Origin of the sequence: Streptomyces sp. NPDC059850 (assembly GCF_042731515.1) — a bacterium.
Classification (GTDB): Bacteria; Actinomycetota; Actinomycetes; order Streptomycetales; family Streptomycetaceae; genus Streptomyces.
Window position 1 is genome coordinate 1 of sequence record NZ_JBHWJI010000056.1, and the last position, 57671, is coordinate 57671.

45 protein-coding genes and 1 pseudogene (1 of these 46 running past the window's edge) are annotated in these 57671 nt (G+C 71.0%); 16 read left to right on the forward strand and 30 right to left on the reverse strand.

The genetic code is table 11. The features are described from left to right. Positions 1-708, reverse strand: a 708-nt coding sequence (locus tag ACFV9T_RS33785; protein WP_385446323.1) for an ATP-binding protein, incomplete at its 3' end; no start/stop codon positions are given. 167 nt (positions 709-875) lie between these two features. Between ACFV9T_RS33785 and ACFV9T_RS33790 the strand changes: the two genes are divergently transcribed. The 3 genes from ACFV9T_RS33790 (at position 876) to ACFV9T_RS33800 (ending at position 3374) form a co-directional block, all read left to right on the forward strand. Then, positions 876-1757, forward strand: coding sequence for a helix-turn-helix domain-containing protein (locus ACFV9T_RS33790; protein ID WP_385446324.1), 882 nt, complete (start codon positions 876-878; stop codon positions 1755-1757). A 3-nt stretch (positions 1758-1760) separates the two neighbouring features. Further along, a complete protein-coding gene (locus tag ACFV9T_RS33795) occupies positions 1761-1964 on the forward strand; it encodes a DUF397 domain-containing protein (RefSeq protein WP_385446325.1) in 204 nt (67 codons plus the stop codon). A gap of 285 nt (positions 1965-2249) precedes the next feature. Beyond that, positions 2250-3374 carry a methyltransferase domain-containing protein gene (locus tag ACFV9T_RS33800; protein WP_385446326.1) on the forward strand — a complete coding sequence of 375 codons (1125 nt, stop codon included), beginning with the start codon at positions 2250-2252 and terminating at the stop codon, positions 3372-3374. Between the two features lie 81 nt (positions 3375-3455). On the opposite strand, the gene ACFV9T_RS33805 is transcribed toward ACFV9T_RS33800, so the two are convergent. Continuing rightward, the gene (locus ACFV9T_RS33805) at positions 3456-3842 is read right to left on the reverse strand and encodes a glycosyl hydrolase (protein WP_385446327.1); all 387 of its coding nucleotides are present in this window, start codon (positions 3840-3842) and stop codon (positions 3456-3458) included. Positions 3843-3971: 129 nt separating this feature from the next. On the opposite strand from ACFV9T_RS33805, the gene ACFV9T_RS33810 reads away from it, so the two are divergent. Together ACFV9T_RS33810 and ACFV9T_RS33815 are read left to right on the forward strand one after the other, a co-directional pair. Continuing rightward, the gene (locus ACFV9T_RS33810) at positions 3972-4481 is read left to right on the forward strand and encodes a hypothetical protein (RefSeq protein ID WP_385446328.1); all 510 of its coding nucleotides are present in this window, start codon (positions 3972-3974) and stop codon (positions 4479-4481) included. 114 nt (positions 4482-4595) lie between these two features. After that, complete coding sequence (locus tag ACFV9T_RS33815) at positions 4596-5321, forward strand: hypothetical protein (protein WP_385446368.1); 726 nt, start codon at positions 4596-4598, stop codon at positions 5319-5321. Between the two features lie 48 nt (positions 5322-5369). On the opposite strand, the pseudogene ACFV9T_RS33820 reads toward ACFV9T_RS33815, so the two are convergent. The 4 genes and pseudogenes from ACFV9T_RS33820 to ACFV9T_RS33835 all read right to left on the reverse strand — a co-directional run. Beyond that, a pseudogene (locus ACFV9T_RS33820) lies at positions 5370-5558 on the reverse strand (hypothetical protein); the annotation flags it as partial. 124 nt (positions 5559-5682) lie between these two features. Next, on the reverse strand, positions 5683-6162 hold the full coding sequence (locus tag ACFV9T_RS33825) for an OsmC family protein (RefSeq protein ID WP_385446329.1): 480 nt from the start codon (positions 6160-6162) through the stop codon (positions 5683-5685). A 212-nt stretch (positions 6163-6374) separates the two neighbouring features. Beyond that, a complete protein-coding gene (locus ACFV9T_RS33830) occupies positions 6375-6944 on the reverse strand; it encodes a hypothetical protein (protein ID WP_385446330.1) in 570 nt (189 codons plus the stop codon). Between the two features lie 308 nt (positions 6945-7252). Next, positions 7253-7645 carry a glycosyl hydrolase gene (locus ACFV9T_RS33835; protein WP_385446331.1) on the reverse strand — a complete coding sequence of 131 codons (393 nt, stop codon included), beginning with the start codon at positions 7643-7645 and terminating at the stop codon, positions 7253-7255. 237 nt (positions 7646-7882) lie between these two features. On the opposite strand from ACFV9T_RS33835, the gene ACFV9T_RS33840 reads away from it, so the two are divergent. Further along, a complete protein-coding gene (locus ACFV9T_RS33840) occupies positions 7883-8296 on the forward strand; it encodes a hypothetical protein (protein ID WP_385446332.1) in 414 nt (137 codons plus the stop codon). A gap of 37 nt (positions 8297-8333) precedes the next feature. Then, on the forward strand, positions 8334-9206 hold the full coding sequence (locus tag ACFV9T_RS33845) for an NAD(P)H-binding protein (protein WP_385446333.1): 873 nt from the start codon (positions 8334-8336) through the stop codon (positions 9204-9206). Positions 9207-9210: 4 nt separating this feature from the next. Here the strand turns inward: ACFV9T_RS33845 and ACFV9T_RS33850 are convergent, their stop codons facing one another. The 3 genes from ACFV9T_RS33850 to ACFV9T_RS33860 form a co-directional block, all read right to left on the reverse strand. Beyond that, a complete protein-coding gene (locus ACFV9T_RS33850; RefSeq protein ID WP_385446334.1) occupies positions 9211-10155 on the reverse strand; it encodes a helix-turn-helix domain-containing protein in 945 nt (314 codons plus the stop codon). A gap of 154 nt (positions 10156-10309) precedes the next feature. After that, a complete protein-coding gene (locus ACFV9T_RS33855) occupies positions 10310-10633 on the reverse strand; it encodes a hypothetical protein (protein ID WP_385446335.1) in 324 nt (107 codons plus the stop codon). 127 nt (positions 10634-10760) lie between these two features. Further along, on the reverse strand, positions 10761-11783 hold the full coding sequence (locus ACFV9T_RS33860; protein ID WP_385446336.1) for a helix-turn-helix domain-containing protein: 1023 nt from the start codon (positions 11781-11783) through the stop codon (positions 10761-10763). A 213-nt stretch (positions 11784-11996) separates the two neighbouring features. Here ACFV9T_RS33860 and ACFV9T_RS33865 point away from each other — a divergent pair, with 213 nt between their 5' ends. The 3 genes from ACFV9T_RS33865 to ACFV9T_RS33875 are packed head-to-tail and all read left to right on the forward strand — an operon-like array spanning position 11997 to position 14072. After that, positions 11997-12296: a hypothetical protein gene (locus tag ACFV9T_RS33865; protein ID WP_385446337.1), complete on the forward strand. Its 300-nt coding sequence runs from the start codon at positions 11997-11999 to the stop codon at positions 12294-12296. 58 nt (positions 12297-12354) lie between these two features. Continuing rightward, positions 12355-12999, forward strand: a complete 645-nt coding sequence (locus ACFV9T_RS33870) for an RNA polymerase sigma factor (protein WP_385446338.1) — start codon at positions 12355-12357, stop codon at positions 12997-12999. Then, positions 12996-14072, forward strand: a complete 1077-nt coding sequence (locus ACFV9T_RS33875; protein ID WP_385446339.1) for a CU044_5270 family protein — start codon at positions 12996-12998, stop codon at positions 14070-14072. Before ACFV9T_RS33870 ends, ACFV9T_RS33875 begins: the two co-directional genes overlap by 4 nt. Positions 14073-14227: 155 nt before the next feature. Here the strand turns inward: ACFV9T_RS33875 and ACFV9T_RS33880 are convergent, their stop codons facing one another. The 5 genes from ACFV9T_RS33880 to ACFV9T_RS33900 form a co-directional block, all read right to left on the reverse strand. After that, positions 14228-15121, reverse strand: a complete 894-nt coding sequence (locus tag ACFV9T_RS33880; RefSeq protein WP_385446340.1) for a carbohydrate ABC transporter permease — start codon at positions 15119-15121, stop codon at positions 14228-14230. Then, positions 15118-16470: an ABC transporter substrate-binding protein gene (locus tag ACFV9T_RS33885; RefSeq protein ID WP_385446341.1), complete on the reverse strand. Its 1353-nt coding sequence runs from the start codon at positions 16468-16470 to the stop codon at positions 15118-15120. The genes ACFV9T_RS33880 and ACFV9T_RS33885 overlap by 4 nt, the downstream gene beginning before the upstream one ends. Positions 16471-16608: 138 nt before the next feature. Further along, positions 16609-17625: a chitinase gene (locus ACFV9T_RS33890; RefSeq protein WP_385446342.1), complete on the reverse strand. Its 1017-nt coding sequence runs from the start codon at positions 17623-17625 to the stop codon at positions 16609-16611. Between the two features lie 146 nt (positions 17626-17771). After that, positions 17772-18485, reverse strand: a complete 714-nt coding sequence (locus ACFV9T_RS33895; protein WP_385446343.1) for a response regulator — start codon at positions 18483-18485, stop codon at positions 17772-17774. 156 nt (positions 18486-18641) lie between these two features. Beyond that, positions 18642-20270 carry an ATP-binding protein gene (locus ACFV9T_RS33900; protein WP_385446344.1) on the reverse strand — a complete coding sequence of 543 codons (1629 nt, stop codon included), beginning with the start codon at positions 20268-20270 and terminating at the stop codon, positions 18642-18644. A 165-nt stretch (positions 20271-20435) separates the two neighbouring features. On the opposite strand from ACFV9T_RS33900, the gene ACFV9T_RS33905 reads away from it, so the two are divergent. Beyond that, a complete protein-coding gene (locus ACFV9T_RS33905) occupies positions 20436-21893 on the forward strand; it encodes a cation:dicarboxylate symporter family transporter (protein ID WP_385446345.1) in 1458 nt (485 codons plus the stop codon). Positions 21894-22031: 138 nt separating this feature from the next. Here ACFV9T_RS33905 and ACFV9T_RS33910 read toward each other — a convergent pair whose 3' ends face one another. Beyond that, the gene (locus tag ACFV9T_RS33910; protein WP_385446346.1) at positions 22032-22226 is read right to left on the reverse strand and encodes a hypothetical protein; all 195 of its coding nucleotides are present in this window, start codon (positions 22224-22226) and stop codon (positions 22032-22034) included. Positions 22227-22372: 146 nt separating this feature from the next. Here ACFV9T_RS33910 and ACFV9T_RS33915 point away from each other — a divergent pair, with 146 nt between their 5' ends. Then, a complete protein-coding gene (locus ACFV9T_RS33915) occupies positions 22373-25423 on the forward strand; it encodes a BTAD domain-containing putative transcriptional regulator (RefSeq protein WP_385446347.1) in 3051 nt (1016 codons plus the stop codon). Here ACFV9T_RS33915 and ACFV9T_RS33920 read toward each other — a convergent pair. From ACFV9T_RS33920 to ACFV9T_RS33960, 9 genes are all read right to left on the reverse strand, one after another. Next, positions 25416-26861: a glycoside hydrolase family 16 protein gene (locus ACFV9T_RS33920; RefSeq protein ID WP_385446348.1), complete on the reverse strand. Its 1446-nt coding sequence runs from the start codon at positions 26859-26861 to the stop codon at positions 25416-25418. The two genes, ACFV9T_RS33915 and ACFV9T_RS33920, sit on opposite strands and share 8 nt — an antisense overlap. Before the next feature lie 98 nt (positions 26862-26959). Further along, the gene (gene glgB, locus ACFV9T_RS33925; protein WP_385446365.1) at positions 26960-29152 is read right to left on the reverse strand and encodes a 1,4-alpha-glucan branching enzyme; all 2193 of its coding nucleotides are present in this window, start codon (positions 29150-29152) and stop codon (positions 26960-26962) included. A 436-nt stretch (positions 29153-29588) separates the two neighbouring features. Beyond that, positions 29589-31079: a maltokinase gene (locus ACFV9T_RS33930; RefSeq protein ID WP_385446349.1), complete on the reverse strand. Its 1491-nt coding sequence runs from the start codon at positions 31077-31079 to the stop codon at positions 29589-29591. Between the two features lie 1389 nt (positions 31080-32468). Then, positions 32469-34205, reverse strand: a complete 1737-nt coding sequence (gene treS, locus ACFV9T_RS33935; RefSeq protein WP_385446350.1) for a maltose alpha-D-glucosyltransferase — start codon at positions 34203-34205, stop codon at positions 32469-32471. Next, positions 34202-36196, reverse strand: a complete 1995-nt coding sequence (locus ACFV9T_RS33940; RefSeq protein WP_385446351.1) for an alpha-1,4-glucan--maltose-1-phosphate maltosyltransferase — start codon at positions 36194-36196, stop codon at positions 34202-34204. Before ACFV9T_RS33940 ends, treS begins: the two co-directional genes overlap by 4 nt. A gap of 339 nt (positions 36197-36535) precedes the next feature. After that, positions 36536-37753 carry a S8 family peptidase gene (locus ACFV9T_RS33945; RefSeq protein WP_385446352.1) on the reverse strand — a complete coding sequence of 406 codons (1218 nt, stop codon included), beginning with the start codon at positions 37751-37753 and terminating at the stop codon, positions 36536-36538. A gap of 125 nt (positions 37754-37878) precedes the next feature. Next, positions 37879-38691, reverse strand: a complete 813-nt coding sequence (locus ACFV9T_RS33950; protein WP_385446353.1) for a pectate lyase — start codon at positions 38689-38691, stop codon at positions 37879-37881. A 129-nt stretch (positions 38692-38820) separates the two neighbouring features. Next, positions 38821-39615 carry a pectate lyase gene (locus tag ACFV9T_RS33955; RefSeq protein WP_385446354.1) on the reverse strand — a complete coding sequence of 265 codons (795 nt, stop codon included), beginning with the start codon at positions 39613-39615 and terminating at the stop codon, positions 38821-38823. Between the two features lie 45 nt (positions 39616-39660). Then, positions 39661-41589 (reverse strand): rhamnogalacturonan lyase, encoded by a 1929-nt coding sequence (locus tag ACFV9T_RS33960; protein ID WP_385446355.1) that lies wholly within the window; start codon positions 41587-41589, stop codon positions 39661-39663. 140 nt (positions 41590-41729) lie between these two features. On the opposite strand from ACFV9T_RS33960, the gene glgP reads away from it, so the two are divergent. The 3 genes from glgP (at position 41730) to ACFV9T_RS33975 (ending at position 46669) form a co-directional block, all read left to right on the forward strand. Next, the gene (glgP, locus tag ACFV9T_RS33965; RefSeq protein WP_385446356.1) at positions 41730-44354 is read left to right on the forward strand and encodes an alpha-glucan family phosphorylase; all 2625 of its coding nucleotides are present in this window, start codon (positions 41730-41732) and stop codon (positions 44352-44354) included. Between the two features lie 130 nt (positions 44355-44484). Next, positions 44485-46038, forward strand: a complete 1554-nt coding sequence (locus ACFV9T_RS33970) for a phosphate ABC transporter substrate-binding protein (RefSeq protein WP_385446357.1) — start codon at positions 44485-44487, stop codon at positions 46036-46038. Between the two features lie 94 nt (positions 46039-46132). Beyond that, positions 46133-46669 carry a suppressor of fused domain protein gene (locus tag ACFV9T_RS33975; RefSeq protein ID WP_385446358.1) on the forward strand — a complete coding sequence of 179 codons (537 nt, stop codon included), beginning with the start codon at positions 46133-46135 and terminating at the stop codon, positions 46667-46669. A 68-nt stretch (positions 46670-46737) separates the two neighbouring features. On the opposite strand, the gene ACFV9T_RS33980 is transcribed toward ACFV9T_RS33975, so the two are convergent. The 3 genes from ACFV9T_RS33980 to ACFV9T_RS33990 form a co-directional block, all read right to left on the reverse strand. After that, on the reverse strand, positions 46738-48330 hold the full coding sequence (locus ACFV9T_RS33980) for a M4 family metallopeptidase (protein ID WP_385446359.1): 1593 nt from the start codon (positions 48328-48330) through the stop codon (positions 46738-46740). Positions 48331-48482: 152 nt separating this feature from the next. Further along, positions 48483-50123, reverse strand: coding sequence for a M4 family metallopeptidase (locus tag ACFV9T_RS33985; protein WP_385446366.1), 1641 nt, complete (start codon positions 50121-50123; stop codon positions 48483-48485). 292 nt (positions 50124-50415) lie between these two features. Then, on the reverse strand, positions 50416-52644 hold the full coding sequence (locus tag ACFV9T_RS33990; RefSeq protein WP_385446367.1) for a M4 family metallopeptidase: 2229 nt from the start codon (positions 52642-52644) through the stop codon (positions 50416-50418). Positions 52645-53098: 454 nt separating this feature from the next. On the opposite strand from ACFV9T_RS33990, the gene ACFV9T_RS33995 reads away from it, so the two are divergent. Beyond that, positions 53099-53623 carry a DinB family protein gene (locus ACFV9T_RS33995; protein WP_385446360.1) on the forward strand — a complete coding sequence of 175 codons (525 nt, stop codon included), beginning with the start codon at positions 53099-53101 and terminating at the stop codon, positions 53621-53623. Positions 53624-53633: 10 nt separating this feature from the next. On the opposite strand, the gene ACFV9T_RS34000 is transcribed toward ACFV9T_RS33995, so the two are convergent. The 3 genes from ACFV9T_RS34000 to ACFV9T_RS34010 form a co-directional block, all read right to left on the reverse strand. Then, entirely contained in the window at positions 53634-54893 is a 1260-nt protein-coding gene (locus tag ACFV9T_RS34000) for a hypothetical protein (RefSeq protein ID WP_385446361.1), read from the reverse strand. 71 nt (positions 54894-54964) lie between these two features. After that, positions 54965-56986: an ABC transporter ATP-binding protein gene (locus tag ACFV9T_RS34005; protein ID WP_385446362.1), complete on the reverse strand. Its 2022-nt coding sequence runs from the start codon at positions 56984-56986 to the stop codon at positions 54965-54967. After that, a protein-coding gene (locus ACFV9T_RS34010; RefSeq protein ID WP_385446363.1) for an ABC transporter ATP-binding protein crosses the window boundary here: on the reverse strand, positions 56983-57671 show its final stretch. It continues 1162 nt past the right edge of the window; the window shows 689 of its 1851 coding nt (coding positions 1163-1851); the start codon falls outside the window, past its right edge — the gene reads right to left on this strand; it ends in the stop codon at positions 56983-56985. The genes ACFV9T_RS34005 and ACFV9T_RS34010 overlap by 4 nt, the downstream gene beginning before the upstream one ends.

The window sequence follows — 57671 nt, forward strand, 5'->3', positions numbered from 1 at the left end:
GTCGAGCCAGGGGGCCAGGGCGTCGGTATCGAGGACGGCGAGCAGGCTCAGCGGAAGCCCGTCGCAGGTCGGCCAGACCGTGCCGGGTTCGAGCATCGCCCGCCCCCCGAACCGGCTGCGCCCGGCGGCCTGGCCCGGCCCGGCCTCGGTGAGCGCGAAGCCCGGCCGGGCGAGGCGGACGAAGCGGTCCGCGAGGTCCGCGCCGAGACGTTCGGCGCAGAAGGCGCGCAGGGCGGTGAGCGTGGCGTTCGGTTCCATCCGGGGATTCAAGCAGCCCGGTGTGACACCCCGGTTGGGCGTGGGCAGGTCGAGTTCGGCCCAGATTTCCTTGCCGACCGTGCGCTCGCAGATGCCCCAGCGGGCGGCGAGTGCGGTGACGATGAGCAGGCCGCGGCCGTGCGTGGCGTCGGGGGACGGCTGACGGGGCTCGGGGAGCCGTTCGCCCTTCGGGTCGGCGACGGCGATGCGCAGGCTGGTCTTGGAGAGGGTGAGGCAGACACGGAACAGTCGCCCGGGTACGCGGCCGTGGCGTAAGGCGTTGCCCGCCAACTCGGCGACGATGAGTTCGGCGTTGTCGACCAGGGCGGGGTGGCCCCACTCTGCGACCACCCGCGCGGCGTGCCGCCGGGCGCGGGTCACGCTTATCCGGGTCGGGACGTAGTCGACGCGGTCCTCGTGGATGACGGGGTTTTGGGGTGCGATCGCCATCGCGTACCTCCGTGCGGGCAGGGCGGAGCGGATCCGCCAACTGGCGTCCCTGTGCAAGCGGTTCATCACGGACCGTAGCCCTGGCTGCGAGATCAACACAAGTTCCTCTTGGAGGAATTCCCCCGATCTGGTTTGCGGCGGCGGTTGCAGGCGGCCAGACTGTGCGCGTGACGACGAGTCAGCCCATGCAGGGGAACAGCACCTCGACCGTTCTGGGACGCAGGCTGGGAGGGGAGCTGACGATACTCCGCGCGGCGGCGGGCCTGACGCAGACCCACGCCGCCAAGGCGCTCACTGGGTCCACGACCAAGGTCGCCAAGATGGAGGGTGGCTGGGTGCCGATGCGGGACCCGGACATCCGCGCGTTGTGCGAGTTGTACGGCGCCAACGATCCCGCGACCGTCGGTGCGCTCCTGGAACTTGCCCGCATCGACCGTGAACGCCGCAAGGCCAAGGGCTGGTGGAATGACGCCCCGCTCACCAAGACCATGAGGGAGTACGTACCGCTTGAGAGCGCGGCCACGACTGTTAAAGCGTGGCAGGTGTCGTTCATTCCCGGGCTGCTCCAGACCGCCGACTACGTGCGATCGTTGCGCCGCGCGCCGGTTGCAGGTGATCGTCCCGATGAAGTCGAGGCGTTCGTCGCCTCCCGGGTTGCCCGTCAACAGAGGCTCACTGAGGACAAGCCGCTCTCCCTCTGGGCCGTCATCGCGGAGGCGGCGCTGCACATTCCTGCAGGCGAGCCCAAAATGCTGCGGGAGCAATTGGCGAGCCTCCTCGAATGGAGCGAGCGCCCCAATGTCACGATTCAGGTGCTCCCCTTCGGCGCTGGGGTGATGCGAGCACTGGCCGGTTCGTTCAACGTTCTCTCGTTCGCCGAGCCTGGCGCCATGGACGTGGCGTACCAGGAATTGCCGTTCTCCACGATGTGGGTCGAGGGTGGCGAAGGCGCTGCGCAGCACGTAAGACTGTTCGAGGAGACTGCGCAGGGCTCGCTGCCCGAAGCCGAGTCCCGGACCTTCATCGGGACACTCATCAAAGGACTGTGAGCTGTGACAACCTTCGCCTTCCGCAAGTCGAGCTACAGCAACACGCATGAAGAGTGCGTGGAGGTGGCCACGAACGTGCCCGGTGCCGTGGCGGTACGTGACTCCAAGCGGCCGGACGGGCCGATGCTCCACCTGACCCCCGCCGCCTGGGCGGACTTCCGGGGCGCCCTCGGCGGCGAGCAGATCGCGTCGGCCCCGCAGGCATGAGCTGACGCACGTCGAGGATGGGGTGGTGGCCGCCCTCGTGCGGGGGCGCACGCCACGGACTCACGCCCGGTGTACGCCCTTTCGTGCGCAGTTGGGCTCCTCCAGACTGATCCCAGCAGCTCTCATGGAGAACTTGTCCCGGAGGGGGAAGGAAGTGCGGGACCAGCAGCACAGCAGAGGTGGGCACGCGAAGCCGGGAGGGCCGGTCATCGGGCCGAAGCCTTCCCCGGACGGGAGCGGACCGGCGCCAGGCCCGAAACATGGTGGAGGGAACGGCGACAAGAAATGACCATCGGCCAGGCACGGCTGGCCGCCGCGCTCGCTGCGGACGGCTACCTGGACGACGGCCGGTTGCGGGACGCGTTCGAGGCGGTGCCGCGCCATCTGTTCCTGCCCGATCGCGTGTGGCTGGACGACAGCACCGTCGGCACCGGGTACGCACAGGTGAATCGGGGCAGCGACCCGGACCGTTGGTGGGCCGCTGCCTACAGCGATGTCTCCGTGGTCACCCAGATCGACGACGGCGCACATGAACCGTTGGATGACCACTGGATCACACCCACTTCCTCGGCCTCCCGGCCGAGTGTGGTCGCCCTCATGCTCGCCGTGGCCGATCTCCACCCCGGGCAGCGGGTTCTGGAGATCGGAACCGGTTCGGGGTTCAACGCCGCGCTCCTTGCCCGCCTCGTCGGGGAAGCACACGTCACCAGTGTGGAGATCGACCCGCGGGTCAGCGCTCACGCCCGCGCTTCCCTCGCCGCGGTCGGCTGCCACGTGTGTGTGGTCTGCGCGGACGGGGAGGGTGGGGTGCCAGCCCGTGCGCCCTACGAACGCGTCCTGGCCACGGTCTCCATGCTGCGGCTCCCGTATCCATTGGTGGAGCAGACGGTGGAGGGCGGTCTGATCATTGCTCCGTGGGAGACCGCGATGTGCCCTCACGGCATGGTGCGGCTCACCGTCCACGACAGGCAGGCCTCAGGCCGGTTCTGCACGCCGGTGACGTTCATGACGATGCGTGGACAACGACACCGGGCGCGCCTCGCGGAGATGTTCACGGATGAGGCGTGGGAGGAAGCCCGGCATCAAGACCTCGATGGCCGACCCGCCTTCCTGGATGACGATGATGCCCGGTTCGCGGTGGGTCTGCGTCTGCCGGCGGTGCACTACTGGGAGCAACCAGGCACAGGCCATTGGCTGTGCGGCGACGACTCGTGGGCCCTCATCGACGACAACGTGGTGCACCAGTGGGGGCCACGAGCCCTGTTCGGCGAAGCGTCGGCAGCATCGGCTTGGTGGGAGGGGGTGGGGCGTCCGCGCGTGCACGACTTCGGTCTCACTGTCTCCCCGGACGGGCACACCGCATGGCTCGGGGCTCGGGAGAGCGGTCCATCCTGGCCGCTCTTCGGCTGAACATCGTCCCGTGACCGCCGCCCCACGCCTTGGCACGAGGCCCGTGGCGTCTGCCCCCGCAGACGCCACGGGGTGAGGTCGTCACCACCACGTGGTGCAGGCGACATCCGGATAGTTGCTTGCCTTACCGCAGGCCCGCATCAGGTTGCCCTTGTTGTTGAACGCGTCGGTGTGATTGCTGCCGCCGGTGTTGATTTTCGTGACGCTGAGCTGCGTCCAGGTCCGGCCGCGGTCGAAGCTGCGGTCGACCCACACCAGGTCGCCGGGGGAACCGAAGATCCGGCCCCAGGCGCAGGTGCCGTTGTACCGCAGTTCGATGCCGCGGGAGTGGGTCTTGGCGCTCGCGACCGTCCGGGCGCTGTTGGTGTTGCAGCCCTCGGCGGCCTGCGCCGGGGTCGCCGTGGTGAGCATGGCTCCGGTGAGCCCGGCTGCGGCGATGGCTCCGAGTACGGCGTTGCGCGTGCGCATGTCTGGCGTCCTTTCGGTTGATCGAATCGCTCATTCAGCGACAATCAGGGGTATACCGAAGGCACGCCGGGACCGGTCCCGCCCCGGAATCCGATGGCGCGACGCCGCGAGGGCGTCAAGAATCGCCGGATGCGGGAAGTGAAGCTGTCCGACGGCGTCGTCACCCCCGGTGGACGCACGCGCGGCGGGGACGGGACGCGGCTCGACTGGTACGTACGGGACCTGCGCGCCCAACCCGTCGAGGGCACCCACTGGCTTCGGCGCCACACCGCGCGGTGGCGCCGCTACGCGCGGGTGACGGTTCGGGTCGTACCGGCGGCGGGGGAGGCCACCGTTGAGATCGGGGACGATCCGTACGGCTGGCTCCGGTCCGTCCACGGGCCGGACGCCCGGCCGTACGTCAATGACGGCGACCTCCGCCAGGAGGCGGTCGACGGGGTCCGGTACGCCCTGGAACGGCTGGCCGACCCGGTGCTGCCGGTGCGGGTGGTCGTCACCGAGATCCAGGACCTCCTCGTGGACACCGGGCCCGGCGACGTGAAGTACGCGGCGGCCTACGCGCTCTGGGACGCCCTGGGCGTCGAGCCTCCCGTATGTCCGTACATCGATGAGGACGGGACGCCCGTCTTCCCGGACTGATCCGGCTTGCGGCGTGCGCTGATGACAGGGGCGAGTGTCAGTACGGGCATCTACTCTTCGGGCTGACCGCTGATCAAGTGCGACCACGGTTTCCGTCTGAAGGGGCGACCCAGCGTGACCACGATCTTTACCGTGTCCGTCGACTCCGTCGAAGGCTCAACCCTCCGGGGGAGGGTGCACATCGTCAACCCCGATGTCCCCTACGTGCCGGAGGAGGCGGAATTCCCGCTGTCTCTCCTGGCCGAAGCCTGGTGGAAGCTGGACAAGGGGCATCTGCGCGACGAAGGCGATGCAGACGGAGAGCGGTATCCGTTCACCGAGGAGCAGGGCCGGGAGATCATCGAAAGCATGCGGCTGAAAGATGAGTTCCCGCATCTTTTCGCGCTCATCCTCGGTAAGGAGATACGGATTACCGAGGATGGGTACCTGCTCGCGGACGATGGCGAGACCGTCCTCGAACCTAGGCGGAAAGCGGAAGACGTGTACAAGCTGAGCGGGGGCGGCCGTCCCGGCTATTCCGTGTTCACGTCCGGCGACGCCGAGGAATTCTCACGCCGCGCCGCCGACATCGTGACCTCCTACGAGGTCACCCCTTATCGGAACGTCCCGCTACGGAGCGAGGTCGCGGCGCTGAAGGACCCGAACGCGCCCTGGGACCCGGAGGAGCCGGACGGCCCCGCCGATCTGGACGACTACGACGTATGGGATGTGTTCGGGGTCCACTCCCTCGCCGAACTTCCCTACGCGGAGATCGCGGTGACGGTCAGCGACGCGGGCTACTTGGAGCACATGGTCGCCGGTATGCGCTGGGATACGACCATGATCGGGCATGTGTGCTGAGAATTCGCGTGCGAGGTCACTCGAACTCCCGATCGCGCAGAGCATGTCGGCCTCGCTGTCGAAATCGAGGCGTTCGGCAAGGTCCGGCCAGGAAAACCGCACGAGACCTTCCCAGAAGTACCCGTTCGGCTCGTGCCCGGCGGCAGCTATCGCGTCATCGGCAGCCACGTCACCGGCGTCCAGCGTCAGTGAACGCTCGCCGTCGATGTCCTGCAGGTTGAGGGTCGTGATCGCCATCCTCTCACGCCCCGTGCACGCCGTTCTGGAGACGGAATGGTTCAGCCCGGACGCGCTCCCGGAGGGGCTGCAGGAGGCGCACGTCCAGCTCGTCAAGCGGGGTCACCGGAGACGGCCTGCGGGCTCAGCTCTCTTGGACGCGGATCACGGGGGCGTGGGTGATGGGGAAGTTCACCGAGCGGGCGATGAAGCACAGGGCGGCCACGTCGCCGTGCAGCGCGTGGGCCTGCTCCGTCATCGACGCGTCGGTGACGGTCACCTCGGGGCGCAGGGTGACCTCGGTGATCTGGCCGCCCCTGCCGATCTCGTCCATGGTCATCACGCCGTGGGCGTGGTCCTCGTAGTCGGTGACGGTGACCCCGGCTTCGGCGCAGAGGTGGAGGTACCAGAGCATGTGGCACTGGGCCACGGAGGCCACGAGCAGCTCCTCGGGGTTCCAGCGGGCGGGGTCGCCGCGGAAGGCGGGGTCCGAGGAGGCAGCGATTCCGGCTTTGCCGTCTGCCAGTACCTCGTGATCGTTGCCGTAGGACCGGTAGCTCTCCGTGCCGGTGCCGAGGTTGCCCGTCCACTCGACGGTGACGTCATAGGTGTGTGTGGTGGCCATGAGTCAGAGCCTAGGAGGCGCGGCATGATCAGCCCAGACCGCGACGAGGAGTTGACCAGAGTCACCGATCGGGTTCCAGGGCGAACATGCCGTTGGCGTCGAGCCGTTGCGCCCCGTACACGTGGGCGGGCGTAGGCACGACGTGGACCTTCGGGTTCGGCGTCTCGGCCGACGCTCGGGCCCACCGACGTGGCGGAAGTCGCCCCGAACCATCACAGCCCCCGGTACGCAGCGCCTGGTGTGCGGTCGCGGGCCAGCGGTGTGAGGCCGGTCGCGAGGACGACGGCCGCGAGCGGGATCAGGTCGAGGCTGACCGCGATCAGGGCGAAGGACACGAACACGAGCGCCGGGCTCCACACGGGCAGCCGCCTGGGCCGTACGGCCACCAGCATGATCAGCAAGGTGAGCAGACCGAGCTGGAAGGCCAACGGGCCCGCGAACTCCAGAGGGCCGGGCAGCGGCGCGGAGTCGGCGAGGCCGGAGAACAGATCGCCGAGGATCACCCAGACGAAGCAGCCCGCGCCGAAGATCCCGGCAACCATGGCGGCAGCGGCAGCGGTTCTCGACCGGATGGTGGCCGTGGGAACGAGGCCGCGCAGCATCACGACGAAGGCGCCGAACAGGAGGAACGCGGCGAGGAAGAAGGTGTGGCCGAGGTTCCAGGCCACCCCTGGGCCGTGGGCGCCGTCCATGCCGTCGATCAGGCGAAGCACGCCGTACACGAGCAGCAGAAAGGGGATGAGGACGCAGAACAGCCGAGTGGTGGGCGCTGTCGATGTCATGCTCATACGGTCGCTGGCCGGTCCGGGAACGGGCTATCCGGACGATCTCCCAGTGCACCCGGACAGCCCACCTAGGGGTGGCGCGGCTCGACCACGAGGATGTCCCGGAGTTGGGCGGACGACCACGTCCTCGTGCGGGCGACAGCCCGGCTGGCCCAGGAAACCGACGCCGCCCCTCCGCTGTCCTGGCAGGCAGGGCAGAGTATCTGTTCCTGGCCTTGGTCCTTGCGCGGCCGTCCGGGTGCCGGAGCCTGGGCCCGTGGTGTCGGCACTGGCGGACACCACGGGCCACAGGGGCGGTCGTCAGGTCACCACCACCTGGTGCAGGCGACCTCCGGATAGTTGCTGGCCTTGCCGCAGGCCCGCATCAGGTTGCCCTTGTTGTTGAACGCGTCGGTGTGGTTGCTGCCGCCGGTGCTGATCTTGGTGACGCTGAGCTGCTTCCAGGTCCGGCCGCGATCGAGGCTGCGGTCCACCCACACCAGGTCGCCGGGCGAGCCGAAGATCCGCCCCCAGGCGCAGGTGCCGTTGTAGCGCAGCTCGATGCCGCGCGAGTGGGTCGAGGCGGACGCGACGGTCCGGGCGTTGTTGGTGTTGCAGCCCTCGGCGGCCTGAGCCGGAGCCGGGGTCACGGCGGCGAGCATGGCTCCGGTGAGGCCTGCGGCGGCGATGGTGCCGAGGAGAGTCCTGCGAGTGCGCATGTCTGACGTCCTTCCGGTTGTGTGGATCGCTCATCCAGCGACAATCCGGGGTATACCGCGACTCCCCCGGGACCGGTCCCGCCCCGCCCCGCGCCGGACCCGTCCCCACACCGTTCGGAACACACCGGTCCGAACGCTCAACTCCTGTCCCAGACACGGCGATAAGGGAAGATGCACCTCATCGCGTCAGCCGTTGTTCACACCTGAAGGACGGATCACCTATGGAGGATCCCCGCCGTGCGATACGTACGACTTGTCAAAGGGGCCCTGACCGCCACCGTCGCCACCGCGGCCTGCCACGCCCTCATGTCCGGCGGCTATGCGTGGGCCCGCGACAGCAGGGACGCGGGCGGGGACACGATGTTCTCCGGTGCCTTCGAATTTCTGCTCACTACGGCCGCTTCCTGGGCTCTGATGCCCTTTCTGCTGTGGGCCGGTATGCGGGTGATGGGGGAGGCCCGCAACGCCGTGCTGGTGGTCGTGGGTGGGCTGGTCTGGGTGGGGGTCTCCGGGTACTTCAGCGACGAGATCGACCGCGTGGGCGGGCACATGCCGGTCCTGGCCCTCGCCGCGTACGTTCTACTCGTTACGGGGCTGGCGGGGGTCGCCCCAGCCGCCCCAGCCCCCGCGACGGAGACTCCCCGGCGATGACCGTTCGAAAGGGGTTCGGCGGGAGAAGAGGAGCATCATGGCGATCTTGGTGACCGGAGCCACCGGCAATGTCGGCCGGAACGTGGTCCGGCAACTCGTCGAGGCCAAGGAGGAGGTGCGGGCGCTGACCCGCAGCCGACACCCGGTGGGGATTCCGGATGCCGTGCGCGCGGTGACGGGAGATCTGATGCGACCGGAATCACTCACCGACGCGTTGAAGGGCGTCGACCGCATGTTTCTCTTCCCGGTCGCCGAAACGGCGCGGGAAGTGGTTGACCTGGCGCGGCAGGCTGGCGTGCGCCGTATCGTGGTGCTGTCCTCCGGGGCTGTTACGGCGGGCTTCGACAGCGACTTCCACTTGCCGGTGGAGCGGGCCGTGGAGGAATCGGGTCTGGAGTGGACGCACGTGCGCCCCGGCGAGTTCGCGATGAACAAGCTGGCTCTGTGGGGCCCGTCCATCCGCGCCGAGGGCGTCGTGCGCGAGCCCCATCCTGATGCGGCCTGGTATCCGGTACATGAGCGGGACATCGCCGATGTGGCGATCCTGGCTCTGCTGGAGGACGGACACCGCGGACGGGCTTACACCCTCAACGGCCCCGAAATGCTGTCGCACCGCAGGCAGGTCGAACTCATCGCCGAGGCCATCGGGCGCCCGATCCGATTCGATGTCGTGAGCCGGGAAGAGGCACGGGAGATCTACCGCGAGCAAGGAGGATTCGCGGCGGCGAGCGCGGATTTCCTGCTCGGTATCGAGGACTATTCGGGCGGCGAGACGGACCCGCAGGCATTTGAGGAGTTCGACGACGCGGCGGCTGGCCCGGTGCCCACGGCGGAGGAGGCCACCGGGGTACCGGCTCGCACGTTCGCCCAGTGGGCACACGACCATGCCCGGGATTTTCTTCCCGACTGACGGATCATGTCGGCCGTTGCTGGTCCCGGTATTCGCTGGGCGAGATGCCGTACGTGGCGCGGAACGCGCGGGTGAAGTCGGCGGGGCGGGGGAATCCCCAGCGGGCGGCGATGCCCCGGATGGGCATGTGGCGCCTCACCGGGTCGGCCAGGTCGCGGCGGCAGTGTTCCAGACGCTGGCCCCGCATCCAGGAGCGGACGCTCACACCGTGCTGCTGGAACAACCGGTGCAGCGAGCGGACGGATATGTGGTGGGCCGCCGCTATCGCGCCCGCGGTGAGGGTCGCATCGCCCAGGCGGTGCTGGATGAACGAGACGATCCGCAGATACAGGGCACGCTGCCGGGAGTCGGCCGGAATATCGCCCTCGCGGTCCAGGTGATGCGCCAGGAATGCGGCGGCCAGGTCAAGGCCGACCGTGCCGAGCCGCGCGGCGTCCTGTGGCGTATAGCCAGCGCCGTCCTTCGCCAGGTGGGTGAGGAAATCCGCCAGTAACCGGCCCATTCCCTGATCTCCCGGGAGTGGACAGGCCATGATCTGGTCGAGTTGTTCGGCGGCCAGGGGGAGTAGCGCGCGGGGGAACTGGAGGAGGAGCGACTCACCGTCACCAAAGGAGGTGAAGGGGCGTGAGCTGCTCCAGATCAAGAACTCGCATGGGCGCACCCCGACTTCGTGCCGGTCCTGCTGGAACGCATGGGCGCCCGCACGGATGAGGGAAATCTGGATGTATTCCGGGTCCGAGGTGCGGATCAGCTTGGGGGTCCGGATCGTGCAGAACGAGGAGTACGCCGCTGCCGATACCTGCACCGGCCCCAGCGGCATCGCCTTGAAGCAGCCGCGGAAGACGTCGATGTCGACGAGCCGGATGTGCGTCGGCATCACGGTGTCCTGTATGGCGTCCGTCCACGCGTCGAGAACATCCCGCGCGGGGAAGTCTTTGCTGTCGAACACAACCTCCACACGAATCCCCCGGAACCGAGCATCCCGCACCGCCCAACCGGTGCGATAGTGCGCAATACGCCAAAAACGTGCCTCCGGTACGCGGGAAGCCCCGGCCGGGGAGATCCTCGGCCGGAGCTTCACGCGTACGGAACGGAAGCAGCCGTCAGCAGGTGACGACCTTGCCGTACGACCCGATGCTCCACTTCCACAGCAGGGCCTTACCGCGCGGGTAGGTCCAGCACTGCTTGTCGGGGCCGTTGTTGATGACCACCTTCAGGTGCATGGTCTTGCCGCAGTTGTTCCTGACGGTCACCTGCTTCTTCTGCTTGATGACGTCCCGCTTGACGCACGCCGGGGCCGTGCCCCGGACGCTCGTGCTGGTCGCCTGCTCGGCGGATGCGGCCATCGCCGATCCGGCGGGGACGGCGAGTCCGCCACCGAGGACTGCGGTGACCGTTAAGGCCGCGGCCTTCGTACGCAATGACATGGGTTGCGTCCTCTTTCCCGCACGCGGGCCGGGTCCCCCCGTTGGGTCCCTTCGCCCTGGTGCTCGCCGACGAAACTACGGACGCCGCGCCGGGCCGTCGTCAGCAGCGCGCGCCAACCGCTTAGCGCTACGTGCCAGACTCCGTGCGGCCCCGGCCCTTCTGTGCGCCGGGCCCGGCTCCGTGCTGGTGCGCATGGTGGTGGCGGTAGTCGCTGGGCGGCATTCCGAACCGCGCGCGGAAAGCGCGGGTGAAGTCGGCGGGCCGGGGGAAACCCCAGCGGGCCGCCACGGCCCGGATCGGCACGTGACGCTGCAGAGGGTCTTCCAGATCACGGCGGCAGGACGCCAGGCGCTGGCCGCGAATCCAGGAGTGGACGCTCACGCCGTGCTGCTGGAACAGCCGGTGCAGCGAGCGGACGGAGATGTGATGGACCGCCGCGATACGGGCCGGGCCAAGGTCCGCGTCGGCCAGGTGCTGCTGGACGTAGGAGCTGATCTGCAGGAACAGGACCTGCTGGCGGGATTCCGGCGGCAGATCGCGGCTCCGGTCGAGGTGATGGGCGAGCGTTGCCGCGACCAGGTCGATCGCGGTACCCGCCAGCCGGATCCGGTCACGGCCGGTACACGCCGACTCCTCGTCGGCCACTGTCTGAAGAAACTGAGCCAGCAGCCGACCGACGCCGCCCTGCCCCGGGATCGGCACGGCAAGCAACTCTGTGACCTGCCGCTCCCGTAGAGGCAGCGACCTCTTGGGAAACTGCAGCACCAAGGACTCGGCCCGCCGCCGGGATACGGGCACCATCGCGTCGAAGGGGCGTGAGCTGTCGTACAGCGTGAGGTCGCCGACCTCGATCAGACTGCGTCGACGCACCTGGTCGAGGCCTTGCTGCCCAGTTCTGATCAGACAGATCTGGTAGCACTCGGGATCGGACTGCCTGATGAGGGACGGGGCGCGGTACGAGTGCAGCGCGCCAGTCGATATGGCGACAAGTTGAGCCGCCCCCAGCTCCGTGGTCTGTAGCCGCGCGCCGAAAGCAGTCGGCTCGGGGAACGTGATGCGGCAGGGGGCCAGCGATGCCGCTACGGCCTCGGTCCACGCCTCGGTGCGCTCGTTCACGGACAGTCCAGCGCTGTCGAACACGGTCTCCATCTCAACCCGCCCCGTATCAGGTACATGCGTACTTATGGTGAGCATGCCGCCGGGCGCATGAGAGCGACAGAGGGCAGTGAACGGCCAGCCCTGACGGAGGAAGGAGGGGCGAGGTCGCCGCCCTCGTCTGTGAGGGCGAGCACCGCCGCGTCGGCGAGGTCGGCGTGGTCGGTCCAGGCGACCGGCCCGTCCTCGGGCGCGACGAGTTCGCCCGTGTCGAGCGCGGCACGCGTGCCCGAGGAGCGGGCCGCGGCCCTGGTGCACGCCGCCGGATCCGGTGCGACGCTCGCGCTCATCGCCACGCCCGAGGTGCGCCGCGACCCCGGGCTGTCCCACGCCGCCCGCGAGGCCGTCCTCGCGGCGATCGCCACCGCCGCCCCGGAATACGAACCCGGACCAGGGAGCGCCGCCGTCACCCTCCGCGCCGTACTGTCGCGGACCGACGCCCTGACCGCGTCCGGGAGCGCCCTCATGCGGGAATGGCTCGACCGGATCGCCGCCCAAGCCCGCTGATACCCGGCTGTGATGCACATCACCGGAACTCCCCTGTCCGCTCTGGTCAGTTAAGGACGTGACCACAGATACGCGAACCCGGGTACGGGCCGGGGATCCCGACGCCTTCGCGGAACTCTTCGACGAGTACGCGCGCGCGGTGTACAACCACGCCTTCCGGCTGACCGCCGACTGGTCCGTGGCCGAGGATGTCATGTCGGCCACGTATCTGGAGGCGTGGCGGCGCCATGCGTCGGTCGAGGCCGAAGGGGGTTCGCTACGGCCCTGGTTGCTGGGGATCGCCACCAACGTGGCCCGCTCGCACTGCCGCGGCAACCGGCGCTACCGGGCCGCGGCCGCCGCTGCGGCCGAGGCGGGGGAGGAGTCCGTACGGATCCCCGACCACGCCGAGGAGACGGCGGGCCGGGTGGACGACCGGCGGCGGATCAACGCCACGGTGACCGCGCTCGGTTCGCTGAAGCGGGCCGAGCGCGAGGTGCTGGTGCTGTGCCTGTGGGAGGGCATGGAGTACGCCGATGTCGCCCGCACCCTCGCCATCCCCCTCGGAACCGTCCGCTCCAGGCTCTCCCGCGCCCGGACGAAGCTACGCAAACTCGCCGATGCCGAACTCGTCAGGAAAAAACGGGAACTCATCTCTCCCGCCCGGCAGATAAGAGGTGATCGCAGCTACGCGATCCGGTCCGCAGAGGAAGGAAACCGATGAACGCCAGCCCCTCCCAGCCGCATCCGGCTGAGTGGCCGGAGACTCAGCAGCTCCGGGACACCGGGGAGCGGGGTCTCCCGGCGGGCCGCCACGCGTTTCACAAGGAGCACCTGATGGCCCAGATCCGTGACGACATCCGCGGCACTACCTCGAACACCCCCGCGAGGCAGCGCAGCCCCTTCCTCCGCAAGCCGATCCTGCTGCCCGCCGTGGCCTGCGCCCTGGCCGGTGCGGTCGTGGGCGGCTTCGCCCTGTACGGCGGCGGCGACGGCGACGGTACGACGCCCCTGGCCACCGGCCCCGCGCTGACCACCCAGCTCGGCAGCGTCGACGCCAAGGGCGGCCCGCAGCTGCTGGACCGCGTCTCGCTGGCGGCGGGCTCCGGTGACACCGACGGGCCCGTGGTGCGCGACGGCCAGTTCCTCTACATCGCCTCGAAGGTGGCCAGCACCTATCCCAGGACGGTGGACGACAAGACCACGGTGGTCAGTGAGAAGCTGCACGACCGTCAGGTCTGGGAGTCCCAGGACGGGAAGGACGGCTGGCTGATCGAAGCGGGTCAGACCAGCGACGAGGGCATGACGCTGGCCGGTCCGCACGCGTCCAGCTCGGCGTACGACAACCTCGTCAAGCTGCCCACCGACCCCGACGCACTGCTCAAGAAGATCTACCAGGACGCCCGCGCGAACAAGGACAAGGAGGTCCCCCTCGACCAGGCCGCCTTCGTCGCCATCGGCGATCTGCTGACCGAGAGCTACCCGCCCGCCAAGCTGGTCCCCGCCCTCTACAAGGCCGCCGCGAAGATCCCCGGGGTGGTCGCGGTGGACGACGCGACCGACGCCACGGGCCGTCATGGGATCGCGGTGGCACGGATGGAAGACCAGAGCGGCCAGCGCGAGGAATGGATCTTCGACAAGAAGAGCCTGAAGTTCCTCGGCGAGCGCACCGTCCAGGTCAAGCCGAGTCCGGACAAGAACGACCCGATCAAGCCCGGCACCGTGGTCCACACCAGCGCGATCACCCAGCGCGCGGTCGTCGACGGCAACAAGCAGATGCCCTCGCAGGCAGGCTGACATGGCGCCGTCGAAGATCTCCACGGCCGCGCTGTGCGTCCTGCTGGTCGCGGCGGCGATGACGGGGGTCGCGTTCGCGGCCCCCGGCTCCGGCCTCGGCGTACGGACGACCGGCACCGCCACCGTCGACGGCGGCGCCACGCTCAACGGCGGCGTCAGACCTCCTCGCGCATCAGACGCAGATACACCACCGAGAACGCCGCCCCCACCAGCAGCAGAAGCAGCGCCACCGCCGTGCCATAGCCGATCAGGGACTTGTTGAACGCCTGGTCGTACATGAACACCGGCAGCGTCTGGCTGCGGTTGCCTGGTCCGCCTCGGGTCATGGCCCAGATGAGCCCGAACACCGACAGCGTCTGCAAGGTGTTCAGCATCAGATTGGTGCCGATCGAGCGGCGGATCATCGGCAGCGTGACATGCCAGAAGCGGCGGAGGCCGCCCGCGCCGTCGACCTCCGCCGCTTCGGTGATCTCCTGCGGGATCTCCGACAGCGCGGCGGAGTAGACGAGCATCGAGAAGGCCGTACCGCGCCAGACGTTGGCGAAGGAGACGGCCAGGATGGGCAGGGTGTAGAGCCAGTTCTGGGACGGCAGGCCCAGCCCGTCCAGGACCGCGTTGAGCGTGCCCTCGCGGCGGAAGAACGCGTACAGCAGGAAGCCCGCGACGATCTCGGGGAGCACCCAGGCCGCCACCACGACCGACCCGATCAGCGTGCGCACCGGTTTGGAGGCGCGCCGCATCAGGGCGGCCAGGGCCAGGCCCAGGGTGTTCTGGCCGAGGAGGGAGGAGACGACGGTGAAGACGAGGGTGAGGACGACCGCGTTGCGGAAGTCGTCGTCCCCGAAGGCGCGGCGGAAGTTGGCGAGGCCGGTGAACTCCGTGGTGGACGCGCCGGTCAGCTGCATATTGGTGAAGGCGATGTAGCCGCAGTAGCCGATGGGCCCGCCGAGGAAGAGCAGCAGCAGGACGGTGGCCGGGGCGAGCGGCAGCCACCGCAGCCGCCGCCCCCTGCGCACCACACCCACCACTGGCTTGGTCGCGGTGGTCATCCGGTGACGGATTTCAGCTGCTCGTCGTACGCCTTCGCCGCACCGCTCGGCGAGGAGTCACCCGTGGTCGCCGCCTCCATGGCCTCGCCGATGGCCGAGGAGACCTGCGGATAGACGGGGAGCGCCGGGCGGTAGTGGGTGTACCGCACCAGGCCGGTGAAGAAGCGGATGCCGGGCATGGAGGAGAGGTACGCGGGGTCCTTCGCGACGTCCTCGCGGACGGCGATCTGGGCGTTGACGATGTCCCACCGGACCGCGTTCTTCTTGGTCTGGAACTGCTCGATGAACTTCCACGCCAGATCGGGGTTCTTGGACTTCGCGCTGATCGCCCAGGTCCAGCCGCCGGACATGCTGACCTTGCCGGGCGCCTGCCCGTGTTGGGTCGGCATCGGGGCCTGGCCGAGGGTCTTCGACCACTCGGGCCACGGCTTGCCGCCGGTCTTCAGCCAGTTCTGGCCGAGCCAGGAGCCGTCGAGGGCGATGGCGAGTTTGCCCTCGGGGAGCCATTCGCTGAAGACGGTGGTGCCGACGTTGGGGTCGAGGGCGTCGGAGATGTCGGGCCCGAGCTTCTCGTCGTAGACGGTCTTCAGGAACGCGAGCGAGTCGCGGAAACCCTTGCCGCCCGTCACCCACTTCTTCGTCTTCGGGTCGTAGAGCGGCTGGCCGCCCGCCTTGCCCGTGCCGTACAGCAGCATCTCGAAGCCCTGCATCACGGAGGTCTCACCCGGGGCCTTGCCGGTGTAGACGTTGAGCGGGGTGATGCCGGGGACCTTCTTCTTGATGGTCCGGGCGGCTTCCAGGATCTCGTTCCAGTTCTTCGGCGCCCAGTCGGCGGGCAGCCCGGCCTTCGCGAAGAGGTCCTTGTTGAACCACAGCCCACGGGTGTCGGTGCCGTCCGGGACGCCGTACGTCTTGCCGTCCTCGGCCCTGGCCGCCGTCTTCGCCGTGTCGACGAACTGGTCCCAGTCCTTCCACTTGGCCAGATAGTCGTCCAGCGGCCGCAGATAGCCCGCCTTGATGTCCGCGTTGATCCGGAAGGTGTCCTCGTAGACCAGGTCGGGGGCGGTCTTCGGGGACCGCATCATCTGCTGGACCTTGGTGGCGTAGTCGTTGTCCTGCGCCTGGATCGGGACCAGCTTGACCTTCTTGCCGGGGTTCGCCTTCTCGAACTGCTTCTTCACGTCGGCGAGATGGTTGTCCTTGAAGCGGATCTTGTTGTCGGTGCTGCGGTTGTACGCGACCTTGACGGTGTCCGGGTCGCTGCCCGAGCCGCCACCGCAGGCGGTGAGCCCGGCGGTGGCGACGAGGGCGGCGGCGGTGAGGATCAGTGGAGTGGTGGTGGGGCGCACGGCACGACCTCCTTGCTGCCCTGGGTGGGCTGCGGGCCGACCGTAAGATGGCCCTCAACGCAAGGTCAATCCCCGTGTACGGGATGGTCCCGGTCGAACTCGGGTGCGGTGGGCGGCAGTTCAGCGGTGGGCAGCGGTTCAGCCCGGGTAGCCCGCGAGTGCCTTGGTGAAGTCGTACGTCCCCTGGTTGATGCCGCTGCACGCGTCCGCGTCCGTGCCGGAGCCGCACTTGCGGTCGCGGTTGAGGGACCAGAAGCTGACCCGCGCCAGATGGTGGCTCTTGGCGTACGAGAGCATGGAGTTGAAGTTCGCCAGGGTCACCGTCTCGCCCGCCACGTCCGTCTTCCCGTTCATCGAGGAGAAGCCGACCTTGCGGTAGGCGGCGTCGGAGGAGAGTCCGTAGGCGCTGGCGACGGTGTTCTTGAGGCCGTCGACGGCCGTCCTGGTGGCCGCCGCCATGTCGACGGAGCCCTGTCCGAAGTCGAACGGCATGACCGCCCAGCCGTCCACGTCGAGCCCGGCCCTGGCTCCGCGCTTGACCAGGTCCGTGCCGTTGGAGTCGGGTCCGGTCGTGGTGGTGCCGAAGGTGACGTAGACCTTGATGCCGCTGTTCTTCTGCTTGACGGTCTTCAGCGCGTCGATCACCCGCTGCCGGACCGTCGCGTTCTCGAATTCGCTCGCCTCGATGTCGATGTCGATCGCCTTGAGCCCGTACGCGTCGATGACCTTCTGGTACGCGGCGGCGAGCGCGGAGGCGGACGAGCACTTCTCGCCGAGCTTGTTGCCGCTCCAGCCGCCGAAGGAGACGGTGACCTCGCCACCGGCCGCGCGGATGGCGCTGATGGTCGACTGGTCGGTGCCGCCGGTGAGCGCGCGGGAGCCGTCCCACTTGGGGGTGCAGCCGCCGTCGGAGAGCATGAACGCCATCGTGAACTGCTTCGTGCCGGTCGCCGACATCACGTCCGTGGCCTTGGGCGGACTGCCCCAGCCGAGGTAGAGGTACGGACCGGTCTGGCCGATGGCCGCGGCCGCCGTGGCCTGCGGCGCGGGGGTGGTGGCCTGGGCGGCGGTGGCCGCGCCCGTGGTGATCAGGGCGACTAATCCGGTGGCGGCGGCGAGGGCGCGTCTGTGGCGGCGTCGGGGGAGCTGAGGCATGACGGGCGGTCCTCCTGGGGGTCGGGGAGGGTGCGGCTGAACGCTAGCGAGCCGTCATGTAGGCGACAAGATGATGGATAGGAAACTTTCCTAATGGTCTTTTCTCATGGTCGCCCCGGGGCGAGCCACAGCGCGGTGCGCAGTGCTCAGTGCTCGCTCTGCCAGCGGTAGACCAGCTCCGGGCGCCCGATCGCGCCGTAGTGCGGCGTACGGACGGCGCGGCCCGCCTCCACCAGGTGCTCCAGGTAGCGGCGCGCGGTGATCCGTGAGATCCCCACCGCCTCCGCCGTCGCCGCCGCCGAGACGCCGTCCTGGGCGCTGCGCAGCGCCTCGGTGACCGCGTGCAGGGTGGCCTGGGTGAGCCCCTTGGGCATCGAGGCGGGCTGCGGCGCGCGCAGGGCGGCCAGCGCCCGGTCCACCTCGTCCTGCCCGCTGGCCTCGCCCGCCGTCGACCGGAACTCGGCGTACCGCTGGAGCCGGTCGCGGAGGGTGGAGAAGGTGAACGGCTTCAGTACGTACTGGACCACCCCGAGCGAGACCCCGTCCCGGACCACGGCCAGGTCCCGGGCCGAGGTGACGGCGATGACGTCCGCCGCGTGCCCGGCCGCCCGCAGCGCCCGCACCAGCTGCAGGCCGTGCCCGTCCGGCAGGTAGAGGTCGAGCAGGATGAGGTCGGCGGGTGTGCGCTCCAGCAGCCGCTGGGCGTCACCGCCGGTGTGCGCGGTGCCGACGACGGCGAATCCGGGGACGCGCTCGACGTACATCCGGTGCGCGTCCGCCGCGACGAGGTCGTCCTCGACGACGAGCACCCGGATCGGGTCCGGGGTCGGGGTCGTCGAGTTCGCCTGCGGCGGGCTCATGGGTCGGGGTTCCTCTCGGGGGCATGATCTCGGGGCATGACGGGGCTGGGCAAGAAGCTCGGGGCCCCAATTTACGGAGCGTAATGAAGAGTGGCCAGGGTTACGGGCCTGTGAATCCGCCGGACGTGCTCATCGCGAGCGCCGCCCGACCGCCGCTCACGACGTGGCCGCGGCCCGCCGCTGGCCAGTCAGCGGCAGCCGTACGGTGAACTCGGCGCCGGAGCCGGGCGCCCCGGCCACGTCCACGCTGCCCGCGTTGCGGCGTACGGCCTGCTGGACGAGGGCGAGCCCCAGACCGCGCCCCGCCGACTTGGTCGACCAGCCGCGCCGGAACGCGTCCTCGGCCGCCGCCGGGTCGAGCCCGGCGCCGGTGTCCGCGACGCACAGGGTCAGCTCGCCGTCCTCCGCGTGGACGGTGACCGTCACCCGGGCGCTGCGGGCGGCGCCGCTGCCGACGCCCTCGGCGGCGGCGTCGATCGCGTTGTCGATGAGGTTGCCGACGATGGTCACCAGGTCGCGGGCGGCCAGACCGGGCGGCAGCAGACCGTCGTCGATGCGGCTGTCGGGGGTGAGGACGAGTTCGACGCCGCGCTCGCTGGCCTGGGCCGCCTTGCCCAGCAGCAGCGCGGCCAGCACGGGCTCGGCGACGGCCGCCACGACCTGGTCGGTGAGGGCCTGGGCCAGCTCCAGCTCGGCCGTCGCGAACTCGACCGCCTCGTCCTCCCGGCCCAGCTCGATCAGCGAGACGACGGCGTGCAGCCGGTTGGCGGCCTCGTGGGCCTGGGAGCGCAGCGCCTCGGCGAAGCCGCGTACGGAGTCCAGCTCGCCGGAGAGCGCCTGGAGTTCCGTATGGTCGCGCAGCGTGACGACCGTGCCGCGCTGCTCGCCGCTGCTCACCGGGGAGGTGTTGACGACGACGACCCGCTCCGCGGTCAGATGCAGCTCGTCCACGCGCGGCTCGGCGGCCAGCAGGGCGCCGGTGAGGGGAGTGGGCAGGCCCAGCTCGGAGACGTAGCGGCCGACCGCGTCGTCGGGCAGCCCGAGCAGCTCCCGGCCGCCGTCGTTGATGAGCGCGATCCGCCGCTGCCCGTCCAGCATCAGCAGCCCCTCGCGCACCGCGTGCAGCGCCGCCTCGTGGTAGTCGTGCATCCGGCTCAGCTCGGTGGCGTTCATGCCGTGGGTGTGGCGGCGCAGCCGGGCGTTGATGACGTACGCGCACAGGCCGCCGACGGCGAGCGCCCCGGCGGCGACGCCGAGCAGCGCCAGCAGCTGGCGCCGCACCTGGGCGCTGATGGTCTCGACCGTGATCCCGGCGCTGACCAGCGCGGTGATCCGGCCCCCGGCCCGCGCGTCGCGCACCGGGGCGACCACCCGCACGGACGGGCCGAGGGTGCCGGTGTACGTCTCGGGGAAGATCCGGCCCTTCAGCGCGGGCTCGATATGGCCGAGGTAGCGCTCCCCGATCCTGTCCGGATCAGGGTGTGTCCAACGGATACCGCGCGGGTTCATGATGGTCACGAAGGTGACGCCGGTGTCCCGGCGCACCTTCTCCGCATACGGCTGGAGCCGGGCGCTCGGGTCCTTCGACCGCACGGCGTCGGCCACCGAAGGGGAGTCGGCGACGGCAGCGGCGGCGGCCGTGGCCTGGCTGCGCGCGGCCGCCGTGGCCTGGTCGCGGTCGGTGATGTACGCGAAGACGGCGCATCCCGCCACCAGCGCGGCGACCAGCACGACCTGCATCGCGAAGAGCTGCCCGGCCAGGCTCCGCGGGTGGGGGATGCGCATGTCCATCAGTCTGCACACGAATCTTTGTGTGAACGAAATGAACGGAAGGGTGACCCCCGTCACAGCCGTGGGGCATAGTCGCCGGAACCGTTCAAGGCGGTGTGCGAGCCGCACACGGATACAGCGCCGGGACAGTTGGACGGCCGAAGAGAAGGAGGCAGCACCGTGGCTGCGGAGATCACGCCGCCCGCATCGGGACGTACAGAGCCGGAGCGGCCGAAGGCGAAGAAGAAGGAAAAGATCCACTACCTCTACCTCGCTGTGATCGGCGCGGTGGCGCTGGGGATCCTCGTGGGCTTCGTCGCCCCCGACACGGCGGTCGAGCTGAAGCCCATCGGTGAAGGCTTCGTCAATCTGATCAAGATGCTGATCTCGCCGATCATCTTCTGCACGATCGTGCTCGGCGTCGGTTCGGTACGGAAGGCCGCCAAGGTCGGCAAGGTCGGCGGGCTCGCCCTCGGCTACTTCATGGTGATGTCGACCGTCGCGCTCGGCATCGGCCTCATCGTCGGCAACCTCCTGGACCCCGGCAGCGGGCTCCACATCACGGAGGAAGTGACGAAGGCCGGACAGGGCCAGGTCGACAGCGCCGCGGGCGAGGGCCTGGACGGGTTCGTGCTGAGCATCATTCCCACCACCCTGCTCTCCGCGTTCACCTCCGAGCAGGTGCTCCAGACCCTGTTCGTCGCCCTCCTCGTGGGCTTCGGCCTCCAGGCCATGGGCAAGTCCGGTGAGCCGGTGCTGCGCGGCATAGGCCACATACAGCAGCTCGTCTTCAAGCTGCTGTCGATGGTCATGTGGCTGGCCCCGGTGGGCGCCTTCGGCGCGATCGCCGCGGTGGTCGGCGAGACGGGTCTGGACGCGCTCAAGGCGCTCGCCGTCATCATGATCGGGTTCTACACCACCTGCTTCCTCTTCGTGTTCGTCGTGCTCGGCGCGATCCTGCGCCTGGTGGCGGGCGTGAACCTGTTCCTGCTGCTGAAGTACCTGGCGCGGGAGTTCCTGCTGATCCTGTCGACATCCTCCTCGGAGTCGGCGCTGCCGCTGCTGATCGCCAAGATGGAGCACGCGGGCGTCAGCCGTCCCGTCGTCGGCATCACCGTGCCGACCGGCTACTCCTTCAACCTGGACGGCACCGCGATCTACCTGACCATGACGTCGCTGTTCATCGCCGACGCCATGGGCAAGCCGCTCGCGATCGGCGAGCAGATATCCCTGCTGCTCTTCATGATCGTCGCCTCCAAGGGCGCGGCCGGTGTCACCGGCGCGGGCATGGCCACCCTCGCGGGCGGCCTCCAGTCGCACCGGCCCGACCTGGTCGGCGGTGTCGGCCTGGTCGTCGGCGTCGACCGCTTCATGAGCGAGGCGCGCGCCCTCACCAACTTCGCGGGCAACGCGGTCGCCACCGTCCTGGTCGGCACCTGGACCAAGGAAATCGACAAGGACCGGATGAACGAGGTCCTCGCCGGGCGGCTCCCGTTCGACACCGCGGCCTTCGCGGCGAGCGGCGGCGGCCACGGCCCGTCCGCCGACGACTCCGACGACTCCGACGCGGGGTCCGGCGCCAAGTCGCTCCCCGAGCAGCGTGACGGTGACACGGCCAAGGAACACGTGCCCGCCTGACACCCCACGCCCCTGCGGCCCTGCCCTCCTGAATCGGGGCAGGGCCGCGGTCGTGTTCCCGTCCGGGCGGCCGTGAGAGGTGGTGCCCCGCGTCTTCCCCCCGTGGCAAGACACGAGACACCGGTACAGGGGGGCGGGTCAGCCCTCTCCGTCCGCCACCGGACGCAGCTGTTCGGGGAGCGCGGTCCATTCGGGCCCGCCGTGGCGCGGTTTGACCCACGCGATGTTGCCACCGGCGTCGATGTAGGCGACGCGGCCGATGGCCTCGCGCTCGATGTCGTAGACGAGATCCCCTATCCGGGGTCTGCGGCGGGTGCGTCCGGCCGTGGTCATGAAGCCCAATGTCCTACGAGCCGCTGATGTGCGGCTGATGCCTCGCTGACCTGGCCCGGTGGGTAGGCTGCGGGATTGGCACACTGATTCTCTGGTACCGACGGGGGCAGCGCGTGGACGGGACCGGCTTACGCCTCTTGGGACCCGTGGGGATCTGGCGGGACGACCAGCTGCTGGGCCCGACCGCCGCGCAGCAGCGTTCCGTGCTGGCGATGCTGGTGATGGAACCGGGCCGGGTGGTCTCCGTCGACCGGCTGGTGATGGCCGTCTGGGGCGAGGACCCGCCGGGCTCCGCGCGCAACGCCGTACAGGTCCAGATATCCAAGCTGCGCCGCATCCTGGCCGCACTGCCCGACACCGAACTGACCACCTCCGCCAAGGGCTACTGCCTCACCACCCCGCGCACGGCCGTCGACCTGCACCGCTTCCGTGACCTGGTGCGCGAGGCCCGCACCGTGAACGACGACCGGGCCGCCGGACTGCTGCGCGCCGCCCTGCAGTTGTGGCGCGGACCCGCGCTCGCCGACGTGGCGGGTGGCTGGCTGTCCGACACCGTCGGGGCCGGTCTGGAGGAGGAGCGGCGGGCCGCCGTGGAGGAGTGCGCCGCGCTCGACGTACGCGCCGGGCGCCACCACGAGGCCGCCGCGCAACTGTCCGCCCTGGTCGCCGAACACCCCCTGCGCGAGGGCTCGGTGGCCCTGCTGATGGAGGCGCTGCGCCGGTCGGGGCGGCGCGCCGACGCCCTCGCGCTGTTCCGCGCCACCCGGCAGCGGTACGCCGAGGAGCTGGGCATAGAACCGGGCGAGGAGCTGCAACGCCTCCACCGCCAAGCGCTTGAGGCGCGCGGCGGATTCGGAACCGGGGCCGGGGAGGGGGCAGGGTATGTGCCCGCGCCCCGTACCGACCCGGGGGCCGGGGACACGTCCGGGGCGCGCGCCGAGCCCGGAGCCGGACACGCGGCCGAGCCCGGGGGCCCGTCCGAGGCGGCAGGCGCCGCCGGGGTCGCTGGGCACGAGCCCGAGGCCCGCACGGCTCCCGGGGCCGGGCGCGCGCCCGAGCCCCGTACCGCGCCCGGGGCGGCGGAGGCCGCCGGGGCCGCCGGGGTGTCCGGGAGCGAGGATGGCGTCACCGCCGCTCCGGGCCCGCACACCGCCCCCGCCGCCGGAACCGCCGTACCCGCGCAACTGCCGCCCGACGTCGCTCACTTCACCGGGCGCGAGCGCGAACTCGGCGGGCTGGACTCGCTGCTGCGCGCCACCGCCACCGCCGCCGTGATCGGGGTGATCGCGGGGAGCGGCGGGCTCGGCAAGACCACGCTCGCGGTGCACTGGGCGCACCGGGTGCGGGACCGGTTCCCCGATGGGCAGCTGTACGTCAACCTGCGCGGCTTCGGCCCCACCGGCTCGGCGATGACCGTGGCCGAGGCGGTCCGCGGGTTCCTCGACGCGTTCCAGGTGCCCGCGCACCGCATCCCCGCCACCGTGGAGGCGCAGACCGCCCTCTACCGCAGTCTGCTGGCCGACCGCCGGGTGCTGGTCCTGCTCGACAACGCGCGCGACGCCGAACAGGTACGTCCGCTGCTGCCCGGGTCGCCCGGCTGTCTGGTGGTGCTGACCAGCCGTAACGAACTCACCGGGCTGGTCGTCGCGGAGCAGGCCCGGCCGCTGCCGCTGGATCTGCTCGGCCGCGCCGAGGCGCGCGAGCTGCTCATCGGCCGGATCGGCGCCGAGCGCGCCGCCGCCGAGCCGCAGGCCGTGGAGGACGTGGTCACGGTGTGCGCGGGGCTGCCCCTCGCGCTCGCCATCGTGGCCGCCCGCGCCGCCACCCACCCCCGGTTCAGCATCGCGGCGCTCGCCGGTGAGCTGCACGGCGCGCGCGGCAGCCTCGACGCGTTCGAGGGCGGGGACGCCACCACCGACGTCCGGGCCGTGTTCTCGTGGTCGTACCACTCCCTCGGCGCCGACGCCGCCCGGCTGTTCCGGCTGCTCGGCGTCCACCCCGGCCCGTACATCGCGGCCCCCGCCGCCGCGTCCCTCGCCGGGGTGGACGTGGCGCAGGCGCGCAGGCTGCTGAGCAGGCTCACCCGGGCTCATCTGCTCGCCGAGCGCAGCCCGGGCCGGTACGCGTTCCACGATCTGCTGCGCGCGTACGCCATGGAGCTGACCCAGGAGCACGATTCGGCGGACGAGCGCCGGTCGGCGCTGCACCGGGTGCTGGACCACTATCTGCACTCCGCCTTCGCCGCCGGGCGCGCCTTCACCCCGTACCGGGAGCCGATCGCGCTCGGCCCGGCGCGGCCCGGTGTCGCCGTCGAGACGTTCGGCGAACACGCCCAGGCGCTCACCTGGTTCACCCTGGAACACCCGGTGCTGATCGCGGCCCTCCAGCGGGCCGCGGACGCCGGGTTCGAGACCCACGCGTGGCAGCTGTCCTGGACGCTGGCGGAGTACCTGGACCAGCTCGGCCACTGGCACGACCAGCGCACCATCCACCGCATCGCCCTCGGCGCCGCCCACCGCATCGCCGATCCGGCCGGTCAGGCCCACGCCCGCCACGGGCTCGGCCTCGCCGATCTGCGGATGGGGCGGTACGACCGGGCCCGTGGCCATCTGCTGCGCTCGCTCGACCTGCACGGCGAGACCGCCAACCACATCGGCCAGGCCCGTATCCATGTCGCGCTCAACATGACGGCCGAGCGGCAGGGCCGCGACGAGGAGCTGCTGTACCACGCCCGGCGCTCGATGGAGCTGTACCAGGTGGCCGGTCACCGCAGGGGAGAGGCGTACGCGCTCAACAACATGGGCTGGGCGTACGCCATGCTCGGCGACTGCCGCCAGACCCTGGTGCACTGCGCCAAGGCGCTCGCCCTGCTGCGGGAGGCGGGCGACGGGCGCGGCGAGTCGGCCGCGTGGGACAGCCTCGGGTACGCCCACCACCACCTCGGCGACCACCAGCAGGCCATCGCCTGCTACCGGCGCGCGGTCGAGCTGCGGCGCGGTCTTGACGAGCGGGTGCGGGAGGCCGAGTCGCTGTACCGGCTGGGCGACGCCCAGCGGACCGCCGGGGACGTGGCCGGGGCGCGGGACAGCTGGCGCGCGGCGCTGAGCCGCTTCGACGCCCTCGGCCACCCGGACGCGGACCTGGTCCGGGACGGGCTCGCCCGGCTGGACGAGCCCGAGCCCGATAGCGCTAGCTGAAGGGGATGCGGACGGTGGACTGGTTGCCGGTGCCGAGGGTGCTGGTGCCGTTGCCGATGGCGTTCCACACCTCGACGCGGACCTTGCCGTTGCTGAGGTTGCCCAGCGCCGAGCCGGTCGTGGACTTCAGGCCCCGGGCCTGGGTGTAGTGCTCGTAGCCCGGGGACGGATCGGTGGCGAAGTACTGGTAGGTCTCGGTCCGGTCCCAGCTGCCGTCGCCGGTGAGGTCGTAACTCACCCTCACCTGCTGCCCGTTGGCGATCGTCGTGCCCGCGTCCACGAACAGGTCGAAGGCCGTCGAGCCGCCGTTGTACGTGCGCGTGATGCCGGACGAGGTGAACGTCTGCGGCTGGTGCGGCGTCCCGTCGTGGTTGGCGCCGCCCGCCGAGGCCAGGGTCGTGGCGGTCGCGGACGAGGAGGCCGCGCCGAGCGCGCCGCCCGAGCCCGGGTAGAGGGTGGCGGAGCCGGTGCCGGGGTCGGTTCCGCCGCCGCCCCGGGTCCAGACCCCGACGTAGTCGACGAGCATGGGGTGGCCGGGGACGGTGGCCGCCGTGGGCGTGGCCGAGCCGTGGACGCCATTGGGGAAGGCGCCGCCCATCGCCACGTTGAGCAGCATGAAGTAGCCCGCGTGGTCGGTCATGTTGGACCAGGTGGTGGCGTCGACCTGGCCCTGGCTGATGCTGTGGAACTGCTGGCCGTCCACGTACCAGCGCAGCTGGTTCGGGGTGGCCGAGCGGTCCCATTCGAAGCGGTAGGTGTGGAACGCGGACTGGCAGGTCGAGCCCGGGCAGGCGCGGCTGGCGCCGAGGCCGGTGGACTCGTTGCAGGCGCCGCCCGGGTTCACGCCGCAGTGGAGCACGCCCCAGACGGAGTTGATCCCGTTGACGTTCTCCATGATGTCGAACTCGCCGATGCCGGGCCAGTTCTGGTAGTTGCCCCGGTACGGGCTGCCGAGCGCCCAGAAGGCGGGCCAGTAGCCGAGGGCGGCGGTGCCGGTGACGTTCGGCATCTGAATTCGGCCCTCCATGCGCAGCACACCGCCCGCCGGGGCCTTGAAGTCGGCGCGCTTGGTCTCGATGCGGGCCGAGGTCCAGTTGCCCGCGCCGTCGCGCAGCGGGGTGATGCGGAGGTTGCCGCTGCCGTCGAGGCTGAGGTTGCTGGTGGAGTTGGTGTAGTTCTGGATCTCGCCCGTGCCCCAGTTGCCGGGGCCGCCGGGGTAGCTGTGGCCGGTGTCGATCTGCCAGTTGGCGGCGGAGGGCAGGGTGTTGGCCGCCCCGGTGAAGTCATCGCTCCACTGGAGGGTCCAGCCGGGCGCGGGCGGCACGTCGGCCTGTACGGACGTGGCGCCGAAGAGGGCGACGGTGGTGGCGGCGGCGGTGGCGGCGAGTGCGGCTAACGCCGATCTGAGGGCGGATCGGGCTCTGTGGGGGCGACGCATGGACGTACCTCCTGAAGGGGGTGAGAGCGCTCTCACACCCTCTTTAGGCGTGTCCACGTCAGTCGTCAACCGTTTGCGTCAACCTTGTGAACGCGGGCTCAGGCCGGGCGCAGCCAGATCGTGGCCAGCGGCGGGAGGGTGGGCAGCAGGCTGGCCGGGCGGCCGTGGGCGGCGGTCGGCTCGGCCTTCAGCGGTTCCGGATTGCGGACGCCGCTGCCGCCGTACCGCGCGTCGTCGGTGTTCAGCACCTCCCGCCACAGCGGGACCGCGTCCGGTACGCCCACCCGGTACGCGTGCCGCACCACTGGCGAGAAGTTGCTGACCGCGAGCAGCGGGGAGCCGTCCGCGTCGAAGCGGAGGAAGGCAAAGACGTTGTCCTCGTGTCCGTCCCCCTCCACCCACGCGAACCCCTCCGGCTCCGTGTCCCGCTGCCACAGCGGCGGCGTCGCCGCGTAGGTCCGGTTGAGGTCGCGCACCAGGTCGCGCACGCCCCGGTGGTCGGCCTCCGCCGAGTACGAGGGGTCCAGCAGCCACCAGTCCGGGCCGTGGCGCTCCGACCACTCCGCCCCTTGCGCGAACTCCTGCCCCATGAAGAGCAGTTGCTTGCCCGGGTGCGCCCACATGAAGCCGAGGTACGCCCGGTGGTCGGCGCGCTGCTGCCACCAGTCGCCCGGCATCTTGCTCACCAGCGCGCGCTTCCCGTGCACCACCTCGTCGTGCGAGATGGGGAGCACGTAGTTCTCGCTGTACGCGTACACCATCGAGAACGTCATCTCGTGGTGGTGGTACTTCCGGTGCACCGGCTCATGCGCCACGTAGCCGAGCGAATCGTGCATCCACCCCATGTTCCACTTCAGCCCGAAGCCGAGCCCGCCGAAGCCGCTCGGGCCCACGTGGTGGGTGGCCCGGGTGACGCCGTCCCAGGCGGTGGACTCCTCGGCGATGGTCACGACGCCGGGGCAGCGGCGGTAGACCGTCGCGTTCATCTCCTGGAGGAACGCCACCGCGTCCAGGTTCTCCCGGCCGCCGTGCGCGTTGGGCGTCCACTGGCCGGGCTCGCGGGAGTAGTCGAGGTAGAGCATGGACGCCACGGCGTCCACCCGCAGACCGTCGATGTGGAACTCCTCGCACCAGTAGACCGCGTTCGCGACCAGGAAGTTCCGCACCTCCGTGCGGCCGTAGTCGAATTCGAGCGTCCCCCAGTCGGGGTGTGCTGCCCGCTGCGGGTCGGCGGGTTCGTAAAGCGGCCGCCCGTCGAACTCGGCGAGCGCCCACGCGTCCCGGGGGAAGTGCGCGGGCACCCAGTCCACCAGCACCCCGATGCCCGCCCGGTGCAGCGCGTCGACCAGGTACTTGAAGTCGTCGGGCGATCCGAGGCGGGCCGTGGGCGCGTAGAACCCGGTCACCTGGTAGCCCCAGGAGCCACCGAACGGATGCTCGGCCACCGGCATCAGCTCGACGTGGGTGAAGCCGAGGTCCTTGACGTACGCGGGCAGCTGCTCGGCCAGCTGCCGGTACGTCAGCCCGGGGCGCCACGACGGCAGGTGCACCTCGTACACCGAGAACGGCAGCTCATGCACCCGCCCGCTGCCCCGCCGCGCCATCCAGTCCTCGTCGTGCCAGTGGTGGTGCGAGGCGTGCACGACGGAGGCGGTCGCGGGCGGGCACTCGGTACGCCGCGCCATCGGATCCGCGCGGACCGTGCGGCTGCCGTCGGGCCGTGTGATCTCGAACTTGTACAGCGCGCCCTCGCCGACGCCGGGGATGAACAGCTCCCATACGCCGCTGGAGCCGAGCGAGCGCATCGGGAAGCCGGTGCCGTCCCAGTGGCAGAAGTCCCCGGTGACCCGGACCCCGCGCGCGTTCGGCGCCCAGACGGTGAAGCGTGTGCCGACCACCCCGTGGTGCGTCATCGGCTGCGCGCCGAGCGCCCGCCACAGCTCCTCGTGGCGGCCCTCGCCGATGAGGTGCAGATCGAGTTCGCCGAGCGCGGGCAGGAACCGATACGGGTCGTGTGCCTCTACTTCGGCGTCGTCGTACGCCACGAGCAGCCGGTACTCGGGGACGTCCGCCAGCGGCAGCACCCCGGAGAACACCCCGTCCCCCTCCGCGCGGAGCCGCGCCCGCACCCCGTCGGCCACGACGGTGACGGCCCGCGCGTACGGCCGCAGCGCCCGGAACCGGACCCCGCGGGTGACGGGGTGCGCCCCGAGCACCGCATGCGGATCGTGACACCCCCCACCAAGCAACCGCCCCCGCTCCGCCGCCCCGATCGGCTCGGCGGCCCGCACGTCGAGGTAGTCGTACGGGGCCGCCTCCGGCGCGGGCGCGGACGGTGGCGGCTGCCGTACGTCGGCGGGCGCGGCCCCGGCCGCCCGAGGCGCCCGAGGCTCGGGCGCTGCCCCGTACGACAGCCGCGAGCCGGGCTTGATGCCCGCGGATTGCGGCGAGTGGGGGTCCCGGCGGGGCGATTCGGGCCCCCGCAGCCCGGCCTCGACGTCCGGTTCGGTAGCCGGGGCGGCGGGCTCGGGTGCGTCGGCGCGGGGGCGTTCCGGCCGGGGCTTGGCCGTGCGCGCCGATCGGCCCGGGAGGAACGTGGGCGGGACCGCCGGGCCCGTCCTGGGGCCGGTGGTGGCCGGGTCGGCGTCGGACGGGTGCTGGCCGGACGGCGGTCGTGCGGTCACGGGGTGGTCCTCCCGGGGGTGTTGGAGGGTGGGTCGGAGGGGGTCAGCGGACGGCGGCGGCCAGGCGGCGGATCGCGGTCATCGGGACCGGCAGCCAGTCGGGGCGGTGGCGGGCCTCGTAGAGGACCTCGTACACCGCCTTGTCGGTCTCATGGGCGCGCAGCAGTTCCGGTTCGTCGCGCGGATCCGTGCCGGAGGCCTCCGCGTACCCCGCGCAGTACGCGTCGCGCATCCGTGCCGCCCAGTCCTGCGCGGCCTCCTGGCCGCCCACGGCCGCCGCGTAGTCGAAGGAACGGAGCATTCCGGCGATGTCGCGGACCGGCGGCTGCGGGCGGCGGCGTTCGGCGAGCGGACGGGACGGCTCGCCCTCGAAGTCGATCAGCGACCACTGCCGTTCCGCCGTCAGCAGGGACTGCCCCAGGTGCAGATCGCCGTGGATGCGCTGGGCCGCCCAGGTGCGCCCGGCGCGGCCGAGGGCGGCGACGTCCTCGTACGCGGCGTGCAGCGCGGCCCGGTACGGCTGGAGCGCGGGCACCGCGGCGGCGGCCGAGTCGAGGCGTTCGCTCATGGCGGCCGCGAGGTGTTCGATCTGCGGGCGGCGCAGTACGGAGACGGGGAGCGTACGGGCCATCGCGAGGTGCACCTCGGCCGTGGCCTGGCCGAGGGCGCGGGCGGCGTCGGCGAAGTCGGCGCGTACGGAGAGGGCGTCGAGGGCGAGCTGCCAGCCGTCGGTGGACCCGGCGAGGTACGGCTGCAGGACGCCGAGCGTGAACGGCTCCGGGCGCGGTCCTGGCCCCTCCGGCGGCGGGGCCGCCTCGAACCAGGCGGCGGGGGCGGGCACCCGGGTGCAGCCGGTGCGGGCGAGGGCGAGGGGGAGTTCGAGGTCGGGGTTGGTGCCGGGGCTGACGCGCCGGAAGAACTTGAGAATGAACGTATCGCCATACACCACCGAGGAGTTGGACTGCTCGGCCGTGACCAGGCGGGGCGGCAGGATGGACGGGATGGCGCTGGAGGGTTCGCGTACGAAGCGCAGCGGGCCGAGGCGGCCGGGGACGCGCAGCCGCTCCAGGAGGAGCGAGGCGAGGCGCGGGTCGGCCAGCGCCTCGTACACGGTACGGCCGTCCAGCGGGCCGCCGCTGGGGTGGCCGACGAGGGCGGGGGCGAGGGAGGGCGGCAGGGTCGAGCGGACCCCGAGCAGGATCTGGTAGCAGTCGCTGGCGGCCGCGCCACGGCGGTGGCCGCAGCCGAAACCGTGCCGGTGACCGGGCGGTTCCGGCTGCTGGGCGCGGACGAGCAGATGGAGCAGCCCGGGGGCGGCGCCGCCGGGCGGGCAGGGCAGTATCTCCGTCGCGGCGACGAGGGCGAAGCCGGTGATGGGACGGCCCTTGCCCGCGAACCAGCGCTGCCGGGGGAGCCACTCGGCGAGCAGCGGCGCGAGTGACCCGAGCAGCCCGGTGGTACCGGCGTTCGGGCTGGCTGGCGGTAAAGCGGTCGGCGGGTGGTGTGCCCCCCGGGAGAACGAAGCTTCCGGCATGGCGTCGCGTCCTTTCCCCGGGCACACGACAGATCAGGGCAAAGTGTCCCGGATTGCGGCATTGACTGTGCGACGGTGCGGGACGTGTCGGGCGAGGATCGTCCGTACGGCGAGTACGGAGTACGCGATCGGCTCCGCCGGTGGCGGTACGTAGTCAGAGTGCCCATGAAGCCCACCCGGAAACGCCACGTCGGCCGGAGGCGCGGGTTTCCCCCACCCCGCCCCTTCCCGAACCGGGGCTCCGCCCCGACCCCCATGGGGCTGCGCCCCTGGACCCCACCAGGGCTGCGCCCCCGGCCCCGGCCACGGGGTTGTGCCCCCGGCCTCCACGCCGGGCTGCGTCCGGGATTGCGCCCCCGTCCCGCGTCCGGGCTTGTGCCGGGCCCGTGTTCGGGGTTGCGCCTCTGGGCCCCGCTTCGGTGCTGCGCCCCGGACCCCCCGCTTCGGGGTTGCGTCCCGGACCCCCGCTTCGGGGTTGCGTCCCGGACCCCCGCTTCGGGGTTGCGCCCCTGGGTCTTACTTCGGGGCTCCGCCCCGGACCCGCCTCGGGGCTGCGCCCACGGCCCCGGCCTCGGGATTGCGCCCCCGGGCCCGGCTGCGGGATTGCGCCCCTGTCCCGCGTCCGGGCTTGTGCCGGGCCCGTGTTCGGGGTTGCGCCTCTGGCCCCCGGCTTCGGGGGTGCGCTCCCGGCCTCGGCTTCGGGGTTGCGCCCCTGGCCCCGGCCTCGGGGTTGCGCTCCGGGTCCCGGCTTCGGGGTTGCGCGCCCCTGGCCCCCACGGGGTTGTGCTCCGGGTCCCGGCTTCGGGGGTGCGCCCCTGGCCTCGGCTTCGGGGTTGCGCCCCCGGCCCCCACGGGGTTGCGCTCCGGGTCCCGGCTTCGGGGTTGCGCCCCTGGCCCCGGCCTCGGGGTTGCGCTCCGGGTCCCGGCTTCGGGGTTGCGCTCCCGGCCTCGGCCTCGGGGTTGCGCTCCCGGCCCCCACGGGGTTGCGCTCCGGGTCCCGGCCTCGAGGGTGCGCCCCTGGCCCCCACGGGGTTGCGCTCCGGGTCCCGGCCTCGGGGGTGCGCCCCTGGCCCCCACGGGGTTGCGCTCCGGGTCCCGGCCACGGGGGTGCGCCCCTGGCCCCCGCTTCGGGGTTGCGCCCCTGGCCCCCGGCCCAGCTCGGGGCTGCGCCCTCGGGCCGCCGTGCCGGGCCCGCGCCGGGGTGGTGGCCCCCGGTGCTGGGCCGGGGCGGGGGCGAGACCGCTCTCGCCACCGGGCGTGAGAGACGCGACCGCCGAGGCAGTGCTGCGGGGGCTGGGGCGCAGGCCCGGAGCGCGCCTGCGGTGCCAGGCGCGATGGGGGGCGGGGTCCGGGGCGGAGCACCGGTTTCGGGAAGGGGCGGGGTGGGGGCTAGACCATGGGCCGGGGCACGGGGTCGGCTCGGCGCAGGCGGAACCAGTAGAAGCCGTGGCCCGCCAGGGTGAGCAGGTACGGGAGTTCGCCGATCGCGGGAAAGCGGACGCCGCCGATCAGCTCGACCGGGTGGCGGCCCGCGAAGGACTGCAGGTCCAGCTCCGTCGGCTGGGCGAAGCGCGAGAAGTTGTGCACGCACAGCACCAGGTCGTCCTCCCCGTCCGGAGTCCGCGGGGCCTCGCGCAGAAAGGCGAGGACGGCGGGGTTCGAGGAGGGCAGCTCGGTGAAGGAGCCCAGCCCGAAGGCCGGATTCTGCTTGCGGATCTCGATCATCCGCCGGGTCCAGTGGAGCAGGGAGGACGGCGAGGACATGGAGGCCTCGACGTTGGTGACCTGATACCCGTAGACCGGATCCATGATCGTGGGGAGGAAGAGCCGCCCCGGATCGCAGGAGGAGAAGCCCGCGTTGCGGTCGGGGGTCCACTGCATGGGGGTGCGTACGGCGTCGCGGTCGCCGAGCCAGATGTTGTCGCCCATGCCGATCTCGTCCCCGTAGTAGAGGATCGGCGACCCCGGGAGGGACAGCAGCAGCGCCGTGAACAGCTCGATCTGGTTGCGGTCGTTGTCCAGCAGCGGGGCCAGCCGCCGCCGGATGCCGATGTTGGCGCGCATGCGCGGATCCTTGGCGTACTCCGCGTACATATAGTCGCGCTCTTCGTCGGTGACCATTTCCAGCGTCAGCTCGTCGTGGTTGCGCAGGAAGATGCCCCACTGGCAGCCGGACGGGATGGCGGGGGTCTTGGAGAGGATCTCCGAGACGGGGTAGCGGGACTCGCGCCGCACGGCCATGAAGATGCGCGGCATGACGGGGAAGTGGAACGCCATGTGGCATTCGTCGCCGCCCGCCTCGTAGTCGCCGAAGTAGTCGACGACGTCCTCCGGCCACTGGTTGGCCTCGGCCAGCAGCACCGTGTCCGGGTAGTGGGCGTCGATCTCGGCGCGGACGCGCTTGAGGAGTTCATGGGTGCGGGGGAGGTTCTCGCAGTTGGTGCCCTCCTCCGCGTACAGATACGGCACGGCGTCCAGCCGGAATCCGTCGATGCCGAGGTCCAGCCAGAAGCGCAGGGCTGCCAGTACCTCCTCCTGGACGGCCGGGTTCTCGAAGTTGAGGTCCGGCTGATGCGAGAAGAAGCGGTGCCAGTAGTACTGCTTGCGTACCGGATCAAAGGTCCAGTTGGACGTCTCGGTGTCGACGAAGATGATGCGGGCGTCCTGGTACTGCTTGTCGTCGTCGGCCCAGACGTAGTAGTCGCCGTACGGTCCGTCCGGATCGGTGCGGGACTCCTGGAACCACGGATGCTGATCACTGGTGTGGTTCATGACAAAGTCGATGATGACGCGCATGCCGCGCTGGTGCGTGGCGTCCACGAACTCGACGAAGTCGGCGAGATCCCCGAACTCCGGCAGCACGGCCGTGTAGTCCGAGACGTCGTAGCCGCCGTCGCGCAGCGGGGAGGCGAAGAAGGGCGGCAGCCAGAGGCAGTCGACGCCGAGCCACTGCAGATAGTCCAGCTTGGCGGTGATGCCCTTGAGGTCGCCGACGCCGTCGCCGTTGCTGTCCTGGAAGGAGCGGACCAGGACCTCGTAGAAGACGGCGCGTTTGAACCAGTCGGGGTCGCGGTCCTTGGCCGGGGTGTCTTCGAACTTGTCCGGTACGGGCTCGTTGACGATCATGATGTGGGTGACCCTCCGATCGGTGAGGACGGTCGCAGGGAGAGCACGTGCGCGGGGGCCATGTCACGCCCAGGCTCCAGGCGCACGTAGTTGTCCCTGCCCCAGTGATAGGTCTCGCCGGTGAGCTCGTCGCGCACCGGGGCGGACTCGTGCCAGTCGAGGCCGAGTTCCGGCATGTTCAACGAGACCGTCGCCTCCTGGGTGTGGTGGGGGTCCAGGTTGACGACGATGAGCACGCACGAGTCGCCCGTGCGCTTGGAGTAGACGATGACGGAGTCGTTGTCGGCGTGGTGGAATCGGAGGTTGCGCAGCCGGTGCAGGGCGGGGTGCCGCCTGCGCAGCCGGTTGAGCCGGGTGAGCAGCGGGGTGAGCGACGCTCCGGTACGCTCCGCGCCCGCCCAGTCGCGCGGGCGCAGCTGGTACTTCTCGGAGTCGAGGTACTCCTCGCTCCCGGCGCGCAGCGGGGTGTTCTCGCACAGCTCGTAGCCCGCGTAGACACCCCAGGTGGGGGAGAGGGTGGCGGCGAGGACGGCCCGGATCGCGAAGGCCGGGCGTCCGCCGTCCGAGAGGTAGGCGTGGAGGATGTCGGGGGTGTTGACGAAGAAGTTGGGCCGCATCCAGGCGGCCGCGTCCCCGGACAGCCCGGTGAGGTAGTCGGTCAGCTCCTGCTTGTCGTTGCGCCAGGTGAAGTACGTATACGACTGCTGGAAGCCGATCATGCCGAGCGTGTTCATCATCGCGGGCCGGGTGAACGCCTCGGCGAGGAAGAGCACATCGGGGTCGGTGCGGTTGATGTCCCCGATCACCTTCTCCCAGAAGACCACGGGCTTGGTGTGCGGGTTGTCGACCCGGAAGATCCGCACCCCGTGGGACATCCAGAACCGCAGCAGCCGCTCGGTCTCCCGGACGAGTCCGGGGAAGTCGGCGTCGAAGGCGATGGGGTAGATGTCCTGGTACTTCTTGGGCGGGTTCTCGGCGTACGCGATCGTCCCGTCCGCGCGGTGGTGGAACCACTCGGGGTGCTCGGTGACCCAGGGGTGGTCGGGCGAGCACTGGAGCGCGAAGTCGAGCGCCACCTCCATGCGCAGCTCGCGCGCCCGGGCCACGAAGTGGTCGAAGTCGTCCAGGGTGCCGAGGTCGGGGTGGATCGCGTCGTGGCCGCCGTCGGGGGAGCCGATCGCCCAGGGGGAGCCCACGTCGAAGGGGCCCGCCGAGAGTGTGTTGTTGGGGCCCTTGCGGTACGCGGTGCCGATGGGGTGGACGGGCGGCAGATAGACGACGTCGAACCCGGCGGCGGCGATGGCGGGCAGCCGCTCGGCGGCGGTACGCAGCGTCCCGCTGACCGGCCGCCGCCCCTCCGCCACCTTGGCGCCCTCGGAGCGCGGGAACAGCTCGTACCAGGAGCCGAACAGCGCGCGCTCCCGCTCGACCTGGAGCGGCATCGGGCGCGAGGAGGTGACCAGTTCGCGCAGCGGATGCCGGTCGAGCGCGTCGGTGACCTCGGGGGCGAGGGCCGCGGCGAGCCGGTCGGCGACCGGGCGGCGCTCGTCGCGCAGCCCGTCGACGGCGCCGAGCACCGCCTCCCGGCCGTCGCTCTTGGGCACTCCGGCCGCCGCTCTCTCGTGCAGCCGGGCGCCCTCCTCCAGCACCAGGTCGGTGTCGATCCCGGCCGGGATCTTGATGCGGGCGTGCTGGCGCCAGGTGGCGACGGGGTCGCTCCACGCCTCGACCGTGTACGACCAGCGGCCGGGCGCGGTGGGGGTGATCTCGGCGCCGAGGCGGTCGGTGCCGGGGGCGAGTTCGCGTAAGGGGGTCCACGGCCCGGAGCGTCCGGCCGGATCGCGGAGGACGACATTGGCGCTGACCGCGTCGTGGCCCTCCCGGAACACGGTGGCACTGACCTCGAAGGTCTCGCCCACGACCGCCTTGGCGGGGCGGCGGCCGCAGTCGATCAGCGGACGGATATCCAGGATGGGAATACGACCGATCATAGGATCACCTGACGGCGTCGCGGGCTGATGTGCGGAGGGCGCTTGATGGTCGGCGGCGGCTTTTGTCCTTTGTATAGGCTTTACCGCCGGGCGATGGGTTGCGGGCATGACAGCTCCTGTCCGCGTTCACTCTGGTGGGCGGATGGGGTCGGCCATGGGGGGCGCGTTCGGGAAGCCTTCCCACCGGACACCGGGAGACAATCCGGGTTCCCGTTAACTACCGGTTCGTAACGCGGGGTACGCGAAGCGGCCCCGCGCGTATCCGTGCGGGGCCGATGATATGACCGTAATCATGAGGGGCGGCAGATGCCGTCTCAGCCGCCTGCGGCAGACGCAGCGTCAGCCGACCACCCGCAGCAGGCGGTTCGGCGCGCCGCGCCCCGGGTTCCGTACGGCGCCCTCGGCCGCTGCCGCCGTGAGCGCCGCGCTCACCCGGGCCGGGGTCGCCGAGCGGTGGGCGGCGAGGTAGAGCGCCGCCGCGCCCGCGACATGGGGCGCCGCCATCGACGTCCCCGACAGCGTCGCCGCCGCCGTATCGCTCGTCCGGGAGGCCGAGACGATCCGGTCGCCGGGCGCGAACAGGTCCACCGCCGGGCCGTAGTTGGAGAACCGCGAGCGGCGGTCGGCCCGGTCCGTCGAACCCACCGTGATCGCCTCGGGCACCCGGCCCGGCGAATACGCGCCCGCGGACCGGCCCGCGTTGCCCGCCGCGATGGTGAAGGTGAGACCGGCGCGCGCTCCGGCGCGTATCGCCTCGTCCCACTCCGGGACCGGCCCCGCGATCGCCGACCCCAGGCTCAGGTTCACCACCGACGGCTTCCGGGCGTGCCGCAGCACCCAGTCCAGACCGGCCAGCACCTCGGCGCTGGTGCCCTCGCCCCGGTCGTCCAGCACCCGGACGGCGACGAGGTCGGCCTTCTTCGCCACGCCGTACTGCGCGCCCGCGGCGGTCGCGGCCACATGGGTGCCATGGCCGTTGCCGTCCTGCGCCACCGGGTCGTCGTCCACGAAGTCCCAGCCGGAGCGGGCCCGGCCGCCGAAGTCCCGGTGGCTGGTGCGCACTCCGGAGTCGATGACGTAGACCGTCGTCCCGCGCCCGCCGCCGGACGGCGCCGTGTACGCCCCGTCCAGCGCGGCCCCGGCGGGCTGATCGATCCGGTCCAGACCCCACGACGGCGGGTACGGCTGCGTGGTGGCGGTGGCGCGCAGGGACACCTCGGCGTCCCGGGTCACCGAGGCGACGCCCGGGTCCGCCGCGAGCCGTCTCGCCTGCGCCTCGTCGGCCCGTACGGCGAAGCCGTTCAGCGCCCTGCTGTACGTACGGCGCACCGTCGCCCCGTACTCCTCGACCACGTCCTTGCCCGGCCCGGACGAGGCCGAAATCCCCCGTTGCAGCGTCACGATGTACGTGTGGTGCGCGGCCGAGCCCGCGGCCTGGGCGGGCAGTGCCGCGCCCGTCAGTACCACCGCGGCGGCGGCCAGCGCCCCGGCCGTCCGGCGGCGGCCTCTGCTCCTGCTGTGCGGACTCCTTCTGCGCGTGCTCCTCCTGTGCGCCATGGAAACGATCCCTCCCACCCTCCCCGATGCGAAGGCGGCCAGGGTCTCGTGGGGAGGGGGCCCCGACAAGTGCGCATCAGGGGGCCCACCGCGCGCGCGGCGCGCGGTGGGCCGGTGCCGGGCGCCTACTTGTAGGAGATGTCGGACTCCTTGTAGAGGCAGGTCTTGCTGTCCGGTCCCGAGCCGGTCTCCTCGGGCTCGTCGCCGGTGTCGTTGCCCTTGAAGCGGACGCAGGGGTCGATCTTCTTGCCGCTGTCGCCGATGATCGTGATGTTGCTGAGCTTCGCGGTGTCCCCGAAGTTCTCATTGACGCCGACGAGCGACTTGCCCGGTGCGGTCACCTCCACGCCGTCCACCACCACCGCGCGCTTCTGCTGCTTCGAGCAGTTGCCGCACGAGCGGTAGAGCTTGCCGAAGTCCTGCACGGCGAAGTCGCGGATGGTGAGCGTGCCGCCGCCGTTGTGCTGGAAGACCTTGTCGTCGGCCTTGCGCGCGCCGCCGCCCGTGATCGTGTACTTGGCGTTGGCGCCGCCCAGGAAGGTCGCGGCGTCCTCGCCGACGTCCTCCCACCAGACGTTCTGCAGGGTGCAGCTGCCCTCGCAGTGGATGCCGTCGGCGGCGGGGGAGCCGATGACGACGTTCTTCAGCGTGGCGCCGTCGGCGAGTTCGAACATCGCGGGCTGGCCCTCGTCCTGGCCGCCGTCGCCGAGTTCGCCCTCGCCGATGTAGCGCCGCATCTCGCCGTCGACGACCCCGGAGATCTTCTGCGTCGAGCTGACCGGCTTGTCGTCACCGGGGGTGGGCCACTCGGCGGACGCCGAGGCCGAGGAGAGCATCGTCCCGGCCGTGATCGCGCCGATCGTGAGGGCGGCGGCGCCGAGGCCGCCGATCAGGGCGCGCTTGCGGGTGGGACGCGGTCTGTGGTGCTGCGGTGCCATGTGTATCCATTCCGTGGGGGGAGTGGGGGGATCATGTACGCCCTGAAGTCGCCACCGGAACGGAAGACGTTGCCGCCCGGCCCGCAAAAAATCACGGACCGGGCGGCGGACCTCAGCTACGCCTGACGGCTACTTGTAGGTGAGGTCGGAGCTGCTGTACTTGCAGTACGTGCCGTCGGCGTTGCTGCCGTTCTTCGTCGGCTCCTTGCCGGTGTTGTTCCCGATGTACTTCTGACACGGGACGATCTTCTTGCTGCTGTCCCCGACGATCGTGACCTTGCGCAGGGTCAGCGAGTCCCCGTAGTTGGTGTTGATCCCGCCGATGACCTTGCCCGGGGCGGTGATCTCGGTGTTGGTCACGTTGATCGTGCGCTTGTACTGGCTGGAGCAGTTGCCGCAGGAGCGGACGAACGTCGAGAAGTCCTGCCCGGCGAAGTTGGAGATGTTGAGCGTGCCGCCGCCGTTGAACTGGAAGATCTTGTCCTCGGCCTTGCGGGCGCCGCCGCCGATGACGTTGTACGTCTTACCGGTGCCGCGGAACGTGGCGGCGTCCTCGCCGACGTCCTCCCACCAGACGTTCTGCAGCGTGCAGCTGCCCTTGCAGTGCACGCCGTCGGCCGCCGGGGCGCCGAGGATGACGTTCTTGAGCGTCGCGCCGTCGGCCAGTTCGAACAGCGGGCCCTGGTCCTCGCCCTGGTTGTCGCTGCCGAGGTCGCCGTCGCCGTAGTAGCGCTTCATGCCGCCGTCGGTGGTCCCGCTGACGGGGATCGTCTTGGTGACCGCCTGCGGGCTGCCGCTGGGCGTGGGCCAGCTGGCGGCCGACGCGGCCGACAGGGAAAGACCGGTGGTGATCGCGCCCGCGGTGAGGGCGATGGCGCCGAGGGCACCGCCCAGCGCGAGTCGTCTGGTGCTGCGTTCTGCCATATCAGCTCCTTGTGCGGAAGGGGGTGATGCGGGAGGGAAAGGGGGTCAGGGGGTCTTGATGGACGGCCGCGGCGGGGTGGCCATCTTGTTGCCGATGAAGAAGCTGGGGTGGGGCGGCTGGTTGTAGCCGGTGTTCTGCCAGGCCAGCGCCTCGCGGTACTGCCGGTCGTGCAGCAGCGTGGTGATCCGCCGGTCGGTCTCGTACGGCGTGGAGTAGATCCGCAGCGCCGTGTTGTCGGTGGTCGGCCAGATGACCTCCTCGCGCCAGTCGCCGAGGATGTCGCCCGCCAGCGACGGGTTCGCCTTGGTGCCGTTGTTCGAGTGCACCCCGGAGGCGGTGAGCTGCCGGGACTCGCCGGACGTCCCGTACTTGTCGACCTTCGTACCGTCCAGCAGCTCGCGCACCGGGTCGCCGTCCCACCAGGACAGGAAGTTCATGGAGGAGGGCTTGCGGCCCTTGGTGGCACCGGAGGCCGAGCGGATCTGGTCGTCCTTCGCGGACCACATCTCGGCGCCGTCGTTGCCCGCCCAGATGTCACCGGCCACGCCGCGCCCGTTGTCGCCGTTGGCCCCGGTCGTCCAGAGCACCTGGCCGGTCTTGGCGTCGGCCAGGTACGAGGACGGCTTCGAGGAGTCCTCGTCGACCTTGAAGTACTCCAGGCCCGGCCGGGACGGGTCGAGGTCGCCGAGGTGGGCCGCGTCGCCGTGGCCGTTCTTCGTCGTCCACAGCCCGGAGCCGTTGTCGTCCACGGCCATCGAGCCGTAGACGATCTCGTCCTTGCTGTCGCCGTCCACATCGCCGATGGTCAGCGCGTGGTTGCCCTGCCCGTCGTAGCCCTTGCCGCTGTTGGTGGAGCTGTTCGTGTCGAACGTCCACTTGCGGGTCAGCTTGCCGCCCTTGAAGTCCCAGGCGGCGATGACGGAGCGGGTGTAGTAGCCGCGCGCCGCGATCAGGGAGGGCGTGGAGCCGTTGAGGTACGCCGTCCCGGCGAGGAAGCGGTCCACCCGGTTGCCGTACGAATCGCCCCACGAGGAGACCGTGCCGCGCGCCGGGACGTAGTCCACGGTGTCCAGCGCGGCGCCCGTGCTGCCGCTGAACATCGTCAGGAACTCGGGGCCGGTGAGCACATAGCCGCCGGAGTTGCGGTGGTCGGCGGACGCGCTGCCGATCGTCTTGCCCGCGCCGTCGACCGTGCCGTCCGCGGTCTTCATCGCGACCTCGGCCTTGCCGTCGCCGTCGTAGTCGTACACCTGGAACTGGGTGTAGTGCGCGCCGGAGCGGATGTTGCGGCCCAGGTCGATGCGCCACAGCCGCTTGCCCTGGAGGGTGTAGCCGTCCACGATCGTGTTGCCGGTGACGCCGGACTGCGAGTTGTCCTTCGCGTTCGTCGGCTGCCACTTGAGGACGAGATCGAGGTCGCCGTCGCCGTCCAGGTCGCCCACGGAGGCGTCGTTGGCCTCGTACGTGTAGCCGGAACCGGCGGCCGGGGGCGAGATCGGGACATCCAGGTAACCCGAGCGGAACGCGAGGGCGCCGGGTGAGGCGGGCTGCTCCGTCCCGTTCACCACGGCGCGCACCGTGTACGTCTCGGTGGCCGCCGCGCCCTTGTCCAGGTAGTTGGTCGAGCCCGTGATCGGGGACGCGTTGACCTTGGTGGAGCCCCGGTAGACGTTGAAGGCGACATTGGCCGGGTCGGTGGCCAGCCAGCGCCAGCTGACCAGGTTGTCGCTGCCCGAGCGGACGCTGACCAGACCCCGGTCCAGCTTCTCCAGCTGGGCGGCTGCGGCCTTGGTCGCCTTGGTCGCCTTGGTCGTGCCCTCTTCGGCGGCCCCCGAGATACCCGCCAGACCGGTGACGGCCAGCCCGCCCACCGCGAACGCCGCGACCAGCGTCCGGGGACGGCCGAGCCGCCCGCGCGCCGCGTGTCTGGGCGGGTGACCGGGTGCGGGCTGCGATTCGTCCCGGATACGCACGGGGCCTCCAAGGCATGGGGGGATGTGAACGCCCCCTAGTGGTCGCCCTGGCCGGAAAGGTTGCCGCCTCTCGACCGAACTTCGCGGGGCTCGGGCGAAACAGCCGAAACGGGGGCGCGTCGGCCGCTACCGTCGAAGGTGTGAAGGCCATCCGTCGCTTCAGCGTGCGTCCCGTGCTCCCGGAACCCCTACGACCGCTCCACCGGCTGGCGCGCAATCTGCGCTGGTCGTGGCATCCCGAGACCCGCGAGCTGTTCGAGGCCATGGACCCCGAGGGCTGGCGGGAGTCCGGCGGCGACCCGGTGCGGCTGCTGAGCGCCGTCCCCGTCGCCCGCCTGGCGGAACTCGCCACGGACCGCGCCTTCCTGCGCCGCCTGGCCGCGGCAGCCGAGGACCTGGACGACTACCTGACCGGCCCCCGCTGGTACCAGGGCCGCACGGCGTCCCCGGACGAGCCGGTCCGTACGGATCACCCCGCCCTGCCCGCCGCCGTTGCCTACTTCTCGCCTGAGTTCGGCATCACCGCCGCCCTGCCCCAGTACTCCGGCGGTCTCGGCATCCTCGCCGGGGACCACCTCAAGGCCGCCAGCGACCTCGGCGTCCCCCTCATCGGTGTCGGACTGCTCTACCGCCACGGCTACTTCCGGCAGTCGCTCTCCCGCGAGGGCTGGCAGCAGGAGCAGTACCCCGTCCTCGACCCCAACGAGCTGCCCCTCTCGCTGCTCCACGAGCACCGCCCCGGCGCGGGCATCGGGCAGCCCGCCCGGGTCACCCTCGCGCTCCCCGGGGGCCGACCGCTGCACGCCCACATCTGGCAGGCCCAGGTCGGCCGGGTGCCGCTGCTGCTGCTCGACTCGGACGTGGAGGGCAACGGCCCCGGCGAGCGCGAGGTCACCGACCGGCTCTACGGCGGCGGCAGCGAACACCGGCTGCTGCAGGAGATGCTGCTCGGCATCGGCGGCGTGCGCGCGGTGCGCGCGTACTGCCGTATCACCGGGCACGCCGAGCCCGAGGTGTTCCACACCAACGAGGGACACGCCGGGTTCCTCGGTCTGGAGCGTATGCGTGAATACATGGAGACAGAGGGGAGCGCGGACTTCGAGGCCGCCCGGGAGACGGTCCGGGCGGGCACCGTCTTCACCACCCACACCCCCGTCCCCGCCGGGATCGACCGGTTCGACCGCGACCTGGTCGCCCGTCACTTCGGGGACGGCGGCGAACTGCCCGGCATCGGCACCGAGCGCGTCCTCGCCCTCGGCCGCGAGACCTATCCCGGCGGCGACCCCGGTGTCTTCAACATGGCCGTCATGGGGCTGCGGCTGGCCCAGCGCGCCAACGGGGTCTCCACCCTCCACGGCCAGGTCAGCCGTGAGATGTTCGCCGGGCTCTGGCCCGGCTTCGACGCCGACGAGGTGCCCATCACCTCCGTCACCAACGGCGTCCACGCGCCCACCTGGCGGGCCCCCGAGGTGACCCGGCTCGGCGCCCGCCAGTTCGGCCACCTCCCCGCCGGGGAGCTGTGGGAGCTGCGCCGCACCCTGCGCAAGCAGCTCGTCGCCGAAGTACGCCAGCGGCTGTACGCGTCGTGGCGGCAGCGCGGCGCGGGCACCGCAGAACTGGGCTGGATCGACTCCGTCCTCGACCCCGACGTGCTCACCATCGGCTTCGCCCGCCGCGTCCCCTCGTACAAGCGGCTCACCCTGATGCTCCGCGACCGCGACCGGCTCACCGAGCTGCTGCTGCACCCCGAGCGGCCGATCCAGATCGTCGTCGCGGGCAAGGCGCACCCGGCCGACGACGGCGGCAAGCGGCTCGTCCAGGAACTCGTCCGGTTCGCCGACGAGGCCAGGGTGCGGCACCGCCTCGTCTTCCTGCCCGACTACGGCATGGGCATGGCCCAGAAGCTCTACCCCGGCTGCGACGTCTGGCTCAACAACCCGCTGCGCCCGCTGGAGGCGTGCGGCACCAGCGGGATGAAGGCCGCGCTCAACGGCTGTCTCAACCTCTCCGTCCTCGACGGCTGGTGGGACGAGTGGTACGAGCCCGACTTCGGCTGGGCCATCCCCACCGCCGACGGCTCCGCCGTGGACGACGACCGCCGCGACGACCTGGAGGCGGCCGCCCTCTACGAGCTGCTGGAGACCCGGGTCGCACCGCAGTTCTACGACCGGGGCCCGGACGGACTCCCCGGCCACTGGATCGACATGGTGCGCCAGACCCTCACCACCCTCGCCCCCAAGGTGCTCGCGGGGCGCATGGTGCGCGAGTACGTCGAGCGGCTCTACGCCCCGGCCGCCCGCGCCCACCGCGCGCTGGACGCCGGGGCGGCTCATGAACTGTCCGCCTGGAAGGCCCAGGTCCGCGAGGCCTGGCCACAGGTGGCCGTCGACCACGTCGAGACGCGGATCACCCCGCCCGCCCCCGGCGGCGCCGCCGAACTCGGCTCCGCGCTCTCCCTCCGCGTCCAGGTCCGGCTCGGCGGCCTCGACACCGCCGATGTCGAGGTGCAGGCCGTAGCGGGCCGCGTGGACGACGGCGACCAGCTGACCGACACCACCGCCATCCCCCTCAAGCCCACCTCGGGCCCCGACGACGAGGGCCGCCACCTCTACGAAGGCCCCCTCGCCCTCGACCGCACGGGCCCCTTCGGCTACACCGTCCGCGTCCTCCCCGCCCACCCCCTGCTGGCCTCCCCGGCCGAACTCGGCCTCACCGCACTGCCGTCGGAATCCACCTCCGAGGTCGCGGGAGTCCTGATGCGCTGAACACCCTGTTCCCCGCCTCTTCGCTGAACGGACGACGAACAGTGCGGGATGTTTTGGCCACGGCCGCCCGATGTCCGTTTTGGGCTCGTACATTCACCCCCCAAGACATGTGTCTGACGGGGGAAAAGACATGGAGTGGCTGGAACAACTGCTGGCTCCGGAGAACCTGCTGGCGCTCCTCGGCGTCGTCGTCACGCTCGGCGGGCTGTCGTACGAACGGCTGATCCCGGGGCGGAAGCGCATCGGCTACCGCGTGCAGATGGACACGCTGATAGACGACACCGCCGAGGACGGGCTGATCCACCAGCGGCTGCGGATGCTGGAGAACAACCCGGATCTCGCCGGGGCCTCACTGGTGCTGCTGCGCATCGAGAACGACGGCTTCCGCAGCATCGACGCGGACGACTACTTCACCGCGCCGTCCACGGAACACCGCGGTCTCACCGCCACGTTCCCGAACCGGATCGTCCAGGACGTGGCGGTGACCGAGCCCAGCCATCCCGATCTGCTGCGCCATCTGCCGCAGAACGGCACCGAGGAGCGGCCCGGGCTGATCTGCGCGGGGAATGAGATCTCCCTGCCGAGGGTGCCGCTCAACAAGGGGGACCACTTCAAGCTGCTGGTGCTGCTGACCGGGGACGGCACCGACAAGCCGCCGCATGTGGGCGGGCGCATCAAGGAAGGCCGTATCCGGAACAACGAGAAGTTCCGGCGGCCCAGCAACCGGGTGCTGGGGCTCATCGGCAGTCTGCTGGCCCTGCTGATGTTCCAGTCGTTCGGCACCCAGTTGTGGCAGGACGACCCGCTGCCGCGCGGCTGCGCCGAGGGGGATCTGACGATCGTCGGCTCGACCGCGTTCAGCCCGGTGGCCCGGGACCTGGGCCGGGCGTACGGGAGCGACTGCCGGGACGCCCGGGTCCAGGTGCGGGCCGAGGGCAGCGGGCGCGGTACGGGCACGCTGCGCGAGGCGGGCGAGACGGCGAAGGGCGTGTTCCCTCCGTACGTCGCCTTCTCCGACGGCCCGGACGGGGAGGACGATCCGAAGCTGAAGGAGCATCTGGTGGCGCTGTCCGTCTTCACCCTGGTGGTGAACAAGGACGTCCGGCTGCCGGATCTCTCGCTCGCGGAGCTGCGCGGGCTCTACGCGGGCCGGATCACCAACTGGAAGCAGCTGCCCGGCGGCCCCGATCTGCCGGTGCGGCTGGTGAGCCGGGACGCGAAGTCGGGGACGCGCGGGGTGTTCGAGGGCCGGGTGCTGGGCGACAACGAGATCTCCCGGACCTCCGACAACTGCCGCACCCCCAACTTCGCCCGGGACACGGTGGTGCGCTGTGAACTCGACAGCACCCAGGAGGTCCTGAAGACCGTGGCCCGCATCCCGGGCGCGATCGGCTACGCCGAACTGCGGTCCGCCGAGGGCAGCGTCGCCGGGGGCGCCGTCAAGCTGCCGAAGCTGGACGGGCAGGCGCCCTCCATCGAGACGGTGCGGACGCGGACGTACCCCTTCTGGGAGCCCGAGTACGCGTACACCTACGGACGGCCGCCCGCCAACTCCCTGACGTCGAAGTTCCTCGACTATCTGGCGGGTGACACCGGACGGAACCTGATCGAGACCCATGGCCATCTGCCGTGTTCCGTCCCGGAGAACCAGGAAGCCTGCCGACTGGCCGCCGGGCCCCGCTAACTCCTGATGCACGTGCAGAAGGTCGTGCAACCGCACGGTCGGCCGTATCGTCCTGCACACCGAGACGCAACACGTGCGACGAAAGCGAACACGGATGACAGCGGACGACGGGTTTCTGGGCCATCTCGAACAGCACCTCGGAACCATCCGGCACATCGCATCGGGCCACTCCGACCTGGTCGAGTTCCATCAGCCGGATCCCGGGATCAGCACGGTGATCACCAATGGGCTGCGCTTCCAGTCCCTGACCGCGACGCGCCCGCAGGAGCTGGTGTGCAGTCTGTGGGAGGGGCAGCGGGACATCGCCCGCTACTTCGTCGACAGCATGGCCGGTGTGCTGCTGGAGCAGGGCCGCGGGCTGGAGTACGGGGCGGTCGTGGTGAACGACCGGCCGGTCCTGGAGGGCACGGAGATGCACGGCGTGCTCGCGCACCCGAGTCCGTACTTCGGAAGCGACTTCGACCTGTTCCCCGGCGCGTCGGGGGAGCCCGGGGTGCAGATCATCACGCTGATGCCGGTGACGGCGCCCGAGGCCGCCCTGGTCGAGGAGGAGGACGCCGACGAGCTGTTCGAACGGTTCTGGGCGAAGCGGCCCAATCTGCTGGACGTCACGCGCCCTTCGGCCGTCTGACACGGCATCGGCTGGGCGGGCCACGGGACCCGCCCAGCCGTTCATCACCTCAGGGCATCAGTCAGGGACTACTTGACGTTCACGCCGCCCCAGGCGTTGTTGACCGCCTTGTACTCGGTGCTGTTCGCGCCGTACAGCTTCTTCGCGGCGTTGAGCGTCGCGGTGCGCGCCTTGGCGTAGTTGGTGGTCGAGGTCATGTACGCGGTCAGGGCCTTGTACCAGATCTTCTCGGCCTTGGCCCGCCCGATGCCCTTGACGACCCGGCCGTCCTTGGTCGGGCTGTTGTACGTGACACCGTTGATCACCTTCTTGCCGCTGCCCTCGGCCAGCAGGTAGAAGAAGTGGTTGGCGATGCCGGAGGTGAAGTGCGGGTCGTCCTCGCCGACGCCGCTCTTCCAGTAGTCGTAGGACAGGCCGTCCTTGCTGGGCTTGTCCATGTAGCGCAGCGGGGTGCCGTCGCCGTTGATGTCGATCTTCTCGCCGATGAGGTAGTCGCCCTTGTCCTTGGCGTTCTTGGCGTAGAACTCGACGGCGGTGCCGAAGATGTCGGAGGTGGCCTCGTTGAGGCCGCCCGACTCGCCGCTGTACTCCAGGTTGGCGGTGGCCGAGGTGAGGCCGTGGCTCATCTCGTGGCCCGCGACGTCGAGCGAGGTGAGCGGCTTCTTGTTGCCCGCGCCATCGCCGTACGTCATGCAGAAGCAGGCGTCGTCCCAGAAGGCGTTCTGGTACGCGTCACCGAAGTGGACGCGGGAGAACGCGGCCTTGCCGTTGTTCTTGATGCCGTTCCGGCCGAGGACCTTCTTGTAGTAGTCCCAGGTCACGGCGGCGCCGTAGTGGGCGTCCACGGCGGCGGTCTGCGCGATGGTGGGCTTGCCGTTGCCCCAGACGTTGTTGGGGTCGTAGAACGCCGACCCCTTCTTGGTGTCGTCCCACGAGCGCTTGGCGTTGTACGTCTGGTGGCCGCCGCGCGCCTTGTCCTTCAGCAGCCACTGCTTGCCGCTCTTGACCGAGCCGACGGTGACCTTGCCGTTGTGCTGGCCGGTTCCGGTGCCGTTCTTGATGTCCTGGAACTCGTAGAGCTTCTTGCCGCTGTCGGCGTCCGTGATGACGTGCATCCGGCTCGGCGTGCCGTCCTTCTGGGCGCCGCCGATGACGGTCTCGTACGCGAGGACGGGCTTGCCGGAGGCGGCCCAGATCACCTTGCGCGGGGCGCGCTCGGTGGCGGCGCCCTTCACGTCGGCGGCCTTCGCGGCGGCCAGGGCGGTGCGCTGGGCGCCGGAGGCGGCGAAGGCGGCGCGGGTGTCGGCGACCTTGATGTCGGCGTCCGTCGCCTTGGTGACGCCGTCCTCGGCGCCGCTCGGCGTCTCGTGGACGATCAGGTCGCCGCCGAGGACGGGGAGCCCGTCGTAGGTGCGCTCGTAGCGGGTGTGGGTCGAGCCGTCGGCGTCCTTGATGACATCACGGACGATCAGCTTCTCCTTGCCGCCCAGCCCGAGGGACTTCGCGGTGGAGGGCTCCGGAGTGGCCGCGCCCGCGGGGGCCGCGGTGGCACCGGCGGCGAGCAGGGAGGCGGCCAGGGTCGCCGCTCCTGCGGCGAGGGCGGTACGCGAGCGTCTGTGACGGGCTATGCCGGATATGGCAGACGTCGAGCGTGAATCCACGCGTATCTCCTGTTGTGAAAGGAAGTTGACCGACGTATCGGTCAACCCGGCAAAGATGTGTCTTTGCTGTGAAGAAAACATACCGGTGCCCGGGGACAAACCCCGGGCACCGGCCGCATGTTGTGCGTTACGCATCGGTAACGCCCTTGGTTCTACTTGACGTTGACTCCGGCCCAGGCGGCGGCGACGCCCTTGGACTCGGCGCTGTCGTCCCCATAGAGGTCGTTCGAGGCCTTCAGGGTTGCCTCACGCGCCGCCTTGTAGTCCGTGGTGGAGGTCATGTACGTGGTCAGGGCCTTGAACCAGATCTTCTCGGCCTTGTCCCGCCCGATGCCCTCGACCTTCTTGCCGTCGGAGGTCGGGCTGTCGTACTTGACGCCGTCGATCTCCTTCGCGCCGCTGCCCTCGGACAGCAGGTAGAAGAAGTGGTTGGCCACGCCGGAGGAGTAGTGGACGTCGAGGTCGCCGACCTTCTCGGACCACTCGTCCGCGGACTGGCCGTCCTTGCTGGGCTTGTCCATGTAGCGCAGCGGGGTGCCGTCGCCGTTGATGTCGATCTCTTCGCCGACGAGGTAGTCGCCCTTGTCCTCGGCGTTCTTCGCGTTGAACTCGACGGAGCTGCCGAAGATGTCGGAGGTGGCCTCGTTGAGGCCGCCGGACTCGCCGCTGTACTCCAGGCCCGCGGTCTTGGAGGTGACGCCGTGGGTCATCTCGTGCGCCGCGACGTCGAGGGCGGTCAGCGGGGCCTTGTTGCCCTCGCCGTCCCCGTACGTCATGCAGAAGCAGGAGTCTTCCCAGAACGCGTTGACGTAGCTGTCGCCGTAGTGGACGCGGGACGTGGCGGCCTTGCCGTCGCCGCCGATGCCGCTGCGGCCGTGCACGTTCTTGTAGTAGTCCCAGGTGGTGGCGGCACCGTAGTGGGCGTCCACGGCGGCGGTCTGCGGGTCGTCGCCCTTGCCGTTGCCCCAGGCGTCGTCCTCGTCGGTGAACGCCTTGCCCTCGCCGTCCTCCTTGTTCTCCAGGTTGACGGTCTTGTGGCCGCCCCGGTCGCCGTCGGTGAGAGTGAAGCCGCTGCCCTCCTTGGAGGTGCCCAGCTCCACCTTGCCGCTGTACTGGCTCTCGCCGCTGCCGGTTTCGACGCCCTGGCGCTCGTAGAGCTTCTTGCCGGTGGCGGCGTCGGTGATGACGTGCAGCTCGTTCGGGGTGCCGTCCTTCTGGACGCCGCCGACGACGGTCTCGTACGCCAGGACCGGCTTGCCGTCCGCGGCCCAGATCACCTTGCGCGGGGTCTGCGCCTTCGCGTCCTTGCTGTCGTCCGCCTGGGCGGCCTTCACCGCGGTCCGGGCCGCGCCGCTCGGGGCGGCCTCGGCCTTGGTGGTGGCGACCTTGACGGTGGCCTTGGTGGCCTTGCTGACGCTGTTCACCTTGCCGCTTCTGGCCTGGTGGACCACCAGGTCGCCGCCGAGGACGGGGAGTCCGTCGTAGGTGCGGTCGTAGCGGGTGTGGGTGGTGCCGTCGGCGTCCTTGATGACGTCCTTGACGACCAGCTTCTCCTTGGCGCCGAGGCCGATGGACTTCGCCGTCTCGGCCTTGGTGGCGTTCGCGTCGCGGAGCAGCTCGGCGCGGGCGGACGCGGTGAGCTTCGCGGGCAGCGCGCCCGCCCTGGCGTCCGCGTCGGCCGGTGCGGCACCGGCCGAGCCGGTGGTCAGCCCGGTGGCCAGCAGCGCCGCGGTGGCGACGGCGGCCCCGGCGGCGATCGCCGAACGGCGCTTTCCGCCACCGGATATGGGCATGCTGAAGGTCTTGCTCACGCTAACTCCCTCGTTGCTGTGGGGGGTCAGTACCGGGCAGCGGCAAGCCGCGGCACGGCACCGAACAAGAGGTACTGGTGCGTAATGCGTGGGCAGACTGTCATACAAGCCGCAGACATGTCACGGGTTTCCTGGCGGGTCCAGGAGAATTTGTTCATGGAAACGCACAGGGAAACGCGGGGACACACATGGGAGACGCCGCCAGGAGGAGTCGGGTCACCCCTGGCGGCGTCTGGTTCTATGTGGCGTTGCTGTTAAAGCTGCTGACGAGGCGTCAGAAAGTCAGCTTCCAGCCGTTGATGGTGCCGGAGTCCGACGCGTAGACGTCCTGGACCTTGAGGTTCCACGTGCCGACCGCCGTCTCGGACGAGGCGTCCACGGTGTACGTGGCCTTCACGTCGTCGCCCGAGTCGAAGATGCTGGAGCCCTTGAGCCGGTAGGCCGTACCGTCCGGGGCGACGAGGTCGATCACCAGGTCACCGCGGTAGCTGTGGGTGATGTCCACCGTCACCTGGAGGGCGGACGGGGCGTTCCCGGCGCGGCTCACGGTGATCGGTGAGCTGACCGCGCTGCCGCCGTCCGGAATGGCGACGTCCGTGGTGCTCTCGAAGACGTTGCCGCCGGTGGTGTTGACGGTCCAGGTGAACGACGCGGTGCCGGTCTCGCCCGTCGCGTCGGTCACCGTCACGGTCACCGCGCTGGAGCCCTCGGTGGCCGGGGTGCCGGAGATGACGCCGGTGGCGGAGTCGAGGGACAGGCCCTCGGGCAGCCCGGTGGCCGTGTAGCTCAGCGCGCCCGCGTTGGAGCTGGTGGCCTTGATCTGCAGGCTGGTGGCCTGGCCGACGATGCTGGTCTGGTCGCCGGGCGGGGTGACGCTGACGCCGTCCACGATCCGGGCGCCGACGTTGACCCCGGCCCAGGCGTTCGCCACCGCGTTGTACTGGGCGCTGCCCTGGCCGTACAGCTCGCCCGCCGCCCACAGCGTCGCCTCGCGCGCGGCGGCGTAGTTGGTGCTGGACGTCATGCGCTGGCTGAGCGCCTTGAACCACACCTTCTCGGCGGCGTCCCGGCCGATGCCGGTGACCGGCAGCCCGTCGGAGGTCGGGCTGTTGTAGCTGACGCCGTTGATGACCTTGGCGCCGCTGCCCTCGGAGAGCAGGTAGAAGAAGTGGTTGGCGACCCCGGACGAGTAGTGCACGTCCACGTTGCCGACGCCCGAGTACCAGTTGTCCTTGGACGCGCCGTCCTTGCTGGGCTTGTCCATGTAGCGCAGCGGGGTGCCGTTGCCGTTGATGTCGATCTTCTCGCCGACGAGGTAGTCGCCGACGTCGTTCGCGTTGTCCGCGTAGAACTCGACGGCCGCGGCGAAGATGTCGGAGGTGGCCTCGTTGAGGCCGCCGGACTCACCGCTGTAGACCAGCTTGGCGGTGGCGGCGGTGACGCCGTGGCTCATCTCGTGCGCCGCCACGTCGATCGAGGTCAGCGGCTTGGCGTTGCCCGAGCCGTCGCCGTACGTCATGCAGAAGCAGGAGTCCTGCCAGAAGGCGTTGACGTAGTTGCTGCTGTAGTGGACCCGGGAGTACGCGCCGACGCCGTCGCCCCGGATGCCGCTGCGGCCGTGCACGTTCTTGTAGTAGTCCCAGGTCTCGGCGGCGCCGTAGTGGGCGTCGACCCCGGCGGTGGCGAGGTCGGCGGGGGCGCCGGTGCCCCACACGTCGTCGGCGTCGGTGAACAGGGTGCCGGTGCCCGAGGTGCCGCGGTTCAGGTTGTACGTCTTGTGGCTGCCGCGCTCGGTGTCGGTCAGGCTGTACGAGCCCGCGCTGCCCGAGGTGCCGAGCGGGACCTGCCCGCTGTACTGGCTGTTGCCGGTGCCGTTCTTGACGCCCTGGTACTGGAACAGCTTCTTGCCCGTGGCCGCGTCGCTGATGACGTGCAGCTCGTTGGGCGTGCCGTCCTCCTGGAGGCCGCCGACGACGGTCTCGTACGCGAGCGTCGGCGTGCCGTTCGCCGCCCAGATCACCTTGCGCGGCGCCCGGTCGGCCTCGGTCTTCCGCGAGCCCTCCGCCTTCGCCGCCGTCACGGCGGCCTTCTCGGCGGTGGCGGGCTTGACGGCGGCGGTGGTCGTCGCGACCGTCAGCCTGGCCTTGGTGGCCTTCGCGACGGTCTCCACCGCGCCGCCCTTGGCGCGGTCCACGACCAGATCGCCGCCGAGGACGGGCAGCCCGGCGTACGTGCGCTCGTAGCGGGTGTGGGTGGAGCCGTCGGCGTCCTTGATGACGTCCCTGACGACCAGCTTCTCCTTCGCGCCCAGGCCCAGCGTCTTCGCGGTGATGGCCTTGGCGGAGGCGGTGTCGGCGGCGCGGATCAGCGCGGTACGGGCGGCGGGCGACAGCGGCGCGGGCAGCGCGCCGGGCCGGGCCTTGGCGGCCATCGTGCCGCCCGCCCTGGCCGCAGCCGATTCGCCTGCGGTGGCGGGACCGGTCTGCACACCGACGACGATCATCGCGGCGGCAGCCACCAGAGCGCCGGTCACGGCGGCGCGCCGATGGGGTCTGTTGGGTCTGAGATGCCGTTGGGGGAAGGGGCTCACGCTGACTCCTTCTGCGCTGGCCGCGCGCTGGCACGGCCGTCCGGGCAGGACATGGCGGAGCAGGTGGTACGCGTTCCACTGGCGTTACCGGGTTCGCCCCGCCGCAGACGAACGACGAGCCGAGGCCGCGGCGCGACCAGGGGGGTCGTGGGGGGAAGGTTGGGGGGTGGCCCGAGGTGGTGAACGAGCTGGGGCGTTGCCGCACCTCGGTCGAGGGAAGAGTGCCATCATTGGACTCGACCTGTCAGGAGCGCGACAACAAGTTGACCGGAAAGCGTCCGTTGACACGTGTGCTGTATCCGCATACCGGATGCGGCAGTTCAGTCCGAGCCATGGGCCTGTCCGTGCCGCCTCGTACCCTCCTCGCATGACCCGACCCGCACATCCCATGGATGAGCCGCCCCCGTCCCTCGCCGACCCCCGCGAAATGCTCGACGCCTACCTCGACTACTACCGGGCCGTGGTGCTGCGGAAGCTCGACGGGCTCTCCGAGGCCGAGCTGCGCACCAGCCGATTGCCCTCGGGCTGGACCCCGCTGGAGCTGCTCCGCCACCTGACCTTCGTCGAACGGCGCTGGCTGCGCTGGGGCTTCTTCGGGGAGCCGGTGGACGCCCCCTGGGGCGACCGAGGCCCCGACGACCGCTGGCAGGTGCCCGACGACCTCGCGGCCGCCGAGGTCCGGGCGCGGTTCGAGGAGCAGTGCGCGTGGTCGCGGTCCGCGATCGCGGGCGTACCCCTGGAGCAGCGGGCCCGCACCGGTGGCCGGTTCGCCGCCGACGCCGACGCACCCGCCCTGGGCTGGATCCTCTTCCACCTGCTCCAGGAGTACGCTCGCCACGCCGGACAGCTCGACGTCGTACGGGAGTTGGCGGACGGCGCGGTCGGGGAGTGACCCCGGGCGGTCAGTCCTCCGTGGCGCCCAGCAGCTGCTGTCGCCAGCGCCAGGCGAGGGTCAGGCAGGCTCGTCCGGCGGGCAGGGTTTCCTCGTGGGCCGCGTAGCCCAGCACGTTGTCCTCGGTGAAGGGGATGCCGCGGTAGCCCTCCTGGGCTCGGGTGCCCACGACGAGGACGCCTTCCTCGTTGCGGTCGCCCATCGCCGCGAAGATCTCGTCGAACGCGGCGGCGTCCCAGACGCAGACCAGGCAGAACTCGGGCTTCCAGGTCAGCGGGTCGAGACCCAGCCCGAGGAACCGCACCCGGACCTGGCCGGTGCGCAGCGCCTCCTCGAAGCGGGCGTACGGCGTGTCGTGCGCGTAGTCGAGGGTGACGCCGCCGCTGCCGGTGGCGTCGGGGGCGCCCAGGAACTCCTCGGCGTACTCGCGCATCGTGGTCCGCCACAGGTCCAGATCGGACTGCCAGACCGGCAGCACGTCCGCGTGCGGCTGGAACTCCCCGGCCGGGGCCACATGCGTGGTGTCCATGGCCACCGCGACCTTCCCGGCCTCGCGGCGGTGCAGGAAGAAGTACGGGTCGTCGCCCTCGACCCGTATCGTCAGGGCGCTCACCCCGGGCAGCGCGGAGCGCCGGTCCAGCGCGAAGGGGTCGGCCAGCGCCCGGCGGTACGGACCGCCGAGCGGCCTGGCCCCGGGCCCGCCCGCCCTGAGGTGGCGCAGGGCCTCCTCGTAGGCGAGCGATTCGGTGGTGTCGAGGCCGTCGAAGTAGCGGCCGAGCGTGAAGTCGAGGGCGAGCCCTTCCCCGGGCCGGTCCACGGGCGGCGACACGTCGAGCAGACGGTACGAGGGGCCGTTGAACCACACCCCGGGCCGGTCCAGCGCCTCGATCGCGGCCGCGTAACTCTCCAGGCGGCGGCCCCCGGTGTCGCGGGGCCAGTACCGCAGCAGCTCCTTGCGCCGGACGTCCGGCCGCTCCCGTGGCCGCGCCTCCCGCAGCGTCATGCGGACCGCGTCCAGCGGAAGCGGCCGGTCCGGAACCCAGCCGGGGCGGGTGAGCAGGGCCAGTTCCCCGTCCGCCCGGTGCTCCGCCTGCCGGGCCACGCACAGGGCGGTCAACTGGGCGCGCTCCGCCTTGAGATGGCGCCGCGCCCCCGTGAACTGCGCGGTGCCGCGCTCCCGGCTCGCCAGCCGCTGTGGCGCCCAGGCCAGCGCGGCGGCCACGATCGCCACCAGCAGTCCGACGGCACCGATCGCGGTCTCCAGCTCCATCGGCTGTCCCTCCCCGTCTCCCCGTAGACCGGGCCATTCAAGCAGCTCAGCGCCCGCAGCTCAGTGCCGTGTCATACGAGGCTGTCCCGCCATGCCTGGTGCAGTGCCGCGAAGCGGCCCTCGCCCGCTATGAGGGCGGCGGGGGTGCCGTCTTCGACGATGCGGCCGTCGGCCATGACCAGGACGCGGTCGGCGATCTCCACCGTGGAGAGGCGGTGGGCGATGACGACGGCGGTGCGGCCGCGCAGGACCGTGTCCATGGCGCGCTGGACGGCGCGTTCGCCCGGGATGTCGAGGGAGGACGTGGCCTCGTCGAGGATGAGGACGGCCGGGTCGGCGAGCAGGGCGCGGGCGAAGGCGACCAGTTGGCGCTGGCCCGCCGAGATGCGGCCGCCGCGCTTGCGGACATCGGTGTCGTAGCCGTCGGGCAGGGCGGCGATGAAGTCGTGCGCGCCGATGGCCTTGGCGGCCTGTTCGATCTCGGTACGGGTGGCGTCGGGGCGGCCGATGGATATGTTGTCGGCGACCGTGCCCGAGAACAGGAACGCCTCCTGGGTCACCATGACCACCCCGCGCCGCAGATCGGGCGTGTCCAGGTCGCGCAGGTCGACGCCGTCGAGCAGCACCCGGCCCTCGGTGGGGTCGTAGAAGCGGGCGAGCAGCTTGGCGAGGGTGGACTTGCCCGCGCCGGTCGCGCCGACCACCGCGACCGTCTGCCCGGCGGGCAGGGTGAGGTCGAAGCGGGGCAGCACCTCGCCGCCGGTGCGGTACGCGAAGCGCACCCCGTCGAAGACGACTTCGCGGCCGGGCTCCCGCGTGGGGCGCGGCGGCAGGGGGCGCGGGTCGGCCGGTTCGGGGACGGACGGGCGCTGCGCCAGCAGGCCCGCGATCTTCTCCAGAGAGGCGGCCGCGGACTGGTACGAGTTGAGGAACATCCCCATGCGGTCGATCGGGTCGTACAGCCTGCGCAGATACAGCGCGGCCGCGGCCAGCACGCCCAGCTCCAGATCGCCCGAGGCGACCCGGTAGGCACCCCACAGCACGATGGCGGCGACCGCCGTGTTCGCGGTCAGCCGGGAGCCGACCACATAGCGGGCCATCTCCAGGATCGCGGTCCCGTTGATCTGCTGGTGGCGGCCGTTCAGCTCGTCGAAGCGGGCGTCGTTGGCGCGCTCGCGGCGGAAGGCCTGCACCGGGCGGATGCCGTTCATGGTCTCGGTGAACGCCACGATGACGGAGGCGGTGGCCGTGGACCGCTTGCGGTAGACGCGCATCGACCGGCGCTGGAAGGAGCGGATGAGCAGATACAGCGGCCAGAAGGAGAGCACGGCCGCGCCGCCGAGCCCCCAGTCCAGGTACAGCAGGGTCGCGGCGATGTAGACGACGGACAGCGCGATGCCGAGCAGCTCCTCCAGCCCCTCGCTGAGCAGCTCCCGCAGCGATTCGACGTCCGTCGTGGCGCGGGAGATGAGCCGCCCTGAGGTGTACCGCTCGTGGAAGTCCACGCTGAGGGCCTGGGCATGGCGGTAGATCCGCCCCCGCAGGTCCAGCAGCACGTCCTGGCTGATGCGGGCGGAGGCGCGGATGAACGCGAACTGGAGGGTGCCGGAGGCGAGCGCGCAGCCCGCGTAGCTCGCCCCGACGGCGATGAGCGGGCCGTTGTCGCCGTCCCGGAAGGCGGGCACCGCGCGGTCGATGGCGAACGCGACGAGCAGCGGGCCTGCCTGCACCGCGGCCTGTTGCAGCAGCAGGAGGACGGCTGCGAGCCAGACGCGGGTGTGGCGCGGGGCGAGCAGTGAGCGCAGCAGGGTGAGGGAGGCGCCCTTGGGGGCGGGCAGCACGTCCTGGTCGAAGGCGTCCTCGGCTGCGGCGGGCTTTTCCTCACCCCGCCCCTTCCCGTAACCGGGGCTCCGCCCCGGACCCCGCCGGGCCCGCCCGGTGTCCCGGGCGGCCTCGGCGTCCCCAGTGCGCCCGGTGTGCCCGGCGGCCTCGGCTTGTCCGGCGTCCCCGGTGGCCGCGCGCTCTCCGGTGTCCCGGGTGGCCTCGGCGTCCCCGGTGCGCCTGGTGGCCCCGGCGTCCTCGGCCGTCGTCATGGGGCGTCCTTCCCGTCGTCGTCTTCGCTGCCGCCGTCGTCGCCTTCCTGCCCCGACATCAGCGCCCGGTACGCCGGGTTGTCCCGCAGCAGTTGGTGGTGGGTGCCGACGGCGGCGATACGGCCGTCCTCCAGCAGCGCCACCCGGTCGGCGAGCAGCACGGTCGACGGCCGGTGCGCGACGACCAGCGCGGTCGTCGTCGCGAGGACCTGCCGCAGCGCGGCCTCCACCCGCGCCTCGGTGTGCACGTCCAGCGCGGACAGCGGGTCGTCCAGCACCAGGAAGCGCGGGGCGCCGACGACCGCGCGGGCCAGGGCGAGGCGTTGGCGCTGGCCGCCGGACAGGCTCAGGCCCTGCTCGCCCACCTCGGTGTCGGTACCGCGCGGCAGGGCGTGCACGAACTCCGCCTGCGCCACCTCCAGGGCCCGCGTCAGCGCGGCCCGGTCCGCGCCGTCCGCGCCCATCAGTACGTTCTCCCCGGCCGTCGCCGAGAACAGCGTGGGCTCCTCGAAGGCGACGGCGACCAGGGCGCGCACCTCGTCGCGGGGGAGTGCGGTGATGTCCCGCCCGTCGAGGGTGATCCGTCCGCGCGTCACCTCGTGCAGCCGTGGCACGAGCGCGGTCAGCGTGGTCTTCCCGGAGCCCGTCGCCCCGACGAGCGCCATGGTCTCGCCGGGCCGGATGT

What these genes read in the sequence shown, in the direction of transcription:
- ACFV9T_RS33800 (WP_385446326.1), top strand. Translation starts at nt 2,250, where the DNA reads ATGACCATCGGCCAGGCACGGCTGGCCGCCGCGCTCGCTGCGGACGGC.
- ACFV9T_RS33805 (WP_385446327.1), bottom strand. Translation starts at nt 3,842, where the DNA reads ATGCGCACGCGCAACGCCGTACTCGGAGCCATCGCCGCAGCCGGGCTC.
- ACFV9T_RS33810 (WP_385446328.1), top strand. Translation starts at nt 3,972, where the DNA reads ATGCGGGAAGTGAAGCTGTCCGACGGCGTCGTCACCCCCGGTGGACGC.
- ACFV9T_RS33825 (WP_385446329.1), bottom strand. Translation starts at nt 6,162, where the DNA reads ATGGCCACCACACACACCTATGACGTCACCGTCGAGTGGACGGGCAAC.
- ACFV9T_RS33830 (WP_385446330.1), bottom strand. Translation starts at nt 6,944, where the DNA reads ATGACATCGACAGCGCCCACCACTCGGCTGTTCTGCGTCCTCATCCCC.
- ACFV9T_RS33835 (WP_385446331.1), bottom strand. Translation starts at nt 7,645, where the DNA reads ATGCGCACTCGCAGGACTCTCCTCGGCACCATCGCCGCCGCAGGCCTC.
- ACFV9T_RS33845 (WP_385446333.1), top strand. Translation starts at nt 8,334, where the DNA reads ATGGCGATCTTGGTGACCGGAGCCACCGGCAATGTCGGCCGGAACGTG.
- ACFV9T_RS33855 (WP_385446335.1), bottom strand. Translation starts at nt 10,633, where the DNA reads ATGTCATTGCGTACGAAGGCCGCGGCCTTAACGGTCACCGCAGTCCTC.
- ACFV9T_RS33860 (WP_385446336.1), bottom strand. Translation starts at nt 11,783, where the DNA reads ATGGAGACCGTGTTCGACAGCGCTGGACTGTCCGTGAACGAGCGCACC.
- ACFV9T_RS33875 (WP_385446339.1), top strand. Translation starts at nt 12,996, where the DNA reads ATGAACGCCAGCCCCTCCCAGCCGCATCCGGCTGAGTGGCCGGAGACT.
- ACFV9T_RS33880 (WP_385446340.1), bottom strand. Translation starts at nt 15,121, where the DNA reads ATGACCACCGCGACCAAGCCAGTGGTGGGTGTGGTGCGCAGGGGGCGG.
- ACFV9T_RS33890 (WP_385446342.1), bottom strand. Translation starts at nt 17,625, where the DNA reads ATGCCTCAGCTCCCCCGACGCCGCCACAGACGCGCCCTCGCCGCCGCC.
- ACFV9T_RS33895 (WP_385446343.1), bottom strand. Translation starts at nt 18,485, where the DNA reads ATGAGCCCGCCGCAGGCGAACTCGACGACCCCGACCCCGGACCCGATC.
- ACFV9T_RS33900 (WP_385446344.1), bottom strand. Translation starts at nt 20,270, where the DNA reads ATGCGCATCCCCCACCCGCGGAGCCTGGCCGGGCAGCTCTTCGCGATG.
- ACFV9T_RS33910 (WP_385446346.1), bottom strand. Translation starts at nt 22,226, where the DNA reads ATGACCACGGCCGGACGCACCCGCCGCAGACCCCGGATAGGGGATCTC.
- ACFV9T_RS33920 (WP_385446348.1), bottom strand. Translation starts at nt 26,861, where the DNA reads ATGCGTCGCCCCCACAGAGCCCGATCCGCCCTCAGATCGGCGTTAGCC.
- ACFV9T_RS33930 (WP_385446349.1), bottom strand. Translation starts at nt 31,079, where the DNA reads ATGCCGGAAGCTTCGTTCTCCCGGGGGGCACACCACCCGCCGACCGCT.
- treS (WP_385446350.1), bottom strand. Translation starts at nt 34,205, where the DNA reads ATGATCGTCAACGAGCCCGTACCGGACAAGTTCGAAGACACCCCGGCC.
- ACFV9T_RS33940 (WP_385446351.1), bottom strand. Translation starts at nt 36,196, where the DNA reads ATGATCGGTCGTATTCCCATCCTGGATATCCGTCCGCTGATCGACTGC.
- ACFV9T_RS33945 (WP_385446352.1), bottom strand. Translation starts at nt 37,753, where the DNA reads ATGGCGCACAGGAGGAGCACGCGCAGAAGGAGTCCGCACAGCAGGAGC.
- ACFV9T_RS33950 (WP_385446353.1), bottom strand. Translation starts at nt 38,691, where the DNA reads ATGGCACCGCAGCACCACAGACCGCGTCCCACCCGCAAGCGCGCCCTG.
- ACFV9T_RS33955 (WP_385446354.1), bottom strand. Translation starts at nt 39,615, where the DNA reads ATGGCAGAACGCAGCACCAGACGACTCGCGCTGGGCGGTGCCCTCGGC.
- ACFV9T_RS33970 (WP_385446357.1), top strand. Translation starts at nt 44,485, where the DNA reads ATGGAGTGGCTGGAACAACTGCTGGCTCCGGAGAACCTGCTGGCGCTC.
- ACFV9T_RS33975 (WP_385446358.1), top strand. Translation starts at nt 46,133, where the DNA reads ATGACAGCGGACGACGGGTTTCTGGGCCATCTCGAACAGCACCTCGGA.
- ACFV9T_RS33985 (WP_385446366.1), bottom strand. Translation starts at nt 50,123, where the DNA reads ATGCCCATATCCGGTGGCGGAAAGCGCCGTTCGGCGATCGCCGCCGGG.
- ACFV9T_RS33990 (WP_385446367.1), bottom strand. Translation starts at nt 52,644, where the DNA reads ATGATCGTCGTCGGTGTGCAGACCGGTCCCGCCACCGCAGGCGAATCG.
- ACFV9T_RS33995 (WP_385446360.1), top strand. Translation starts at nt 53,099, where the DNA reads ATGACCCGACCCGCACATCCCATGGATGAGCCGCCCCCGTCCCTCGCC.
- ACFV9T_RS34000 (WP_385446361.1), bottom strand. Translation starts at nt 54,893, where the DNA reads ATGGAGCTGGAGACCGCGATCGGTGCCGTCGGACTGCTGGTGGCGATC.
- ACFV9T_RS34005 (WP_385446362.1), bottom strand. Translation starts at nt 56,986, where the DNA reads ATGACGACGGCCGAGGACGCCGGGGCCACCAGGCGCACCGGGGACGCC.